This is a genomic window from Brevibacillus brevis (assembly GCF_031583145.1).
GTDB lineage: Bacteria > Bacillota > Bacilli > Brevibacillales > Brevibacillaceae > Brevibacillus > Brevibacillus brevis_E.
Window position 1 is genome coordinate 87672 of record NZ_CP134050.1, and the last position, 57671, is coordinate 145342.

Consider the following 57671-nt stretch of genomic DNA (forward strand, 5'->3'; position numbering starts at 1 on the left):
GTCTTTTTGCTTGGATAATACGCGGCCTATTTCCTGTCTATCCCGGGAAAACCTTGTCTGTCCATGTTTACCTTCTGGCTCCACGTGGGAAATAAGGAAATGACTAGCCATGAAGCGCAGAAGGAAAGGGGAGGCCGATGTATTTTCCGAGGGCAAAAGACCGACTATTCGCAACTTTTTTGTTGCTCTGCCTTTTCCCGATTCTCTTTATCTGCTTTCTTTTTTATGAGGAAGCTCAGAAGGCGGTATTCGAGCAGTACCAGATCAGCAGTGAAAGCCACTTGAAGCTTGCCGACGCGCGACTGTCCTTGTTCATCCGAGGGATTCAGGAGGATGTCGATGCGTTGGCGCAAAACCCGCTCTTGCTTGAGCATGAACAAAATATCGATTCACTTCGGATTTTGTTTCTTCAATTCGCTCACATGAATAGTATGGTCGGCAACGTTCATTTGCTCAGAGATAACCGCAGCATTGCCTCCTTATATCCGGAGGAAGGCTGGGATGCGGCGGATCGTCCGATCACATTTTACAGGGAGACGTTTTCGATCGAACAGAACCGAGTCTGGCTCCTCGGAAGAGAGGATGAACGGGGCACTCGCCGTTCCGTCTACGTGGCGCAGAAGGTGAAAGACAGAGAAGGCAAGAGTGGGGATCTCCTGCTGGTGGAAATCAAGCTGGGTCAGCTCTCCAGCTGGATTCGGACGAATTTTATGGCGGAGAACAGCGGGATGATGATGGTCTCACCCACTGGGAGAATCATGCTCGATACCAACATCGACATGATCGGCCGGTACCTGCATGCCCTCCCGGATTACGAAATCATCAGCCAAGCGATTCGGTCCGCCACAGAAAAAGAAAATAGGGTGCTGTCCTTTCGCCAAAACGGAGAGACCTTTTACGCTTTTCACCTTGTATCGCCGACGAACAGCAATCATTACATCGAGTGGATTCCCGGAGAAGGGATGAATGCGCGGCTGGACCGGCTAAAGCTGATTCTGCTCGTGACAATATTTCTCGTCGTAGTTTTTTCCGCTTATGTCTCGCATCGGCTGTCGAACTGGATTGGACAGCCCATCTACACGATGGTCCGCGCGACAGATTCCTTGCTGCAAGGCGATTTTTCGATTCGGGTCCCGATCGAAGGGATGGAAGAAATCACGCTGCTGGAAAAGAAATTCAACCAGATGGCGGAACAGATTCAGTGCTTGCTCTGCCGGGAGAGGAAGTACATGCGGGAGAGTCTTGATCAAATTGTGCGGAGCTTTTACCTGGCGGTGGAAATGAAAGATCCGTATACGGCGGGACATACGGAGCGCGTCACCAACTATGCGCTCATCTTGTACGATCATCTGGACGAGGAGGATCGCAAGCAATTTTCCCGGGACGACTTGCGCTATGCTACCCTCATGCACGACATCGGGAAGGTTGCGATTCCCGATCGTGTGCTTTTAAAGGCGGGAAAACTGACCGATGAGGAGTACGGCCAGATGATGCGGCATTCCACCATCGGAGCAGACATCGTGGAGCAAATCAAGAGCCTGGCACACGTAAGCCCGGGAGTCCGACATCATCACGAACGCTGGGATGGTCGAGGGTACCCGGACCAGCTGAAAGGGGAGGAGATCCCTTTGATGGGACGAATCATTGCCGTGGCCGATACGTTTGACGCGATGACCACCACTCGTTCCTATCGCCACGCAATGGGGTTCCAGGAAGCCTACGCCGAGATCGTGCGGTGTTCACAGACGCAGTTCGATCCGCGTATTGTCGCCGTGTTTCAAAAGGCGTATAGAAGCGGCGCATGGCATGAGCGGCCGCTGTCTTACGGGGGAGGGAAGCAGCAGCAGACCGAGGGTGCGATGGCCCGGCATGGGGGATGAGGGGACGTTTCCCTCTAATGGATGGCTTTTCGCCTTGCGATCGATTCATATCTCTGGTATTCTAATCATACCGTGCTAGACGGGGAGGTTGCGGTGCCCTGTAACCTGCAATCCGCAATAGCAGGGTTGAATTCCTATCATAGGTTTCCTCATGTGAGGCTGCCTTATGGCGGCGGTGTTGAGGATCGGGTCCTGTGCAACGCGAACCCATGAACCTGGTCAGGTCCGGAAGGAAGCAGCCATAAGTGGATCATCGCGTGTGCCGCAGGGTAGCCTGGTCTGAGCTGCTGCCCTAAGTAACGCTCGGATGAGGATTATCGAAGATAGGTGCACGGTACCTTATAGGACAGACAAGCAGCATGTTTCCCGACAGGGAGGCATGCTGTTTTTGCATGGGCGGCTTAAAAAGCTGGATACAGCCAACATTTCCAATCGGCCCATGTATTTTTTGTTGTTTTTTGACGATAAGTAGCGAAACATTTCCACCCGCGTTATGGCCTTGCAGGGCAGGTTTTGAGCCGCTTTTCACGAACTTTCATTACAGGAGAAATACAGGAGAAACATATCTACCGCTTTCCTGCTCATTGAAGTACGTCATAGGTCAGGGGGGACAAGCTGTGAGTGCATCCTTTTCGTTACATCTCGTCGGCTCGTCCGGACGATTGCAGCAGTTCATACATCAACTGCCGACTGCCGTGTTCGTAGTGAATCAGGCAGGGAGTATCGTAGAGGTAAACGAACAACTGCTTCGAGTCACCGGATTTTCTCGTGATCAACTTGTCAATCAACCGTTTCAGACCATCCTTCCTTTTGACGGCTCTGTGGATCAGATGCTCGCGGAGTACATCCAAAAGGAAGCGGAATCGGATAGCAACGTAGAGGTAGAATGGCGAAGCAAACAGGGGGTATGCGGCAAGACCCCTGCGATGATAATGGTCCAGCAAGCACAGCAGCCCTTGTATCTGATTCACTTGTATCAGCTGGCGAAGGAGACGGATTTCACTTTGCCACAGCGCTTATTGGCAAAGCTGACGCAGGATTCCAGTCTGGGATTGTTCGTCATGGATGAACAGGCGAATATTGTCGAGGCGAGCCACACTGCATGCAAACTGCTCGGTATGGAGCGGCTGAACGTCATCAACAAGCATGTCGACCAAGTGTTCGCCGGCATTCCCGAACAGCATCGGCTCATCAAAAAAGAGCTGCTGGAGGGCGTGAAATTGCACAATATCGCCATGTCGTGGACCAACGACAACCAGCGTTACGAACTGATCGTGGATGCCAACACGCTGCATGACGATACGGGCAAAACAGTAGGTGCTTTCGTCCTTTTCAAGGATATCACCAATCTGCGCTCCTTCGAACAAAAAATCGAGCGGAACGAGCGACTGGCCATGATCGGGCAGATCGCCGCCGGCACGGCTCATGAGATTCGCAATCCGCTCACGTCCATCAAAGGATTTTTGCAAATGTTTCTGAAATCGTTCAGCGATAGCGGAATGGATCGGGAAAAGACGTACACGGAAATCATGCTGACGGAAATCAACCGGATCAATTCGCTGGTAAGCGAGTTCCTCCTGTTGAGCAAACCGCGCAACATTCAGTATTCCATGGTCGATCTGAACACGGTCTTTTCGGAAATCTTGCCGATTGTTGAATCCCAGGCGATTTTGTACGGGATCGACGTGAAGTTTGCGTCCAATGGCAAGCTCCCGATGGTGGTGGGCGATACGGAATTGCTGAAGCAGGTCTTTATCAACATCTGTAAAAACGGTATCGAAGCCATGGGAGAGCAGGGTACGCTCCACATCTCCCACCACATCGATCAGGATGGCGACAAGGTGAGCATCGACATCCACGATTCCGGTCCGGGCATTCCGCTGTACATTATCGATAAAATTTTCGACCCGTTTTTTACCACGAAAGAAGAAGGGACCGGCCTTGGGCTGTCGGTTTGTCAAAAGATCATCCACGATATCGGGGGACAAATCCGCGTCTCATCGAAAGGGTACGGCACCACCTTCCACATCATGCTCCCCTATTTGTAAGAAAACATGGCTTCCAAGCGTCCCGCACCTCCAAGTGGCCGGGGCGTTTTCTTTGAAGGAACCAGGCCAATAGTGTATAATAAACAGGATATAGAAGAGGACTGTGCAGATGGGGAGTGTCACACGAACATGGCTTATACCGCGCTGTATCGCGTATACCGACCGCAGACGTTTCAGGATGTCGTCGGACAAGAACATGTGACGATTACCTTGCGTAATGCCTTGCGCGAAGGAAGGCTTTCCCATGCTTATTTGTTCAATGGTCCCCGCGGTACGGGCAAGACGAGTGCGGCGAAAATCATGTCCAAAGCCGTAAACTGCGAACAGCCGATCGACGGCGAGCCGTGCAACGAGTGCGGCACATGTCGGGCGATCATGAGCGGTTCGGTCACCGACGTGCTGGAGATCGACGCTGCTTCCAACCGCGGGGTTGAAGAAATCCGCGACATTCGCGATAAAGTCAAATTCGCCCCCAGCGACGTCAAGTACAAGGTGTACATCATTGACGAGGTGCATATGCTGACGACGGAGGCGTTTAATGCGCTTCTGAAAACGCTGGAGGAACCGCCATCCCACGTCATTTTCATTTTGGCGACGACGGAGCCGCACAAGCTGCCGGCGACTATCATTTCGCGCTGCCAGCGTTTCGACTTCCATCGGATTCCCCTGAAAGTCATGGTCGATTTGCTTCAGCGAATCTGCCAGTCGCAAGGGGTCCGAGTGGAGGAACAGGCGCTTCAGCTGGTAGCGAAGATGGCGGAAGGCGGAGCGCGCGACGCCCTCAGCCTCCTGGATCAGGCGATCAGCTACAGTCGGGATGAGGTGCGGGCGAGCGATATCATGCAAATTACCGGTACGGTGTCGCAGACGTACTTTTCCCTACTGGCACGCCATATTGCCGAGCGCGATGTGGCAAAGGTGATGGAGCAGTTCGATCAGGTCATGGTCCAGGGAAAGGATCCCGAGCAGTTCCTGCATGACTTTCTTTATTACTACCGGGATATGCTGCTCTTGAAGACGGCTCCCGGGCTGGAGGAAATCGTGGAGCGGACGATGATCGACGATCAGTTCGCAAGCGTGGCGGAGCTGTACGGGTTTCCTGAGCTGTACGCCGCGATCGAGACGTGCAACCAGGCGCTGGCCCAGTTGAAGTGGTCGACGTACGCCAGAGTGCTTGTGGAGCTGACGCTGGTCAAATTGTGCCAGCCCGTGGCCCAGCAGGCAGGAGCGGCGGCTGTCGCGGTAGCGCCGCAATCCGGCGAGGAGGACCTGGCCGGCATGGCCAATCGCATCCGTGTCCTGGAAGAACGTCTCATGCAGGTCATGCAGGGGCAAGTAAGCATTCCGGCGCAAAAAGCGGAGGAGCCGCGGAAGGCGGAGCCGAAGCGAGTCGCTGCGGCGGGAGGCGGGTCCCGTACTCCGATGAACAAGGTCCGGGAAGTGGCCAAATCCATGGACGAAAATCTGACTCGTCAGGTGCGCGGACAATGGAGCCAAATTTTGACCGATCTGAAAAAGGTGAAAATCCAGTACCAGGCTTGGCTGGTCAACGGTCAGCCTGTTGCTGCGGGCAGTGATGCGGTGGTCGTTACATTTACCAGCCCCATCCACTGCGATAAAACCATGGAGCCTGAATTGAAAAGCGTAGTGGAACGGGTCATGCAAAACGTGCTCGGCAGGCCGTTGCATCTGCTCTCTGTCATGGAAGAGGAGTGGCAGTCGGTCGAACAGCATTCGGGACCAAAGGATGCCGCAGCCGAAGAAGAGCAGGATCCGTTTCTGGCAGAGGCCATCAAGCTCGTGGGCGAATCACTTGTCGAAGTAAAAGATTGATCGAAAAAAGACCGTAGGGAGGAATCCTCGTATGAAAAACATGCAGCAAATGCAGCAGATGATGAAGCAAGTGAAAAAAATGCAGGAAGAAATGGCGAAAGCGCAAGAAGCGCTGAAAGACAAAGTCGTGGAGGGAACCGCTGGCGGCGGCGCTGTGCTGGTCAAGGCAGACGGCCACAAGCAAGTGAAAGAAATCGTGATCAAGCCGGAAGTCATTGATCCGGATGACGTGGAAATGCTGCAGGACCTCGTACTGACAGCGGTGAACGACGCGCTGCGCAAAGCCGACGAGCTGATGGCGAAGGACATGAGCAAATTCACCGGAGGAATGAACATCCCGGGCTTGTTCTAGACAAACAGTTGAAGGAGCAAACGAGATGTTCTATCCGGAACCGGTAACCAAGCTGATCGAAGGATTTATGAAACTGCCCGGCATTGGACCGAAAACCGCCGGGCGGCTTGCCTTTTTTGTCCTCAACATGAAAGAGGACGATGTGCTGGATTTGGCCAAGGCGCTGGTCAATGCCAAACGCCAGCTGCACTACTGTTCCATCTGCAACAACATCACGGATCTGGACCCTTGCCACATCTGCAGGGACAAGCGGCGCGACGGCTCGGTCATCTGCGTCGTGCAGGAGCCCAAGGATGTCGTGGCGATGGAAAAGACGAGGGAGTTCGAAGGCTACTACCACGTGCTGCACGGCGCCATTTCGCCGATGGACGGGATCGGGCCCGAGGATATTCGCATCCCGGACTTGCTGAAGCGGCTCAGTGACGAGCAGGTAAAAGAGGTCATCCTGGCGACGAATCCCAATATCGAAGGGGAAGCGACAGCGATGTACATTTCCCGCCTGATCAAGCCTTTCGGGATTCGCGTGACGCGGATTGCCCATGGTCTGCCGGTAGGCGGTGATTTGGAATACGCGGACGAAGTGACGCTGACCAAAGCCTTGGAGGGCCGGCGCGAATTATAGCGACAGGAAAAAGACGGGGGTTCCCTGTCTTTTTTTCATTTTGGGGTGATCCCATCAGTGCGTAGGAGGGAAGGACATGCCTGTCATTCGTTCGGAATTGGTGATTGCCGCACCCCGGCACATTTGCTTCGACGCGGCGAGAAGCATCGATTTGCATATGGAATCTACTTCGAAAACAAAGGAAAAGGCGATTGCAGGGGTGACGGGCGGCTTGATCGAGCGGGGGGAGTCCGTGACCTGGGAGGCTGTCCATTTCGGAATCAAGCAAAGGCTGACTGCCGTCATCACGGAAATGGAAGAGCCGTCTTATTTCGTCGACGAAATGGTTTCCGGAGCATTCAAACGGTTTCGCCATGAGCATCAATTCTTTCCACTCGGAGACAATCAAACCCGCATGATCGACACATTTGATTACGAATCGCCGCTGGGGGTACTGGGGAAGATCGCTGACTGGCTCTTCCTTGAAACGTACATGGCGCGTTTTTTGATCGAGCGGAATCTGTACTTGAAGCGCGTGGCCGAGGAACAGTTCCGCCGGTTGCAGGAGTAGTGGGCGCAGGAAAACGGACTTTTTTTGTGGGACGAGACATACAGTGTATTAGGAGCGTGAAGAGATGCTGACTGGACCGGGGCTGTCGCTGCGGGTGGAGCCGGAGAGACAACGATCCACGCCGTGGGCGATCATGCTGTTTATAGGGTACTGGCTGATGTTTGCCGCCGAGTTTTCCGTCATTCGTTTTTATCGGGGGAGTGACGGCAGATGGGTCGCAACGACAACCGACCAGCCGCAGCTGTGGCTGTCGCTGACGGTGCTGGCCATCACCGTTTTCAGCTTTGCAGGGACGATTGGATATGGCATCAGCTTGTGGAGGCAGCGCAGACAAATCCAGTGGTATTGGGGACCGGGCGACCTGACGGGCAACGACGTGCTGCATATCGTGGCGTGGCTGCACGTATTTCAGACGGGCACCCTCGTGCTGTACGGGTTGGTGTTGGGCGACACCTTTTTTATGGAAGGGACTATCGGCGGGACGTTCGAGTCGGCTTCGTTCCAGATGTTTTTGCTGCTGCTTTTGCCGTTCTGGTTTCGGGGCCGGCTGCCTTCTATCGGACTGTGCCGTCCCGTCCGAATCTGGCAGATGCTCATCGTCCTGCTGATTTTGTTTTTCCTGATCGCCAAGGTCATGGACGCGGCAATCACTCACCCGTTGGCAGATTGGCTGGGACTGTCCCTTTCCTCGGAGCGGGAGCAGCAGATTGAAAAAGAAATTGTGCAGGCGAAGCAGACGGATATGCTGGCGGCAGTCTCGTCCTTTCTGGTGATTGGGATTCTGGTCCCGATTGCAGAAGAGATGCTGTTCAGAGGCGTCGTGCAGACGTATCTGGTTCGCCGGTTGGGGGCCATTGCGGGTATTGTGCTGAGCAGCCTCTGGTTTGCTCTTCTGCACATCGATTTGGCCTTGTTTGTACCGCTCTTTGTCATCGGCCTTCTCTTGGGAGGCGTCCGTCATCGCTATCAATCCATTTGGGGAGCGGTCTTGCTTCACGCCGTCAACAATTTGACGGGCGTGCTGTACTACTTTCAGTAAGGAGGTACACAGGTGAGCAGGTGGGGGAAAAAGGCGAAGGTACTGATCGACGTGGGGGCAGTCGGACTCGATGCGGCGGTCACGCGGGCGCGTCTGGATTGGCAGCATGCTCGCCATCTGGTGGATATCAGTGAACCGGATGGCGGCCTGGTCGATGCCATTTACTATTTGCAGCTGACGGAAAAACGCTACACCTATCTGCTTTCGCAAGCAAAGCGGGAGCATGTTCGGAAGCAAGCGTAAGGGGGAAGCGCATGGAAACAGGTTGGATCATTGCTCTGGTTATCGCGGGAATCCTGGTCGTTATTGCGGCAAGCAAGTCGGTGACAGGTCCCGTGCGTTGGATCGGTTTTGGAATCATGCAGCTGGTCGTCGGGGCGATCCTGCTTTTTTTCGCCAATCTGGTCGGAGAACTCGCCCACTTTCACATTCCGATCAATCCGGTGACAGCCCTGCTTGCAGGATTCTTGCGTTTGCCCGGGCTGGCCGCGCTTGTCGTGATCAAGCTGTGGGTGATGTGAACCGCGTTTACCCGTCCGTCAGCAAGAATGCGACGCCCTTGTTTTCGTATTTGACGCGGCAGTTCTTGGATTGTCGAAAGGAGACGAGCAAGGCCAGCAGCCGAGGCAAAGAAAGAACCAGCGAGCCGCTGAGGAGCGTCAGACCGTATTCGACAGGCAGCCATACGTACGCTGCTGCTGCGAGGCACAGGCTGCCTGCGAGCACGACGCTCTCTCCGGTGCGGTAAATGGAGAGGGGTACAGGGAGTCTATACCCGGCTCCCCACCACGGGGAGACGAGCATGTCCGCTGTAGTGTGCGGCCTCAGCTCACGAAGCTGTGCAAACAGGCGAAACACGATCAGGTGACTGATGCTGACTGCCGGCAGGATCGCAAGTGTCACGATCAGCCGATCTACGGGAACGTTCAGGAGCATGGAGATCGCGATCAGGGACAAGCCTATCAGCAGCAGCTGGGACAAGGAGCCGACGATGCCCCAGCGGAAGCGGTGCAGCAATTTGTAGCTGTAAATCGTTTGGGCAGTAGTCTGTTGCTTCATACCTTTCCTTCCTTTTCCGACAAGGCGTACATTCGGTCTTATTATACTATCGGAAGAAATGCAGATGGGGTAAATTCCAGCCGTTGGCGAGTCCAACGGCTTTTTTGTACAGATCGGAATTGATAAAATTCCGGTCCAGTATAAGGGCCGCCGCGTCTCCGCCAAAAAGAACGGCCTAGCCAGGTTTTCGAATGATGGGCCGGGGGTGGATGGGAACGATAAGGGGAAGAAACGGACGCGGACATGTTTTTTGCAAAAGGAGGTAGCTGTCTTGAATCATCGTCCACTGACTTTGCTGGCGCCGACAGGCGAAATCGCCGGGGGGATCCGTGAGAAACTGGCAGCGTGCGGAATCCGGTTGCAATCGTTTGTGCAAGCAATGGGAAGCGGGGAGATAGGGGCAGATGGCGTGCTGTTGACGTCGGCGCACGAGTGGGACTCTGCGTCTGCGGCGGAGCTCCTCTCCACCCGCCCGGGCCTGCTTCTGGTATATGGCGACGACATTCCGTACGGCTGGGCGGATCATTTGGACGGGCATTGCGACCGGGGAAAATGGGAAGTGGTCAGGCTGGCCTTTGTTTCGGAGGGAGAGCGGGCCTTGATCGGAGGAGAGCAAAATGGGTATTGGGTGAATCACCTTCGCCGCCGCTTCGCCTACCATCAGCTCGTATGCCTGATTTGCAAAAGGCGTGAAGTGGATGAGGCGGTAAGACAGCTTCCGCGTTACTTGGCATGGAAAGAACGCTTCTTTCTGGAGCTGGGAGAAGTGTGCGATCGGGAAGGCGTCTCTCTGCAGACAGTGGCTCGCGCTCTGGGGATGGACACGAGAGTGGGGCAAGGCTGGCTGTATCCCGAGCGGAGCGACCAGTCGCAGCTTTGCCAGTGGCTGGAGCGCGAAGCCAAGCATGTACTGGAAAAGGCGAACGTGCATCGCGTTGTGCTCTGGGGCCCGGCTTCTTTTTGGAACGGGATGGAGACTGGATGGCTCGAAGGTAGGGAGGTTTGCGTGGTTTCCGGCGAGGACGAGCTAGATCCGAACGAAGCCTTCCTTGAGAGTGTGCCTGGCGTCGAGTGGCAGAAGGCTCTCCGGAATGCCGATCTGCTGCTGATTGGCAGAGCTGATGCGGCGATCGGCGAACTGGGCCTATCCGAGCTTGTCCAGTGCATGCGCCAGTCCCACGTTGTCGATGCTTGCGCCTGTTTCCCCATACCGGAAGCACGCAGCCATTTGCTGAGCTACCGAGCTGTCGGCGAAAAGACGAACGTTTGGGAATGATGCTGATTATAATGGGGTATAATGATTGGTACATTGAGGAAAAGGGCAGGCGTTAAGACTATGGAAAAGGTTGCTCAGCGATGTATCGTCTGTGAACTGGAACGCAGCGACGGAATCGCCATTTGTGAGCAGTTCATTTGCCAGAAATGCGAGCAAGAGATGGTCAACACGGATGTGCAGGATGAAAAATACCCGTTCTTTATCCACCAGATGAGGCGGATATGGCTTCGGAAAGACGCGTGAAGGAAAAAAGGCAACGGATAAAACCCGATGCCTTTTTTCATGCCAAATCATGCTAAAATAGTGGGACATTCATTTCATAAAAGGGACGTGAAGAGCGCGTGTTTGGGAAACATGCTGATTTCCGGGAGCGGCAAATGCGGGCTCCCCTGTATGAACAGCTGGAGCGCCACGCCAAGCGGCATCCGCACCCGTTTCATGTGCCGGGACACAAAATGGGTCACAGCTTTGATGCCGAAGCGAAGCAGCGGTTTGGGGCCATGCTGGAATTGGATCTCACGGAAATTAGCGGGACGGACGATCTGCATCAGCCGCAAGGGGTGATTGCCGAAGCCCAGGAGCTGGCTGCGGAAGCGTTTGGCGCAGAGGAGACGCGCTTTCTCATCGGGGGCAGTACGGTAGGGAATCTGGCGCTGATCATGACGGTATGCCGACCGGGCGACAAGATTCTCGTTCAGCGGAATTGCCACAAATCCGTGTATCACGGAATCATCATGGCGAGAGCGACTCCGGTTTTCCTGGTGCCGGCTGTGGATTTGGCGACCGGGGTAGCCGCAGGGGTTCGCCGCGAGGATGTGGAGCGGGCCCTGCAAGCGCATCCCGATGCAAAGGCCGTATTTTTGACGAATCCGACGTATTACGGGATGGGCATCGATTTGGAGAAAATGGCGGCGGTGGTCCATCGCCACGATATTCCGCTGCTGATCGATGAAGCCCACGGGGCGCATTACGGCTTTCACCCGGCTTTTCCGCCGTCAGCCATGCTGTGCGGTGCGGACGCGGCAGTCCAGTCGACACATAAAATGGCGTCCGCGATGACGATGTCCTCCATGCTTCATGTGCAGGGTAGTCGCATTGATCGGGACAGGCTGTTTCGCTATTTGGCGATGATCCAGTCTTCGAGCCCGTCCTATGTGCTCATGGCTTCGCTTGATTTGGCCCGTCGCCATCTGGTTGTGGAAGCCTGCGAGGAATGGGACAGGCTGCTTCCGCAGTTGGACAAGCTGCGGGAACGCACGGGCAGACTGGAATGGCTGGAATGGCCGCGCCTGGGAGCAAACAGTGTGTATGCGACTCTCGATCCGCTGAAGCTGTTTCTTCACATACGCTCGCAGCAATTGGACGGGTTTGCGCTGCAGCATGCCATGGAAAAGCACGGGATTTACCCGGAGCTGGCTGACGCGTCACACGTGCTGCTGGCTGCCTCGGCAGGAACGTCCGCGCGTGATCTCGATGCACTGGCGAAGCTGCTGGAGTCTCTCGATGTCGAGGTAGAGCCGGGGGAAGAGCGCGTGCTGGAGGCGGGAGTCGTTTCCTCCCATTATTTGCGCGAACAGGTCGTACCGATGGACGAGGCGGTCGACTCGCCGAAGGAGACGATTTCTCTCGAGCAGTCGCTGGGAAGGGTGGCAGCGGAAATGGTCATTCCGTATCCGCCGGGGATCCCGGTACTCGTCCCGGGCGAGCGGATCGACGAGCAGTGCCTGGCGATGCTCATGGAGCTGCGAAAGGGGCAAACCCGTTTTCACGGCGTGCAGGATGACCGTCTGCAAACCATACAAGTGCTGTAAAGAACAAGGGAAGGCCTGTACAACAGGTGGAAGGAGCTTGAACGTGACAACAGGACGAAAAGGCCGGTTTATTACCGTAGAGGGCGGGGAAGGTGCAGGCAAATCGACGATTATTGCCCGCTTGTACGAAGAGCTACGGGAGCGCGGCATGGATGTGCTCCTAACCAGGGAGCCGGGGGGTATCGAAATCGCCGAAAAGATTCGCGAAATCATCCTGAATCCCGCCCACACCCAGATGGACAAAAGGACGGAAGCGCTCTTGTATGCGGCGGCTCGCGCCCAGCATTTGGCGGAAAAGGTGCTGCCCGCGCTGGAAGCCGGAAAGCTGGTGCTGTGCGACCGGTTCATCGACAGCAGCCTCGCTTACCAGGGACATGCGCGCGGACTGGGAATCGATGACGTGTATTCGATCAACCGGTTCGCGGTGGGAGACTGCATGCCGGAGCTGACGCTGTTTTTCGATGTGCTGCCCGAGGTGGGTCTGGGCCGGATCAATGCAGCCAGAGGGCGGGAGATCAACCGCCTCGACCTGGAAGGCATGCGTTTTCACGAGCTCGTGCGGGAAGGGTATCAGCTGGCCATGGCGCGGGATCCCGAGCGCTTTGTCGTGATCGACGCAGGGCAGCCGCTGGAGAAGGTGTATCAGGACGCACTTGCCGCCTTGATCGCCCGATTGTAAGGAGACAGTGCGCATCGCGGGGTACATGCTGTATAATATGTTTAGGAAGAATATCGTACCTCGCCCACCTATTTATCATACAATGAAACACCAAGTACTCTTCTATGGGAATGATTATTTGCGGAAAGGGTGATAGCCGATGAAAATGGTAGTTGCGGTCGTCCAGGACAAAGATAGTGGTCGCCTGTCTCAACAGCTGGTGAAAAAAGGCTTTCGTGCAACTAAGCTTGCCAGTACCGGCAGTTTTTTGCGAGCCGGTAACACAACCTTCTTGATCGGTACGTCTGACGAAAGCGTGCCGGAAGTAATCGACATCATTGCGCATAATTGCAAATCCCGCAAACAGATGGTCACTCCTGTTTCCCCCCTCAGCAATGCGGTGGACTCGTTCATGCCTTACCCGCTCGAAGTGCAGGTAGGCGGCGCTGCCGTATTCGTACTCGATGTAGGAGAATTCCACTCCTTCTAGCCGACGCTTTTTCGCGAGTTCCCGCTCTCTTTTTTCGCCGCTTTCGTATATACTGGATCTCATGAGGACAAAACCTTGCGGATCGCAGCTACGGAGGTGGCGAAATGAAAATCAGCGACGGTCTCCGGCCGAAACTGGACATGGTCAAAACGGCGGATACACGTAGAGGCCCTCAGCTGGAAAAGCTGAATTTTGGCACGATGGTTCAAGGTGAAGAAGAGCGCATGTCGCAGGAGCGGTTGAACCGGCTGTTGTCTGACATCGACAAGCAAGGGCAGATTCTGGCCCGTTCCCGCTCCGTACGCGACTTTTATTCCTATAAAAATCTCGTCAAACAGTTCATGGAGGAAGCCGTCCGTTACGGCATTGCCCTGGACGACCGACGGGGGATGAATCGGCGTGGCCGCAGCAGGCTGTACAAGATCGTCAAAGAAGTGGATGCGGAGCTGCTCAGGCTTACAGACGAGCTGCTCAGCGACCAGGCTCCGATGATCGACTTGCTTGCCCGCATCGGAGAAATTCGCGGCATGCTGATCAACCTGTATTTTTAGTTAGGTGTGGAAAGAACCATGACATGGACCCAATTTTCCCAGCAGCCAAGAGCTTCGGAACTGCTGTATCACAGCCTTCGCAACAATCGGCTGGCCCACGCTTACTTGCTGACCGGTCCGAAGGGAGCAGGCAAAAAGAAACTGGCCCTGCATCTGGCGAAATCCCTGTTTTGCCCGGAGAGGGAAGCCGACGCCTGCGGGGCCTGTCTGACGTGCAGGCGCATCGAGGCGGGCAACCATCCCGATGTGCTTTTGATCACGCCGGACGGGGCTTCCATCAAAATCGACCAAATTCGCGGCCTGCAAAAGGAAATGGCGATGCGGGCGGTTGAGTCCCAGCACAAGGTATACATCATCGAGCACGTAGATAAAATGACGACCCAGGCTGCGAACAGCCTGCTGAAGTTTTTGGAGGAGCCGCCTGTCGGAGTCCTCGCCCTCCTGCTTACCGAACACAGCCATGCGATTCTCCCGACCATCCTGTCTCGCTGCCAAATTGTACAATTTTCCCCGCTGTCTGCAGAGGCGATCGCCGGGGAGCTGCGCAGAGAAGGCGTTTTGGCAGGAATGGCACAGGTCGCTTCCCACATTACGACAAATGTGGAAGAGGCCAAGGTGCTTAGCCAATCAGAATCGTTTGCACAGCTGAGAAATCTAGTGATACAATTGATTCAGGAGTGCAAACAACGCAATTCGTCTGCGCTTTTTACCATCCATGATATGTTGCAAAAGAGCGACAAAATTAAAGAGGAACTACCCCTCTTTTTAGATTTGCTCATCCTTTGGCTGCGCGATATCCTGTATGTGCAAGTAGGCAGGCATGCCCATCTCATCAACAGCGACCAACAGGATGTGCTGCAAGGACAAGCACTGGTATGGACAAAAGCTGAGCTCTTGCACGGGATAGATTTGGTCATGGAGACAAAAAATCGGATAGAGCGAAATGCCAACGCACAGTTGGCTCTTGAGCGGTTGGTTCTTCAAATCCAGGAGGGATAACCTTGTACGAGGTTGTTGGAGTCCGCTTTAAAAAAGCGGGCAAAATATATTACTTCGACCCGGACCGACTGCCGATCGAGAAAGATTGTACCGTCATCGTGGAAACGGCTCGGGGGGTCGAATACGGAAAAGTCGTCATCGGCAAGAAGCAGGTGGCGGAATCCGACGTCGTGCTGCCGCTGAAAAAAGTGATCCGGGTAGCGGACGAAAAAGACGCCAAGCAAGTGGATGAAAACAAGCTTGCTGCCAAAAACGCCTTTGCCGTCTGTCAGACCAAGATCAGGGAACACAAGCTGGACATGAAGCTGGTCGATGTGGAGTACACGTTTGATCGCAACAAGATCATCTTTTACTTTACCGCAGACGGTCGAGTGGATTTCCGCGAGCTTGTCAAGGATCTGGCTTCTGTATTCCGTACGCGTATCGAGCTTCGCCAGATTGGCGTCCGCGACGAGGCCAAAATGCTGGGCGGAATCGGTCCGTGCGGGCGATTGTTGTGCTGCTCCACGTTTCTCGGCGATTTTGAGCCCGTATCGATCAAAATGGCCAAGGACCAAAACCTTTCGTTGAATCCAGCGAAGATCTCCGGACTTTGCGGCAGATTGATGTGCTGTTTAAAATACGAGAACGACAACTACGAAAGCACTCGCGATGAAATGCCCGAAATCGGAAAAGTGGTAACGACCCCTATGGGGAACGGCCGAGTGGTGTCCGTCAATGTACTCGACCAATCGGTTCAAGTGGAACTGTCGATCGATAAAAAGATCACGGAGTTTGGGCTAGATGAGATTGCGATAGGGCTTCCCACTTTTGAATAAGGTGGGGTAGGGGAGAGGTGAGCTAGTGGACAAACGGGAAATCTTCGTCAAAATGGCGAGCATTGAAGAACGAATTGGGGACCTGTACAAAGAGATCGGTGAGTTGAAAGACGTCATCGTCGTTTTGATGGAGGAAAACGCCCAATTACTCGTTGAAAACCAGCACCTCCGCAACCGAATGGACAGGAAAAAGACAAGCTCTGCGGCCAAACAGAAGGGAACACGCCCTGTTGCACAGGAAAAGGCCAAAAAGGCAGTGGTCGGAGAAGGATACGACAATCTGGCTCGCCTCTATGCAGAAGGGTTTCATATCTGCAACGTCCATTTCGGCAGCCTGCGCAAAGAAGGGGATTGTTTATTCTGCTTGTCGTTTCTAAGCGGAGGCCCTCAAAAATAAATGGTGGATAAAAGCGACCTGGGCCATGTGTCAGGTCGTTTTTAACTGAATCGGAAAGTATACACTTCGACGGCGAACTACCCGATTCAGCAAGAACAACCTTCCGCTGAAACGAGGTCGCTCATCCTTGAGCAGGCCTCATAGAGGTTTTCTTAGCGTATACGAATTTATTCGACAAGAACTAAAGGGGTATGGAACTGCGGATGGAACCTGTCATCAATGTGCCGCTCTACGAATCGGAGCGCATCGACGATTTGCTGACTCATGAAATGAAGATCATACAAAGCCACGAAGTGTTTTGCTTCTCGATGGATGCTGTTCTCCTGGCTCGCTTTGCCTCCGCGCCAAAACGGGGACGTATCCTTGACTTCTGCACGGGGAACGGAGCTATTCCGCTCATCATGAGCACCAGGACACCCGAGGCGACCTTTGAAGGCATCGAGATTCAGGAGCGGCTGTATGGCATGGCGAGCCGAAATGTGGCGTTGAACCGGCTGGAAGGACGCATCACGATGCACCATGGCGATGTGAAAGAAGCGGTGGAGCGATTCGGTCATGCCAAGTTTGACGTCATCACCTGCAATCCGCCTTATATGCCTGCAACCGGCGGCGAGAAAAACATCAGCGAGCATTTTGCCATCGCCCGCCACGAAATCATGCTCTCCCTGGAAGACGTGATTCGGGTCGGCAGCCAGCTGCTGAAAAACGGCGGCAAGCTCGCGATGGTGCACCGCTCGACCCGCCTGATCGAGATCATTTCCTTGATGCGCCAATACGGGATCGAGCCCAAGCGGATGCGTCTCGTGTACCCGCGCCGGGATGCGGAGCCGAACATGGTGCTGATCGAAGGGATGCGAGGAGGCAAGCCGGAGCTGCGCATTGCGCCGCCGTTGATTGTCTATGAAAATGGAGAGGAATACTGTGAAGAACTGCAGGAAATCTATTTCGGAAGACGCGATTCCCTCGCATAAAAGCCACTTCGTGTACATTTTGTCTTGTGCAGACGGAAGTCTTTACACCGGGTATACGACCGAGCTGCAAAGGCGCCTGCGGGAGCACAATGAAGGCAAGGGAGCCAAATATACCCGTGGACGCGGCCCTGTCGAACTGCTCTACTTCGAAGAGGGGGCAGACCGCTCCTGGGGACTGAAGCGGGAGGAAGGGATCAAACGTCTCTCCCGGCTGAAAAAAGAAGAACTGATTGGAGTGGGTCCGCAAGATGAATGTCCAGCGTAGTTTTTCGTCCGAAGAGACCGGTGTCCTCTATTTGGTAGCGACCCCGATTGGAAATCTGGATGATATGACAGTACGCTGTCTGGAAACTTTGCGCAGCGTAGATGTCATCGCCTGCGAGGACACGCGTCAGACGCGCAAGCTGCTCAATCATTTCCAAATCGACAAGCGAACGGTCAGCTATCACGAACATAATAAAGAAGCCAGCGGACAGGGCCTTTTGCAGTGGCTGGAGGAAGGAAAGAAAATTGCGCTGGTGAGCGACGCCGGTCTGCCGGCCATTTCCGACCCGGGAGCCGAGCTTGTGCGCGATGCGGCGGCGGCGGGCTTTCCGGTGATTCCGGTGCCCGGGGCCAATGCGGCATTGACCGCTCTGATCGCCTCTGGGCTACCCACGGACCGCTTTGTCTTTTGCGGATTTATCGGGCGGGAAAACAAGGAGCGTCGCGAGGAGCTGGAACGGCTGAAAAAGTACCCGGAGACGTTGATTTTCTACGAGGCTCCCCATCGGATCGAAAAGACCTTGGCGGCCATGCGGGAAGTGTGGGGCAATCGTCGGGCTGTCATGGCGAGGGAGCTGACCAAGCGGTACGAAGAGTTTGCGCGCGGCACGCTTGACGAGCTCTTGGCGTGGCTGCGAGAAGGAGAGGCGCGTGGCGAATTTTGCCTGATCGTCGAAGGCTACCTGGGTCCTGCGGAGGAGGAAGCCGACGCGTGGTGGAGCGGGCTTGGCGTCGTGGAGCACGTCGATCGGTACTGTGAGCAGGGCATGGGCAAAAAAGAGGCGATCAAACAGGCGGCTGACGATCGCGGCGTTTCCAAACGGGATGTGTACAACGAGTATCACCGCGAGTGACCGACGCCAGTCGCTTGAATGAGGGCTGTATTATAGAAGAAAAAGGTCGGCCCTGGAGGTCGGCTTTTTTGAATGGAACACAAAAAAGAGCCTTTTGGGCTTGTCCCCCCGAAAAGGCCCGTGCTCTTATGTAAAAGAACAGAGATTAGCGTTTGACAACCGGCATTTCAGAGAGGCAATCCTGGCAAACGATTTTACCTTTAAAATGAGATACTTTGTCAGCGTTTCCACAGAAGATACAAGCAGGCTCATACTTTTTCAGGATGATGCGCTCGCCATCCACGTAAATTTCCAGTGCGTCTTTTTCTGCGATTCCCAAAGTGCGGCGCAATTCGATCGGAATAACTACACGGCCCAACTCGTCCACTTTACGAACAATACCTGTTGATTTCATCATTGTGAATTCTCCTCCCAAATATGGACATGTCGATGCTATTGTTCAACAGAGATCATTAATCGTCAATATTCGACATTTTCTACTGAAAACATCATACCAGCGATTCCCAAAGGTGTCAACATCGATTTGACAATTCTTTGAAAACAAAAGTGTTTTTTGAAATTGGAAACATTGATGCTACTGCGTTTGTTAGCAATATGGAAAAGTGGTGTAAAAATTTATGGATAAAATTAACTGGGAGCTGTCGCCTGTATTTCAGTCGGTTCGTGTCGAATAATAGCTTGTTCATTCGACATATTCACCTTTTTTTCTCTCTGCTTCCTTTTTCTCCTAATGCGCCGGTTTTGGATGAAAAGTGATGGAGGGGAGGTTTACAAAACAGGTTGGTCGTGTACAATAGAGGGTGTAATGAGGCAAATCATAGCAAAAGGCCATGATGGGAAGAGTAAGCGGACACTCCTTATTCCAGAGAGCCGGGGTAGCTGAAAACCGGCATAAGCGAGCATGCTGAACATGGACCCTGAGTCTCGCCGATGAACGTGAGACGGCTCCGCCGTTTTCCAGTAGTCTGCGACGCACGCCCACGTTACGGGTAGAGTCAATGTTTGACTCACCAAGTCCGTCATCCGCGAGGAAACGGAGCTTTTGGGTGGTACCGCGAGTTATAGCTCGCCCCAATTTTTGGGGCGGGCTTTTCTACTTTCTAAACGTAAGTTGGAGGGGTTTTGTTGCAATGAAACCGACATATTACATTACCACACCGATTTATTATCCGAGCAACAAGCTGCACATTGGAAATGCCTACACCACGATCGCCTGTGATGCGCTTGCCCGCTACAAGCGCCTGCGCGGCTACGACGTCTACTACCTGACCGGTACGGACGAGCACGGCCAAAAGCTGCAGGAGCGGGCAGCCGAAGAAGGAAAGCAGCCGCTGGAATTCATCGATCCCGTCGTAGACTGGATCCGCGAGCTGTGGGACAAACTGGACATCTCCTATGACGACTTTATCCGTACGACCCAACCGCGCCACAAGGAAGTCGTACAAAAGATTTTCCAGCGTTTGCTCGATCAAGGCGACATCTATCTGGGTGAGTACGAAGGCTATTACTGTGTGCCGGACGAGGCGTTCTGGACGGAGACCCAATGCAAGACGGACAAAGGCTATTTTTGCCCGGACTGTGGACGCGAAGTGAAAAAGGTCAAGGAGAAAAACTATTTCTTCCGCATGTCCAAATACCAGGATAGACTGCTTCAGCACATCGAGGCCAACCCGGACTTCATCCAGCCGGAGAGCCGCCGCAACGAAATGATCAACAACTTCCTGAAGCCGGGGCTGCAAGACCTTTCCGTGTCCCGCAGTACGTTTGACTGGGGTATCAAAGTGCCGAGCGATCCGGAGCACGTCATCTACGTGTGGATCGACGCCCTGACCAACTACATTTCCGCACTGGGCTATTTGACAGACGACGACAGCAAATACCGCCGTTTCTGGCCGGCCAACGTGCATATGGTGGGCAAGGATATCCTGCGCTTCCACACCATTTACTGGCCGATCCTGCTCATGGCTTTGGATGTACCGCTGCCGAAGCAAATCTTTGGCCACGGCTGGCTGCTCATGCCGGATGGAAAAATGTCCAAATCCAAAGGAAACGTGATCGATCCAAAGCTGCTCATCGACCGCTACGGCTCCGACGGCGTACGCTATTTCCTGCTGCGCGAGATCAACTTCGGGCAGGATGGCATCTTTACACCGGAATCGTTCGTGCAGCGCTTGAACTACGACCTGGCCAACGACATCGGAAACCTGCTCAGCCGGACGGCGACCATGATCGAGAAGTATTTCGACGGCGTCGTTCCTGCTCCACAAGACGCAGGGGAACCGGATGACAGCCTGATCAGCCTGGCAGTGAAAACGAAGGGGCTGGTCGAGGAGCATATGGAAGAAATGCGCTTCAGCAACGCCCTTGCTCACATCTGGGAGCTGGTGGGACGGACCAACAAATACATCGATGAGACCATGCCGTGGAACCTGGCCAAGTCCGAGGAGACGAAAGGACGCCTGGCTACCGTCATGTACAACCTGGCGGAAAGCATCCGCATCAGCTCCATCCTGATCCAGCCGTTTATGACCAAAGCACCGGCAAAAATTTGGGACCAATTGGGGATTTTGGGGAACGAGGAAGCGACCAGCTGGGAATCCGCCGGCAAGTGGGGCGGATTGCCTGCAGGCAGCACGGTCAGCCGCAAGGAGCTGCTCTTCCCGCGTCTCGATGTACAGGCGGAGCTGGCCTTCATCGACGATTCGACAGCCGAGGCGCGACGCCAGGCTGAGGAAAACAAAAGAAAGCAGGATGCACTGAAAGGGGAATCTTCCGTGAGCGAAACGACAACCAGCCAAACCGAAGCGGCTGCAACCGAAAAACCGGCAGATGCCAAAGAAGAGATCGGTATCGACGACTTTGGGAAAGTGGAGCTGCGTGTGGCGCAGGTCGTGGAGTGCGCGAAGCACCCGAATGCCGACAAGCTGCTCATTCTCCAGCTCGATCTGGGCTATGAAAAACGCCAGGTCGTCTCCGGAATCGCGAAGTACTATGCGCCTGAGGACCTGGTCGGGAAAAAAGTCATCGTCGTAGCCAACCTGAAGCCGGTGAAGCTGCGCGGTGAACTGTCCCAGGGCATGATTCTCGCAGCATCGGCAGGAGACCAGCTGACATTGGCAACGGTAGATCCGAGCATGCCAAACGGCGCCATCGTGAAATAACGAGCGGACCGGCAGGAAAGGAAGGACGCATCCGTGTTATTTGAAACGCATACGCATCTGAACGCTCCGGAATTTGACGAGGACCGCGCGGAAGTGATCGCCCGTGCCAGGGAAAACGGGGTCAGCACGATTGTCAACATCGGCTTCAATGCCGAGACGATCCCGACCTGCATCGAACTGGCGGAGGCCTACGACTTTATTTACGCGGTGGTCGGCTGGCACCCGCAGGATGCAAAAGATATGACTGACGAGCACTTGGCTTGGATCGAGGAGCTCTCCCGCCATCCGAAAGTAATCGGGCTGGGGGAAATGGGTCTGGACTACTACTGGGATACGTCGCCCAAGGATGTACAGGCGGAGGTATTCCGCAAACAGATCCGCCTCGCCCGTAAAGTCGGCATGCCGATCATCATTCACAACCGCGACGCCCATCAGGATGTCATCTCCATCCTCAAAGAGGAGAAGGCGGCTGAAGTAGGCGGAATCATGCACTGCTTTTCCGGCAGCTGGGAGACGGCGAAGCTGGCGCTGGACATGAACTTTTACATCTCCTTCGGCGGGCCGTTGACGTTCAAAAACGCCAAGCAACCGAAGGAAGTGGCCGCCAAAGTGCCGCTCGACCGGCTTCTGATCGAGACGGACAGTCCGTACCTCACGCCGCATCCCTTCCGCGGCAAGCGCAACGAGAGCGGCTACGTCCGCTACGTCTGTGAGGAAATGGCGAACATTCGCGGCCTGTCCTACGAGGAAATGGCACAGATCACAGCAGAAAACGCTCGCCGTTTGTTTCGCCTGAAATAGCCAAAAAAACAAAGCAAAAGCGGAAAGTCACGGGCTCTCTCGTGGCTTTCCGCTTTTTTGCGACCGCTTTTCTACGTTCTACTCTCGCTTTTCGCCGCATACTTTGAACAATGTGTCGAACGATTATTGTCCCATCGACACATGTGCTCGACACCAATTGCCTATGATTCGTCAGGCCCTTTTTGCTAGGCTTGTACCATCATCTCTTCAGCCGAAGGTAGGGGAAATTTGACAAAGGAGAAAAAGTAACATACAATCAAATCCAATCTTGTTTAGTAGCGGCCACTTCCAGAATATTAGTGCAATTACATCGACCCTTACCTGGCTAGACCGAAAAAGCCTTGTGCTTTTTTTAGGAAAAGGAGTGTGGGAAATGGAGTTACGCACGATATGGGATAGGTATAAGAATCGGGGACTCGTTCTCTTCGGCGGTCTTGCTCTTGTGCTCGTTCCCATGATTGGGTATTTCTCTGCCCAGGCTACCCAGCCAAAACAGGTCACCTTTTCGTTGGATGGCGAGAGTCGCACAGTAGCTACCAAGGCTGACACCGTCGAGGAGTTCTTGGCGGAGCGACAAATCGCTGTCACGGAAAAAGATTTCGTTCAACCGGCACCTCAGACAAAACTCAAGAGCGGAGCGTTAATCACTTTACATACAGTCTGGTCCATACCGGTCCGGATTGACGGGCAGACCAAAGTCATTCAAACAAGGAGTCGCGATGTAGCCGGCGCACTGAAAGACGGCGGCATCGCACTCGGGGAAAAGGACCGGACAGAACCGGCCTTGACCGCGGCGCTCACCAAAGATGCCACCATCACGGTCAAACGGATCGTCGAGAAGATGGTGGACGAGGAAGAGCGCGTCACCTATCAGGAAATTCGCAAGAACGACCCTGCATTGGAAAAAGGGAAGACGAAAGTATTGCAAGAAGGGCAAGAAGGTAAGGCAATTGCACACTATAAGCTAGTCACGGAGGATGGCAAGGAAATCTCCCGTGAACTGGTGTCGAGAGAAGTACTCACACCGAAAAAAGACCGCGTGGTGGCTATGGGAACCGCGGTGGCGATGCGCTCGGAAGGTGCATCGGAACGGGTTCTGGTCGCATCAGCGGGGATGGTCTCCCGCGGTGGAAAAGTTTTCAGGCCGAAGAAAGTACTGAACGGGGTTACCTTGACTGCCTACTCGCCGGCAGGCGGCGGCAAACACCCTAGCTCGCCGGGATACGGACGAACAGCTACAGGAGTGAAAGCACAGCCGGGCCATACGATTGCAGTAGACCCTCGCGTCATTCCGTACGGATGGTGGGTCTATATCGAGGGAGTCGGATACCGCCGTGCAGAAGATACGGGCGGAGCCATGCGAGGCGGCAAGATTGACGTATTCGTCAGTACGGAGTCAGAGGCGGTCAGGTTTGGCCGCAAGCGCAACAAAACCGTTTATGTGATTGGACCGCAAAAGCCGTAGAACAGGACAGGAGCGAACAGCTCCTGTCTTCTGTTTGCTTGCATACCGTGTTAAGCTGTTGTAGGTAAGACGCTCTGTGTGCCCGAAACGTTACAGGTTTTTGGGCTTTTGGCCGCATTTTTTTGGCACACTAGTACCATACGGACAATGTACGAAAGTGGGAGCACAAAAATGAAGATCAAGGAAGTCATCGTGGTGGAGGGCAGGGATGATACTGCTGCGATCAAGCGGGCTGTCAACGCCGATACGATCGAGACCGGCGGCTCCGCCATCCACGACTGGACCATCGAGAAAATCCGCCTGGCGCAGCAAAAGCGCGGCGTCATCATTTTCACTGACCCCGACTACCAGGGAGAGCGCATTCGCAAAATCATCAGCCGAGCGGTGCCGGGCTGCAAGCATGCGTTTATTACCCAAGAGGACGGGACGAAGAAAGGCGATATCGGCGTGGAAAACGCTTCACCCGAGGCCATCATCCAGGCGCTATCGGAAGTGCGGACGGAAATGGCGGAGTCAGCGGGAGAAATCACAGCGGATGACATGCTGGCCCACGGCCTTACATCCGGGCCCGATTCCAAGGAGCGGCGGATCAAGCTGGGCGAGCTGCTGGGCATCGGCTATGCCAACTCCAAGCAGATGCTGCAGCGCCTCAATGCCTTCCAGATCAAACGGGCCGAATTCGAAGCAGCCATCAAGGCAATCGACAAAGCGAGGGAGTAAGACATGACCCAAATGACAGGGAAAGATATCGCCACACCTACGCGTACCAAGGAGATTCTGGAGAAGTACGGCTTTTCGTTCAAAAAGAGTCTGGGGCAAAACTTCCTCATCGACACCAACATCCTCCACAATATCGTGGCAGAGGCCGACCTGACGAAAGAAAAGGGAGCCGTGGAAATCGGGCCCGGCATCGGCGCCTTGACGGAGCAGTTGGGACGAGCTGCAGGAAAGGTCGTGGCCGTCGAGATAGACCAGAGGCTGTTGCCGATTTTGGCGGACACGCTGGCGCCCTATGAAAATATCGAGGTCGTGCACGGCGATGTGCTGGAGCTCGACCTGAAAGCATTGCTAGAGGAAAAAATGGCGGGAGTGGACAAGATCAGCGTCGTAGCCAACCTGCCGTACTACGTGACCACCCCGATCCTGATGAAGCTGCTGGAAGAGCGCTTGCCGCTGGAAAACATCGTCGTCATGATCCAAAAGGAAGTGGCTGACAGGATCGCTGCCAAGCCGGGCACGAAGGATTACGGCTCTCTCTCTGTCGCAGCGCAATTCTATGCCGATACGGAAGTGGCAATGATCGTGCCGGCCAGCGTGTTCGTTCCTCGGCCAAACGTAGATTCTGCGGTTATTCGCCTCAAGGTCCGGGAACGTCCGCCTGTCGAAGTGGACGACCAGGACGTGTTTTTCCGTGTGGTGCGCAGCTCGTTTGCCCAACGACGCAAGACCCTTTTGAACAACTTGATGAACGGTCTGTTTCGCAAAGAACAGAAGGATGAAGTAGTACAGATGCTCGCCGATATCCGGATCGATCCGACGCGCCGGGGAGAAACGCTCAGCATCGAGGAATTTGCCCGGCTTGCAAACGAAGGCTTGCGGCGCGGGTTGATCGGTTCCTGACAAGAAAGGACCTCCATTTTTGGGCTAATAACGCCAAAAGTGGGGGTTTTTTATGTTTTCTGGCACTTTTTCATATGTAGCTGACAAATATCTACGTAATTCATGAAAAAAAGCCCGTTGACAAAATCTCGGCTGGGTTGCTATAATTTTTTATTTCTTTGACAAAATAACGGTATGCTGTTATAATAGATGTAAGCGAGGTGGATGGAACAATGGCAAGAAACGCGTTACTTGACATTAAACGCAGTTTAGACGGGCACATTGGTGAGCGCATCCTGCTAAAGGCAAATGGCGGTCGCCGAAAAACCGTCGAACGAAGTGGCATCCTCGAAGAAACATACCCATCAGTATTTGTAGTCAAGCTGGACGACGATCAACTTTTCGAGCGGGTTTCTTACAGCTATGCTGACATCTTGACAGAAACGGTAGAGTTGACGGTGTGCCGCGAGAACGAGCACATCCGCATCACATTTGTACAACAGTAGAACCCTCAGGGTTCTACTGTTTTATTTTGGCCAAATATTTCAAGGAACGCATAGGCGCTCCTTCTACATAGAGTGAAATTTCCGCAGGATGCGTACACTATCCGTGTCAACGAGAAAGGGAGGATGTTATGGGTCGCAGACGAGGCATTATGTCTGAGGAGTTCAAGATGGAGATCGCCAAGGAGCTTGGGTTTTACGATACGGTGAAAGCCGAGGGCTGGGGTGCCATCACGACGCGCGACGCGGGAAACCTGGTGAAACGCGCCATTCAGATTGCCGAGGAAGCATTGGCCAAGAAGCATACCACATAACTCGTTGGCAAGGCCGGGGAAACCCGGCCTTTTTACGCGAAATGCGGTATTTTCCAAACCGTCATAATCTTCACCATCATATTGTTTTATTCGATCGAGTGGCATGGAAGAGAATGCCTATGCTACAATAAGAGACTAGGAAATTCAGAACGTAGGCAGAGGTGAACAACGTGCGTATCTCGGTCAAAGCTCCGGCCAAAATCAATCTGACTCTGGATGTTCTCGCCAAGCGGCCGGACGGTTATCACGAAGTGGAGATGGTGATGACTACCGTAGACTTGGCGGATCGTGTAGATCTGACTCTGCGCGAAGATGGAGAGATTACGCTGGACTGCTCTGCCAGCTTCGTCCCAGACGATATTCGCAACCACGCCTATAAAGCGGCGGTGCTCTTGAAAGAACGCTATCACGTGCGCGCTGGCGTACACGTGTACATCGATAAACAGATTCCCGTGGCCGCGGGCCTCGCAGGGGGAAGCAGCGACGCGGCTGCGACCTTGCGCGGTTTGAACCAATTGTGGAGTCTCGGCCTGACACTGGAAGAGCTCGCGGCAGTCGGTGCCGAGATTGGCTCGGACGTTCCTTTTTGCGTATACGGGGGAACGGCTCTGGCAAAGGGCAGAGGGGAGCAAATCACTCACCTCAGCCCGCCGGCAGCATGCTGGGTCATTCTCGCCAAGCCGCCCATCGGCGTCTCGACAGCGGATGTATACGGCAACCTGCGTGTGCAGGAGATCGCCAGCCATCCCTCGACCGGGAACATGCTGCAAGCGATCGAGACGCAGGACTTTTCCTTGATGTGTCAGTCGCTGGGCAACGTCCTTGAAAATGTGACCCTGTCGCTTCACCCGCAAGTGCGGCAAATCAAGGAGCTGATGATCGCATCGGGCGCAGACGGCGTCCTGATGTCGGGAAGCGGCCCGACTGTCTTTGCCCTCGTGCAAAAGGAAGCCAAAGTGCATCGGATTTACAACGCGTTGCGCGGTTTTGTGAAAGACGTATTTGTTGCCCGAATGTTAGGAGCTGGCGAAGGGGAAATGCTTGCATGAACCCGTATAAAAATGATACATTAGCACCATAATATTCGGTTTTGGAGGAAGAGCTATGAAGAAATTGCGCAGAAGTGCGCGTCTCGTCGATATGACGCAGCACTTGCTCGCCCATCCCCATACGCTGATTCCGCTCACTCTTTTTGCCGAACAGTACGGTGCGGCAAAATCGTCGATCAGCGAGGACTTGTCCATCATCAAGGAAGCGTTTGAGGTTCAGGGTGTTGGCTTGTTGAAAACGGTGGCGGGAGCGGCCGGCGGAGTGAAGTTCATTCCTCAGGTCAAAACAGAGGATGCTCTGCTCTTCATGCACGAATTGATCGACCAATTGGCCAATCCGGAGCGTCTTTTGCCAGGCGGGTACCTGTATATGTCCGACATTCTCGGCAATCCGTCCACGATGTCCAAAATCGGCAAACTGTTCGCTACGGCCTACGCGGACCAAAATGTAGACGTGGTCATGACGGTGGAGACCAAAGGGATTTCTCTCGCGTATGCGACCGCCATGTATTTGAATGTTCCGGTGGTGATCGTCCGCCGGGACAACAAGGTGACGGAAGGATCGGTCGTGAGCATCAACTACGTATCGGGATCTAGTAAGCGGATTCAAACCATGTCGTTGGCGCGCCGCGCACTTGCAGAGCAGTCCCGCGTCCTGATCGTGGACGACTTCATGAAGGCGGGCGGCACCTTGCGCGGGATGATCGACCTGTTGCAGGAGTTCCGCGCCACGGTCGTAGGCTGCGGCGTTTTGGTGGAGACCACTGCTGATGTGTCCGAACGCCTCGTCGAAGACTATGTATCGTTTGCCAAGCTCAAGGATGTGGACATCAAGGGCAAGCAGATCGAAATCGAGCTCGGCAGTTTTTTTGAGAGGTAATCGCAGGCAAGCAGTCTAAAGAGGGCTCGGTAGAGGGTTCCTGAGCCCGCAATACCAGTGTGACGCAAGCTCCGTGCGGTACAGCGAAAAGGGGCTTCGTTTTTTAGAAAAGGAGAGAAGAACACATGGCAATCTCTTTTGTTTCCACTGACAAAGCACCAGCGGCAATTGGTCCGTACAGCCAGGCTGCCAAGGTAGGTCCGTTCCTGTTCGCATCGGGCCAAATTCCCCTGCGCCCCGACGGCACGCTCGTGGAAGGCGGCATCGTCGAGCAGACGCATCAGGTCTTTGCCAACATCCAAGCTGTTTTGGCTGAAGCCGGCGGCAGCTTGTCCAGCGTGGTAAAGGCTACGGTGTTCATTAAAGACATGAACGACTTCGCCCAGCTGAACGAAGTGTACGGACAATATTTTGGCGACCACAAACCGGCTCGTTCCACCGTAGAGGTGGCGCGACTGCCCCGGGATGTGAAGGTCGAGATCGAGATCGTCGCTTACCTGGAAGCGTAGCAACCGGAAATAGCTCCACTAACAGCCCTGTGCTTCTTGAGCGCAGGGCTGTTTTTTTTCGCGAAATATCTCCATAGTCACACCAGAATGTTGTCGATATGAATAAATTTATATATTTTTTTAAAAATTTGCATAGGGTCAGCAGGAATATTTACCCAGAGGGTGGAAATACTCCTAAACGCGTTTTCATAGATAAAGGGAGTGAACTAGATGGAAGTAACAGACGTTAGACTTCGCCGAGTGAATACGGATGGTAGGATGAAAGCGATTGCGTCCATTACAATTGACCATGAGTTCGTGGTTCATGATATCCGTGTCATTGATGGAAACAATGGCATGTTCGTAGCCATGCCGAGCAAGCGTACGCCGGATGGGGAATTCCGCGATATCGCACATCCAATTTCATCCACTACCCGCGAAAAAATTCAAGCGGCTGTCTTGTCCGAATACGATCGTGTCGGGCAGGAAGAAGAAAGCACGATTGAAGCGGGGGCATAAAGCCACCCACATGCAAGCACCCTGTCCATATGGCAGGGTGCTTCGACGTCTGCTTATCGATAGCACGCTTCCAAGTCTGCGATGATTTTGCCCTGGTCCATTCCTTCACCGATAAACACGGCCACCATTTTGGGACCGAAATTCTCAAAAGGAAACAGGTGGACCTGATTGTCTGTGTGCTGAAACGAAATAAGCTCATCTCTGCCGTGGAACTGGACGTAGCCCTTGGCACGGTAGACGTTTTTGGGCAGGCTGTAGAGAAAGTCCTCGAACTTGTCGGCGTCGACAGGTCCGGCGAAGGGGTAGGAGAATGTCTCGATGCTGTTGTACAGCGATTTCGTTTTCAGTCCGAGCGATTGCTTGAGTCTGTCCACGGCAGACATGCGGCCGATCGTTTTCTGGACAGGAGCGGAGTGCACGGGCTCCCGTTCTGCCGTTCTTTGCTCCGCAAGGCGGGTGACGGACAGAAGGGTATGTAGATCCATTTCACTCTGGACGGTGAGGTGGATAGGGGCAATCGGGTTCAGCTCGGCCAGCTTTCCTTTTACTTTGTCCGCGATGTCGGCAGAAGTCAGGTCCAGCTTGTTGAGCAAGAGCAGGTCGGCGTATTTGACCTGGTTGCGTACGGTCTTCACCAGCGCGCCGGTCGACTGGAAGCGCGAGCCCAGCTCCAAAAAGCGGGACGCATCTACGACCGTGATGATGCCGCGCAAGTCGATTTTTTCGTACAGCTCGGGATGGGTCAGTCCGTCGACCACATCGATGGGATCGGCCACACCTGTCGTCTCGATGAGAATTTTATCTGGACGCAGTGAGGTAATTACTTCCTTCAGACTCTCCGTCATCTCTCCCTGAATGGAGCAGCAGATGCAGCCGTCCAAGAGTTTCTTGACAGGAAATCCAAATCCTTGAAGCTGCTCTCCGTCAATATCTTCCTCGCCCATTTCATTCATGACGACTACGACGTTTTCTTCCTGTGCGCGCAAATGAGTGAGCATTTTCGTCAGCAGCGTGGTCTTTCCGCTCCCCAAATAGCCGGTGAGCAAGTACACCTGAGCGCTCATTCATTTCGACCTCCTTTACAAATAACCCCTGTCGCCCATCAATATATCATATTTTTCTCAGAAAATTAAATGTTGTCTGATGTATGGCAAGCCTTAGGCAATGTCCGGAAAACGGCGAGAATCCTGCACCGAGTGTCTTGAAATCCACATATGATTAAGATATAGTCATTGTGGAACTTCTACGATGGAGGGTTGACATGTCTAAGATCCATGCCGTGGTTCTGGCCGCTGGTCAGGGTACACGGATGAAATCGAAGCTGTACAAGGTCCTGCACCCTGTGTGCGGAAAGCCAATGGTCCAGCATGTGGTGGACACGATGGCAACCATGCAGGTGGAGGATATCGTTGTCGTCGTAGGTCATGGTGCTGACGCAGTCCGCGCCAAACTGGGCGAGGGCGTCGCATACGCACTGCAGGAAGAACAGTTGGGAACGGCGCATGCCGTCCAGCAGGCAGCGCCATTTTTACAAGATAAAGAAGGCACTACGTTTCTTTTGTACGGAGACGTCCCCCTCTTGTCTACGGAGACGTTGTCCGCCTTGTTGACCTATCACGAGGAGCAAGGAGCGGCTGCGACCGTATTGACCGCCGTGCTTCCGGACCCGACCGGTTACGGACGCATCGTGCGCAATGAGGCAGGCGAAGTATTGCGAATCGTGGAACACAAGGACGCCACCGAAGAGGAACGGGCGATCCGGGAAATCAACACGGGCATATACTGCTATGACAACCAAAAATTATGGAAAGCCTTAGCTGAAGTGAAAAATGACAATGCGCAAGGCGAATACTATGTGACAGATGTCGTCGGCATTTTGCGGGATGCGGGTGAAAAGGTGGCAGCCTTTGAAGCGGCAGATCCTGACGAAACGATGGGCGTGAATGACCGCGTGCAGCTGTCGGAAGCGGAAGCGTACATGAGACGCCGGATTGCGGTCGGCCATATGCGCAATGGCGTCACGATTGTGGATCCGGCCTCAACCTACATTGAGGCGGATGTGACGATTGGCGCTGACACGATCATCCAGCCGGGGACATTCTTGCGCGGGCGGACAACCATCGGCACGGATTGCGTCGTGGGGCCGCAGGCAGATCTGACGAATGTGGAAGTGGCAGACGGTGTCTCCCTGACATATACCGTCATGGTGGATGCTCGCGTGGAGCACGACAGCACGATCGGTCCTTTTGCTTACGTGCGTCCGGGGTCCGTCATCGGCCCGAAAGCTAAAATCGGCGACTTTGTCGAGCTGAAAAACGCCAAAATCGGCGAAGGCTCGAAAGTTCCGCACCTCAGCTACGTCGGGGACGCCGAAATTGGCGATGGAGTCAACATCGGCTGTGGAACGATTACCGTCAATTACGATGGCGCCGTGAAACACAAAACGATTGTCCAGGACGGCGCATTTATCGGCTGCAACTCCAATCTGGTGGCGCCGGTCACCGTCGGCCAAAATGCTTACGTGGCAGCAGGCTCGACGATCACCCAGGATGTGCCTGACGATGCACTGGCTATCGCTCGCGAACGACAAGTGAATAAAATCGACTACGCCAACAGAATGCCTCGCAAGGGCAAAAAGCAATCATAACGGGAGGTTCTTGAGAAGATCATGGCTAACTACCGCGACCCAAAACTGAAGGTTTTTACGTGCAACGCAAACCCTGAACTGGCGAAGGAAATCGCCGAACACATCGGTGTACCGCTCGGAAATGCGCAGGCTGTGCGCTTTAGTGATGGCGAGTGCCAAATCAAATTGAATGAAAGCGTTCGCGGTTGTGACGTATTTGTTATTCAGCCAACATCTGCTCCCGTTAATGAGCATCTGATGGAGCTATTGGTGATGGTGGACGCCTTGAAACGCGCTTCCGCCAAGAGCATCAACGTGGTGATTCCGTACTACGGCTATGCGCGTCAAGATCGTAAAGCACGTGCGCGCGATCCGATCACGGCCAAACTGGTTGCCAACCTGATCGAGACAGCCGGCGCTCAACGCGTCATCACCATGGACCTGCATGCGACGCAAATCCAAGGTTTCTTCGACATCCCGGTCGATCATCTGTTGGGCGTACCGATTTTGGCGAAACATTTCTCCGAAAAAGGCTTGTCCGATATCGTGGTGGTTTCTCCCGACCATGGCGGCGTGACTCGCGCCCGCAAATTGGCGGAGCGCCTGGAAGCTCCTATCGCGATTATCGACAAGCGCCGTCCGGAGCCAAACGTAGCGGAGGTCATGAATATCGTGGGGAACATCGAAGGGAAAACCGCGATCATCATTGACGATATCATCGATACAGCCGGTACGATCACACTGGCGGCAAACGCTTTGGTGGAAGCAGGCGCGCGCGACGTATACGCTTGCTGTACGCACCCGGTTTTGTCCGGTCCAGCCATCGAGCGCATCGCCAACTCCAAGATTCGCGAGCTGATCGTGACCAACTCGATTCCGCTCACCGATGAGCAAATCATCGACAAAATCACCGTGCTCTCCGTAGCGCCGATCATCGGCGAAGCGATCATTCGCGTGCACGAAGAGCTGTCCGTGAGCAAGCTGTTCGACTAATTGCCGGGGAGTACTCGGAATTGGCTTCAAAAAGGACATTCCCCATCTACGGGGATTGAAATAAACCTCCGATGGACAAGCTAGTGAGGAAACTTTTACTAGCGGTCCGAAGGAGGTTTTTTTGTGGAAGCGATTCAGGCGCAAACTAGGGCACAGGGAACGGGCAACTCGGTCAAGGCTCTGCGGCGAAACGGCTGGGTGCCTGGGATTGTCTATGGCTCAGACATGAGCAATCAGGAGATCCAGGTGCAAGGTAAGGAACTGGATGCGGCATTACGCCGTCAAGCAACAAACAAACCTTACAGATTGCAGGTGGATGGCCAGACGTACGATGTCATGGTCTACGAGCTGCAGCGCCATCCGGTGATGGGAAACATCCTGCATGCCGATTTTAAAAAGATTAATATGAATGAAAAGGTCTTTACGACCGTTCCGGTGTTGATGACAGGCGACCCTGAGCTGGGCGTCGCGACGCTGATTCGCCATAGCGTAGAGGTGAGCTGCCTGCCTGGCAATATTCCGGAGTCGTTTACAGTGGACGTAGACGGATTGAACATCGGCGACGTCGTGCTGGTCAGCGATCTCTCTGTTCCTCCGGGAGTGGAGCTGGGACTGGAGGCGACGGAAGTGCTGATCAGCATCCTGCCGGTGAAGGCAAAATCGGAGGAGTCCATCGAGGCGCAGCACGACGCAGCGGAAGTGGCGGAGGCGGCCGGCTCGACGGAGCAGTCCAATCGGGTATAAATGTACGAGGGCTCGGTCTATCTGCCGAGTCTTTTTTTGTGGATGTGGAACGAAAAAGACACGCCTTGACTCCTGCGCTTTTGTTCACGGGGCCATTCTAGTACAATGGGGAAAGAGTAGGAGGGATCTCTCGTGAAACTGATCATCGGGCTGGGCAATCCCGGCAAGAAATATGAAGATACGAGACATAATGCCGGTTTTATGGCCATAGATAAAATAAGCGAGAAATGGGGTATTCCCGTCCAGCAGAACAAGTTCCGGGCACTTGTGGGCGAGGGCCGGATCGAGGGGGAAAAGGTGCTGCTGGCGAAGCCGCAGACGTATATGAACCTCTCGGGGGAATCCGTTGCGGAAATCATGAAGTTTTACAAGCTGATACCGGATGAGCTGGTGGTCATCTTTGACGATCTGGATATGCCGACCGGCCAATTGCGCTTGCGGGAAAAAGGCAGCGCAGGCGGCCACAACGGGATCAAATCCATGATCCAGCACCTGGGTACGCAGGAATTCAAACGCATCAAGGTAGGCATCGGACGTCCAGAGCCGGGCCGGAGCGTCAGCGATTACGTGCTGCAGTCGTTTCCGGCAGCCGAGAGAGCAGACATCAACGAAGCTGTCAGCCTGGCTGCAGATGCCGCTGCGATGTGGACCCGTGAGCCTTTTGTCAAAGTCATGAACCATTACAACAGCTTGAAGCGCTGACCATCGGCCGAAAGCGTCATAAGCTCTCGGAAGGGGCCTGCCTAGTATGATTTTCCACCGCAGCGTCCATACTAATCGATATGAAAGGTATGGGGGTGGCATATACATGAGCATACGTTATACGTGTCGCTGCTGCGGGATGAAAATTGCGGAATTTGACGAAACACAGGTATCGGAAGCACAGCTCGGGTTTGATTCCTTGACCCCGGAAGATCGGGCTCTTATAATATCGAGAGAACAAAGTGGAGATACGGTCGTCAGCATCACGTGCGACTACTGCCGTGAAGCGCTGAATCAGCATCCAGAGCTTTCACTAGTCGGAAACCCGCTGCAATAAGGGGATAAACTCGTTAGGAAGGCTTGCACTGACAAGGCCTTAGCTTGGGGAGCTAAGGCTTCTTTTCGCATGGTCGACCCATGTGTCATCGTGCGACAATAGCCGCTGGTGACCTACCTTTCGCATGACAGAAGAATTAGAGAGGGGATTAGTGAATGCAAGTCATCATTAACCCGTTGAAGCAGGACACGAACGTCGGTACGATCGTGGCGGGGCTGGAAAAGGGACTGCACGAGCAGCTCGTTTCCGGATTGGCTGGTTCAGCCCGGCAGGTACTCATGGCGACGTTGAAGCAGATGACGGATCGGCCGGTCTGTGTCGTGACCCACAACATGTTTCAAGCCCAAAAAGTATACGAAGACCTGATCGAGCTGGTGCCCAGCGATCAAGTGTTGCTCTACCCGGGCAACGAGCTGATCGGCTCCGAGCTCGCCATCGCCAGTCCGGAGATGCTGGCGCAAAGAATTCACGTGTTCAACCGTTTGGCCCAGGGCTTTACGGGTTTTTTAGTTGTTCCGTTTGCCGGTTTGCGCAGGCTGGTAGTCCCGCCGCATGTATGGAAGGCCGCGCAAATCAGACTGGCTGTCGGGGAAGAATTGGACATCGAGTCGTTTTTGCTCCGCTGTATCGAGCTCGGCTACGAGAGAGTGGACATGGTCGAGCGAAAAGGCGAGCTGAGCGTGCGCGGCGGTATCATCGACCTGTATCCCATCGATTCGGAATGGCCGGTACGGATTGAATTGTTCGATGTGGAGATTGACTCCATCCGTACGTTTGACATGCTTTCCCAGCGCTCGCTGGAATCAGTACAGACCTACACTATCGGACCTGCCAAGGAAATGATCGCTTCGACGCCACTCTTGCAGGAGTCGGCGGTGCGCTTGGAGCAAAAGCTCGGTGAAACCGTTGCCAAATTGAAGGACGGTGCCGCGAAAGAGAAGGTCGTGGAGAAAATCGGGGCGGACGTCGAGCGCATGAGCCACGGACAGCGCTTTCCACAGCTCTATTCGTACATCTCGGTCATCTACCCGACAGAGGACACGCTGTTGTCCTACATGCCTGCCGACACCCTGATGATCGTCGATGAGCCGACCCGCGTGCTGGACACGGCTGCCCAGCTCCAGAAGGAAGAGGCGGAATGGCTTACCGGGCGTATCATCCAGGGGGAGTACATGGCGAATCTCAGCTTGTCCCGCACCTACGAAGAGATCGTCCAGGCGAAAAAGCGCCAGATCGTGTACCTGTCGCTGTTCCTGAGGCAGTCCCCCAAGACCCAGCCGCAAAATATCGTCAATCTCACCTGTCGGACGATGCAAAATTTCCACGGGCAGATGAACGTGCTGAAGACAGAGCTGGCGCGCTGGCAGAAGTCGCACGATCAGATCGTGTTTGTCGCGGCGGATCTGGAACGAGCCAAACGGCTGGAGCGCGTCCTGCACGATTACGAGATGGAGGCGGATGTGCTCGCCGAGTCAGTCGAAACCGTGCCGCCGGGTCGTCCCACGATCATTTTGGGCAACCTGCAGACGGGATTCGAGCTGCCTTTGAACAAGCTCGTAGTCATTACCGAGGGCGAAGTCTTCACAGCCAAACAGCGGAAGGCTCGCAAAGTGCAGCAGACGATGAACAACGCCGAGCGGATCAAGAACTACCTGGAGCTCAAGCCGGGTGACTTCGTCGTGCACGTCAATCACGGGATTGGAAAATACCTTGGAATTGAAACCAAGGAAATACTCGGAATTCATAAAGATTACCTTCATATTCAATACGCTGCTGGTGACAGTTTGTTTGTGCCGATCGACCAGATCGACCACGTTCAAAAATACGTGGCGAGCGAAGATGCCCAGCCGAAGATTTACAGCTTGGGCGGCAGCGAATGGAAACGGGTCAAAAACAAAGTGCAGTCTTCCGTCAAGGACATTGCCGAAGACCTGATCAAGCTGTACGCAGCCCGTGAAGCGGCAGTCGGGCACTCCTTTTCGCAGGATACGGTGGAGCAGCGCGAATTCGAGGCGATGTTCCCGTACCAGGAAACCCCGGATCAGCTGCGGGCAATCGCGGAGGTCAAAGCGGACATGGAACGCAGGCGCCCGATGGACCGTCTAGTATGTGGGGACGTCGGCTACGGGAAAACGGAGGTCGCTATCCGTGCGGCTTTCAAAGCGGTCATGGACGGCAAGCAGGTCGCCGTGCTCGTGCCGACCACGATTCTGGCGCAGCAGCACTATGAAACGTTCCGCGAACGCTTCGCGGACTATCCGATCCGCGTCGAGGTACTGAGCCGATTCCGCTCGCGCAAGGAGCAGAACGCGACACTGAAAGGACTGAAGGAAGGAACCGTGGATGTCGTCATCGGGACGCACCGCCTGCTTTCCAAAGACTTGACGTTCCGTGAGCTGGGCCTCCTGATCGTGGACGAGGAGCAGCGTTTCGGCGTAAGCCACAAGGAAAAGCTGAAGCAGTTGAAGACCAACGTCGACGTCATCACGCTGACAGCTACGCCGATCCCGCGTACCCTGCACATGTCGATGCTCGGCGTGCGCGACTTGTCGGTCATCGAAACGCCGCCGGAAAACCGTTTCCCGGTACAGACCTACGTCATGGATTACAGCCCGGCCTTGGTGCGGGAAGCGATCGAACGGGAGCTGGCCCGGGATGGACAGGTATTTTTCCTCTACAACCAGGTGCAAGGAATCGAGCAGATGGCCGAGCAAATTTCCATGCTCGTGCCGGATGCGCGTGTCGCTGTCGCCCACGGCCAAATGAACGAGAGCGAACTGGAAAGCGTCATCCTCGATTTCCTGGAGGGCAATTTCGACGTGCTCGTGAGCACGACGATTATCGAGACCGGTGTGGACATTCCGAACGTGAACACACTGATCATCTACAATGCTGACAAAATGGGCCTGTCCCAGCTGTATCAGCTGCGTGGACGGGTAGGCCGCTCCAATCGGATCGCGTATGCATACTTTACGTACCAGCGCGACAAAGTTCTGACAGAGGTGGCGGAAAAACGGCTGCAGGCGATCAAGGAGTTTACCGAGCTCGGATCCGGCTTTAAAATCGCGATGCGCGACTTGTCGATCCGCGGTGCGGGGAATCTGCTTGGCGCGGAGCAGCACGGTTTCATCAACACGGTCGGTTTTGATTTGTACAGCCAAATGCTGAAGGACGCGATCGACGAGCTGAAAGGCGAAGTCAAGCAGGAGAGTGCTGCCGCGGTAGAGATCAACCTGCAGCTGGATGCGTACATCCCTTCCATGTACATCACGGACAGCCGGCAAAAAATCGAGATGTACAAAAAGTTTGTGGCCGTCTCCTCGCTGGAGGACGTCGACGATCTGGCGGAAGAGCTGCTTGACCGCTTCGGTCCCGTACCGAAGCCGGTAGAAAATCTGCTGACCATTTCCCGGCTGCGCGTCTATGCCTTGCAGCATCACATTACGGAAATCAGCCAGAAAAATCCGGACGAAATCAAGCTGGTCCTGCACCCCAGCCAAAACAACAACATCGACGGGGGAGCGCTGTTCGCGCTTGCCAGCAGTTGGAGCCGCAGGATAGGTCTCTCGGGTGGACAACAGATCACCATAGCTGTTAAAGTAAAGGGGTTAAGAGAAGACGAGGGCGTGCAGCTGGTTGAAAAGCTGCTTCGCCAATTTCACCAGGTGCGAAAAGACACCGGTACGGAAAGCCCTGTGTCCTAGACTGCCGGGCGATCCAGAAAGGGAGATCCACATGATGAAACGTTCTGTTGCGATTCTGTCCTCGGCTGTACTTGTTATGGCCTTGTTGGCGGGTTGCGGAAAAGCGGATGAAAATGCCCAGAACAACCAGAAGCCAGCAAATCAGACAGAAGGAACCAACCAAGGCAATCAGGCTGCGGATGCGAATGATCCGTTGGCACAGTTTCCAAAGCTGACCCTGCCGTTTAACGTAGACCCGAATGCGACTCTCGTGGAGTATAAGGGCGGAACCATGAATGGCAAGGAATTTGAAGAGTTCCTGCGCGTCATCAACTTCATGAATCCGCAACAAGGCGGCATGATTGAAGCCGCAGACGACAACGCACTGAAAGCATTTGCCCGCGAATACACGGCAACCAAGATTTTGGCTGCCCGTGCCGATGAGCAGATGAAAAAGGATTCCAAGGATCTGGCCGAAAAAACATTCGACAAGATCAAGGGCCAGTACCTGGGTTACCTCGGCAAGGACGAGGCCAAGTTTACCAAGCTGATGGAAGGCCAAGGCGTCACCAAGGAGATGGTCGTCGGCCAAATGGCGCTCATCAACGAATCGATCAACGTTCTGAAGGGCGGTATTGACGATGCGACCCTGAAGAAAGAGTACGACAGCATGGACAAAGCTTCCCGTACGATTGCTTCGGTCCGTCACATCCTGATTTCCACGGAAAAACGCAAGCCGGAGGAAGCGCTTAAGCTGGCGAACGACCTGGAAGCTCGCCTGAAAAAAGGCGAAGACTTCGCGAAGCTGGCGAAAGAGTATACGGACGATCCAGGCAGCAAAGAAAACGGCGGGCTGTACGCCGACGCAGATGTGACCCAATGGGTGCCGCAGTTCAAGGACGCCGCATTGACACAGCCTGTCGGACAAGTAGGGCCGCCGGTGAAAACCGACTACGGCTACCACATCATCAAAGTGGAAAGCCGCAAGGAAAAGACATTTGATGAAATGAAGGATCAGCTTCGCGCGAGCTCGCTGGAGAAAGCGTATGACAACTTTGGCAAGCAAGAGCTGGACAAGCTGATCACCAAGTTCAATTTGCCGAAAGTGAACCATCCGGCCGCGCAATAATCGCGCTGCTTTCCATCGTGAAAAACAGGGGAACCCGGTTTCCCTGTTTTTTCGTTTTCTCGCATATTCTTGTAACGAGGGCAAATACTATTATCACTCGCTACCGCCCGGGGGAGAGTAACTGAAACAAGCTGGAAAAAGTTGCAGCCGTCGCGCATAGGTAAAATTAGAATTTGAGGAAAAAATACAGGTAACGAACCAAGCCTTTTCACAACCCACTTCTCTTAGGAAAGCGAGGCAACATGACATGAAAGCAACTGGTATCGTTCGTCGAATTGACGACCTCGGTCGGGTCGTGATTCCTAAGGAGATTCGTCGTACACTGCGCATTCGTGAAGGCGACCCGCTGGAGATCTTTGTGGATCGCGACGGAGAAGTCATTCTCAAGAAGTACTCGCCCATTGGAGAGTTGGGAGATTTCGCGAAGGAATACGCTGACTCTCTGTATGAGAGCATGAATCATACCGTTCTGATTTCGGACCGAGACAGCGTGATCGCAGTGGCGGGAGCTTCGAAAAAGGAATACCTGGAAAAGCCGATTGGCAGCATCGTCGAGAAATGCTTGGAAGAGCGCAAGACCCGGTTGGAGAAAAACGCTGGTACTTATGAGATTTGCCGCGATATGAACGAGACATACGGTTCCTTTGTAGTGGCTCCGATTGTGGCGGGGGGAGACCCGATTGGATCGGTCATCCTGCTCAACAAGAACGAGTCGACCAAAATGAGTGATTTGGAAATGAAAATGTCTGAAACGGCCGCTGGTTTCCTGGCCAAGCAAATGGAACAATAGCGCGAAAACGAACAAAGACAGCCTCTCCTATCGGGGCTGTTTTTCTTTTGCCTTTCAAGTTTTCTTGCTAGGAATACGCATGTGGTATAATGTACAAAGTTTCTGGTTGGAGAGGAGAAAATTCACTCATATGGCTCAAGAAAAGGCATCTGTACAATTTGTGAAAGGCGCCGCGATTCTCGGGGTAGCCGGTCTTGTCTCCAAGCTGCTTGGCGCGGTGTACCGCATTCCGTACCAAAACATTGCCGGTGATATCGGCTTGTACGTATACATGCAAGTTTACCCGCTGTATACCACGCTGCTCATCCTGGCGACGGCGGGTTTTCCCATTGCAATTTCCAAGATTGTCTCCGAGAGGGTGGCCGTTGGCGATGCGATCGGAGCGCGAAGAGCGTTTCGGGTTGCCAGCCTTGCCTTGATCGTGCTCGGCTTGTTTTTCTTTCTGCTGTTGTATGCGGGGGCGCCGATGGTCGCCGCGTTCATGGGGGACGGGCATTTGACCACGCCGCTTCGGGCGGTCGCCTGGTCGCTGCCGCTCGTGCCCATGGCGGCCATCCTGCGGGGGTATTTCCAGGGACATCAGAATATGATGCCCACAGGCGTTTCTCAGGTAGTCGAGCAGTTGATCCGCGTCATCTTCATTCTGCTCACGGCGTTTTGGGCCATGAGTCAGTACCAGGATGCCTACCTTGCCGGGACGGGTGCGGTATTCGCCGCTTTCCCTGGCGGTGCGGCGGCTGTATTGGTGCTCTTGTGGTACTGGCGCAAGGACAAGCAGGGCAGACAGCTTGTAGCGGAACAAGGGCAGTCTCAAGGAGTCGCTGCTTGGACCAACCGTCAGATTTTGCGCAGTCTCCTGTTTTACGCGCTGCCGATTTGCATGGGGGCGCTGGTATTGCCGCTCATCCCGCTGGTCGACTCGATCACGGTCGTGAACATGCTGCAGTGGAGCGGGATGCCTGAAGATCTGGCCAAGCTGGCGAAAGGGGCGTTTGACCGCGGTCAGCCGCTCATTCAATTCGGAACATTTTTTGCTACATCGCTTTCCCTGGCATTGGTGCCGGCGATCAGCGAAGCGGTGGCGCAGCGCCAACACCAGATGATTGCCAGCCGCTCGGAAGTAGCCATTCGCCTGACCTTTCTGTTAGGTCTTCCAGCGTCGTTCGGTCTTGCTTTGCTGGCAGAGCCGATCAATGTGATGCTGTACGGTGATACCAACGGCACGGAGGCACTCGCCGTGCAGTCGTTCACGATCGTCTTTGCGACGCTCAGCATCTCCAGCGCAGGGATTTTGCAAGGGCTGGGAAGGGTGATGCGGCCTGCACGCAACCTGTTTATCGGTGTGGTGGTCAAGCTCATCCTAAACCTGGTGCTGGTACCGATCTGGGGCATTACCGGAGGAGCGATGTCCACGGTGCTTGCCTATCTGGTAGCGATGGGATTGAACGTACTGGCTGTCAAAAAGTACACCGGTGCTGCAATCGGCATCCGTCAGACCGTACTGAAGCCATTGATCTCGGTATTGATCATGTCTGTGGTGGTCATCGTGGTCGAATGGGGAGCCTCTTCCTTGCTCGGCAGTGCGGCGGTGCCGCAGCGCCTGTTCCACACCGTCGTCGGTTTGTTGGCCGTAGGCTGCGGTGCTTTGGTCTACTTGCTTGCCCTTCTGAGGACAGGGGGACTGACGCGTACCGACATTCAGTTTTTGCCGAAGGGCAAGCGGATTGCTTCCCTGCTCTCCAAGCTGCACCTTTTACCGAAATAACAAGCAAGGCGTATACTTACGATCCAGGAGGCGAAACGATTGGAAACAACCAAGCAGAAGATCACCGTCGTGGGTCTGGGCGCAGGAGACCTCGATCAATTGCCCTACGGAATATATCGGACGCTGAAGCAGGCGGCGCATCTGTACCTGCGCACGCAGGAGCATCCTGTCGTCGGGCAGCTTCGCGCGGAGGGCATTGCCTTTTCGTCATTCGACGATACTTACGAGCGCCATGAATCATTCGAGGAAGTGTACGCGGACATCGCGGATCAGCTGTTTGCCGGGGCGCAGCAGCATGGCTCGATCGTCTACGCCGTACCGGGCCATCCGCTGGTGGCCGAGCGAACCGTACAGCTCTTGCTTCAGCAAGGAGCGAATCGCGGGGTGGAAATCGAGATCGGCGGGGGCCAGAGCTTCATCGACCCGCTGTTTGCGAGGCTGAAAATCGATCCGATCGAAGGGTTTTCCTTGCTGGATGGAACTGCGCTGCGGCCTGATCAAGTTTCGCCGGGGCTGCATACCATTATTGCACAGGTATACGACGCTTTCGTCGCCTCTGACGTCAAACTGACGCTTATGGAAATCCTGCCGGATGATTATCAGGTGACGGTTGCGACGGCAGTGGGGGTAGCCGGACAGGAACGGATCGAGACTGTTCCGCTGTACGAGCTCGATCGGCTTGACCACTTCGGCAACCTGTCTCTGGTCTACGTGCCGCCGACTCGCGACGAACGCGTCTCGTACCGGCAGTTCTCTTATCTGAAGGAGATCGTGGCCATTTTGCGCAGCCCGGACGGTTGTCCGTGGGATCGGGAGCAGACGCATCAAAGCATCCGCAAAAACCTCATCGAGGAAACATACGAGGTGCTGGAGACGATCGACGACGACGATCCGGATGCCATGTGCGAGGAGCTCGGCGACCTGCTGATGCAGATCATGCTGCACTCCCAGATGGCTGCGGAAGACGGCTACTTTACGGTCGACGATGTGGTCGCGGCTTTAAACGAAAAGCTGATTCGCCGCCACCCTCACGTATTTGGGGAAAAGAGCGCGAACGACTCCGAGGAGGCTCTCGCCAACTGGCAGGAGATCAAGGCGCAGGAAAAAGCGGCCAAGGGAATCGATGTCGCGGCAGCGTCGCAGCTGTCGGGAATTCCGCGAGATCTCCCAGCCTTGATGTACGCCTACAAGCTGCAGAAGAAAGCGGCCCAGGTAGGCTTTGACTGGGACGATGTGGCGGACGTCTACGCCAAGGTAGAGGAAGAGTACCGAGAGCTGAGGGAAGCGACAGAAGAAGAGCGCGCCGGGGAGCTGGGCGATCTGTTGTTCGCCGTTGTCAATCTGGCCCGCTTCCTGGGACTCGATCCCGAAGAAGCGCTTGCGCTTACCAACAACAAGTTCAAACAGCGTTTTTCCTATATAGAAGAAAAGCTGCGTGCGGCTGGCCGTTCTTTTGCCGAGACCGATTTGACCGAGATGGACCAATGGTGGGAAGAGGCCAAGCAGCACGGAAAAAGGAGAGGATAATTCATGAGGCTGGACAAGTATTTGAAAGTATCCCGACTGATCAAACGCCGTACGTTGGCAAAAGAGGTGTGCGACAAAGGGCGCGTCGAGATCAACGACCGACTTGCCAAATCCTCGAGCAACGTGAAAATCGGCGACAAGCTGGCGATCCGGTTCGGGCAAAAAATCGTGACGGTCAAAGTGGAAGACATCAAAGAAAATCCGCGCAAGGAAGAAGCCGCTTCCCTTTACACGGTGATCGGGGAAGTGCCGGTGCCGCGGGATGAAAAAGAAGAGGAAGCGTACATCAAAGGCTGAGCATACAATAGAGACTACCCGGACCGGGTAGTCTTTTATCCTTTCGCCTGCAGAAACGGCGAAAATGGCGATGGAACCAGCCCGCTGCCAAGTATTTCGAAGGCATCTGGTATATAATGGATGTACATGAAAGCGAAGGATGTGAAGATATGCAGCGAAATGCCGTGCGTCTCGGGTACTTTTTGGCCATCTCCCTTTTGCTTTCGGCCCTCTTCTACTTTTTCGCGGCGAACTGGCCTGCGCTCGACCGCTGGGGGAAAATTGGCGTCAGCGTCTCCGTACTCGTCCTGTTTTATGCGCTTTCCTATGCAGGGGGACTTGTCCTGAACCGGCACTCGTTTCTCAGCAATTGGCTTTTGGTCGCAGGAGGCCTATCCTTTGGCATCAGCGTGGCATTGCTGGGCCAAATCTACAATTCGCATGCGGATAGCTACATGCTGTTCGTCGTCTGGCTGATCCCTAATCTGCTTTTTGCTGTTGCGACAAGGTACCAGCCTTTTTACGTGATCAGCTACGTCCTTGCGCATTTGGCGGTTTGCTTTTTTCTGGACCCTTCCGTCATCCACGTCACACGGGATGAAGAATGGTGGTACATGGTTTACTGGCTGATCGCCCTGGGCAATCTCGCGCTATTTTGGCTGACGGGGACGGAACGTCTGAAATCCCGTCCAGTCCACTACCTGTCTTTTCTCGTTTTTCAGGTGTCTCTGTTTCTTTCGGCTTTTGCGGATGTGTACGGGGCGCTGCCTGAGTGCCTGTACCTGCTTATCGGTGGCGGGCTGTTTCTGGTCTTTCTGAAATGGATGCCCAATCGCGCCATGCTCGTCTTGACAGCGACGCTGCTCGCGCTGTTTTTGCTCGGGAAGTTTTTCTGGCTCATGTTTGAGTACAACTCGGACTTGTTTTTCCTGGCTGCGCTGCTGGCCGCTGCGGGGATCGTCTGGGGAGCTGTAGCGGGTATGAGATGGCTGAGGCGGCAATCCACCAGAGAGGACAGCAAATGGGTGCGCTTCATTCTGGAAGCATTCACGGTGCTTGTCACGCTTGTCGCGGGTACGATGGGGGCCACTTCCTTGACAGGGCTTTTCTACCTGCTTCTTCCCGGTTCGCTGGCCACTTATGTTTTGTATTTCTTGGCTTTGCTCGGTTTTCTGATTCCTGTCATCATTCGTTCCAAACTGGACACGACTGTTTTTTACACGCTTCTCACGATGGGGTACCTGATCGCGACAGGGTCGTCACTTTTCCTCGGCGGGTATTACTGGGTGATTTTTCTGCTTGCGCTCGCATACGTCTGGGTCGCTTCCGGCAGTACGCCAGTCAGGCTGTTGACACAGTTTGTCTTTTTGCTTGTGCTGTACATAAAGATGGGGGACTGGTCGATCACGGGGGAATGGGCGCTGCTGGTACTGTTCGTATTCCAGCTCGGCATGTACATGGCGCCCAGGCTTCCGGTTGCCTTGCAAAACAGCTCGCTGGTCTATGCTCTCCTGTCACTCCTCGTCCTGGCGGAAACCGTGGACGGGGGGAGCGCGGTACAGGTAGGGGCAAACCTCGGCTATTTTGCCTTCACCACCTATCTGGTGTACCGGACCATGCACAGGAAGGAACGAATCGGATTCGGCATCGCTCTGGGCTTCTGGTTTGCCTTTTTGCTGATGAAATACTACGACTTTTTCTGGAGCTTGCTGCACAAGTCCATCAGCTTGCTTCTGCTCAGCCTCGTATTTTTCGCCGTCAGCTCCTGGCTGGACCGGTCCGCAGCGGCTCAGCGCGAGGTCCAGCCGCTCCCGATCTTCGCAGATAAGCGCAAACGGCTTGCGATCTTCAGTGTGGTTTTGTTGCAGCTCGTGGCGATCGGCTATCAGATCTGGAGCAGCGAAACGATTCTCGCCGAAGGGCGATCCGTCAAACTGAGACTCGAACCGATCGACCCGCGCTCGCTCCTGCAGGGTGATTACGTCCGGCTGGGTTATGCGATTTCGACGCTGGAGGGCGAGCAGTTCCCTGATGCGGACGGAAAGATTCGGGTGGTGTTGCGGCCGGAGTCGGACGGTGTATACGTCTATGGCGGCTACTACGAGCAGAACGGCGTATGGAACAGACCGCACCAGCCCGTGCCGGATGAGATCATTCTGAACGGCCGGACGATCGGTACGGATCGCGTGGAGTACGGGATCGAAAGCTATTTTGTCCCGGAGGGTACCGGGCGCGAGGTTGAGCGCTCGGCGAAATACGCGCTGGTGCGGGTGGGCAAAAAAGGAGACGCAATCGTGGAAGAGCTGTCGAATTAATCGACAGCTCTTTTTGCGTGGGAAAAAGGAAGTCCTGCCTGCTGATTCCGGGGCCGGATCGCGCGATGGACCAGCAGAAGACCGGCGAGTCCCGACAGCAAAAACAGGCTGGCCATCCCCATGGACGGGAGAAGCGCACCCAGGCTGATGCCGACGGCGCCTGTAAGCTTTGCGCCTTGGAGGACAAGCCCGTTTACGGCCATGTACGAGCTGCGTGCGTCGTCCCTGATGATTTGCGCGAGGAAGGACTGACGGGTAGGGATGTGGATGAGCTCTCCTACCGTCGCAAGGAACATGGCGATCGCAATGACGAGAAGAGAGTTGGTGAAGCTGATGAAGGAGTAGCCGATCGTATACATCAGCACGCCCCCGTACATGGCCGCAGCTTCCCGGCCGGAGCGAATCAGCTTGGTTACGAATAGCGAAAGCAGGACCACAAGCAGCGTGTTTTCCAGTTGGATGAAGCTGAACGCCTTGATACCCGTCATTTCAAAGGAGACGAGGTCCCACAGCTGCAAGGTCTGCGTGCCGAATTCTTTGGCCAGGCGAACAGCCACGTAGTTCGAGGTCTGGAATTCCAGCGCGAAAATGAGCAGCCCTCCCAAAGAAAAGAGCAAAAAGCGCCGATCCTGCATGACCTGCTTGTAGCTGCCGACGAGATCATTCAGGACGTTTGTTTTGCGTGGAAGATTCGTGGATGAAGGCTGATACGACTCTTCCATGAAAAACGCCGTCAAGGCAAGTGTGAACAGACTGACGACGGTCAGGGCGAGAATCAATTCAAACCGGTGAGTGGCAAACCAGAGGCCGCCGAGGACCGAGCCGATGGCAATCGACAAATTGGAAGCCCAGTAGTTGATGCTGTACATAAACGTACGGTTTTCCGGGGTGCTCACGTCGATCAGCATGGCGTCGGCGGCAGGGCTGATCAAGCCGTTGCTCGCGTTTTGGAGAAGCATCATCGCGAATGTGAGCCATGCGGAATCGAGTAGTGGCGAATTGGCCAAGGCCATGCACATAAATGCGGCGCATTGCGCGATCTGGCCATACACCATCACTTTCTTTCGTCCCCAGCGGTCCGCGATATAGCCGCCGTAGAAGCCCATCAAGATCTGTGCAGATATATTGGCGAACAGCAGAAATCCCGCTACTGCTGGCCCGAGCTTCTCCGAAAAATAAATGGCCATAAACGGAAAGATCATGGTGCCGACGACCTTGGTCAAAAAGGAAGTGACAATGCGTATCCGGATATTCGGATGCAGATGGAAAAAGTTCATCGACTCTGCCTCCTTTCGTTTTTTTCCATTTTACATGCCAAAAGGAGAAGAAAAAGGGTAAGATTCAGATAGAAATTTCACCTTTTAGGAGGCGGAAGGATGAAAAGCCGGGAGCACTTCATGCAAATGCTGCTCAGCTTGTCTGAATGGGAGCCGGGGGTGGAACAGTCGGCCAGCATCGAGGCGCTGGCGGAAATTCTCTGCTGCACCCCGCGCAATGTCAAACTGATTTTGCGCAAATGGGAAAAGGACGGACTGCTGAGCTGGAAAGCGGGAGTCGGGCGGGGCAACCATTCGACTTTGACGATCTTGTGCGATACCTCCACGTTTTTCTCCTCTTACTTTCAAAAGCTGCTTGCAGACGGGAAAATCGGAGAAGCCGTCGCGCTCATCCAAAACAGGAAGCTTCCGCCAAGGCTCAAGCGATTGCTGCAGGAGATGTGGGACAGCCAGTTCGGATTTGTCGCCGAGAGCGGCGAAAACACGAGTCTGGATGTGCTCAGGATTCCGCGGCAGCGAGACTTTTCCACTCTCGATCCGGCCTTTGTGGCAGTGGCTTCCGAAAGCCATTTTCTGAATCAAATGTGCCACAGGCTGGTCACGTACGACCGGGAGAGGCAACGGTTTCTTCCACAGCTTGCCTATGCCTGGGAGAGCAACGAGCAGAGGACGATCTGGACCTTTTACTTGCGCAAAGGCGTGCGATTCCACCATGGTCGCATGCTAAGCAGCAAGGATGTCGCGTACACGGTACAGAGGCTCATCGATCTGGACTCCCCGTACCGGTGGCAAATGGACGATGTAGAGCGGATCGAACATCCGAGTGAACGGGTCGTCACGTTTCATCTCCGCCAGCCCAATCGCTTTTTTCTCCACTTCATGGGCTCCAACGCCATGTCGATTCTGCCGCACGACGTTCCTTTCGATGAGAGGGCGATCGTCGGGACGGGTCCGTTTCGCATGGCGGAATACACGGATGACCGGCTGGTCCTGGAGGCGTTTGAGGACTATTACGGAGAACGGGCCATGCTGGACCGGGTAGAGCTCTGGATCGTACCGGGACCGTATTCCCGCCAGCGTTTGTATCAACTGCCCGATCGGGGGGATACCCGGCCGGATACGGATGGCCAAGAAGGGGACTTGGTCTTTGAAGAGGTGGGCTGCCATTATCTCGCTTTCAACTTTCGCCGACCAGGAGTTCACCACGAGTACGCTTTTCGGATGGCAATGCGGTTGATCATCGATCGCCATGAGCTAATCAGGCAGCTCGGTGAGCATGGCTACACACCTGCCGGGAGCTTTTTGCCCCAGCAGAGCCGTTCGCTCTCGTTTCCTTCGTCGACGCTGGAGGAAGCGGCCGACTGGCTTCGCCGCAGCTCCTATCGAGGCGAGATGCTGTCCTTGTTCATGGCGAGGGGCACCACGTTTGACGGCATTGCATCGTGGATTCGCGAAAGATGCGAGAGGGTGGGCATCCGGCTGCAGATCGAGTCGTTGACGAAAGCCGACTTCCTGTCTCCCGATTTTGAGCAAAAGGCGGACATGGCGATCATGGGAGAAGTCCTGCAGAATGATATCGAGCTGGGTCTGCTCGAGGTGTACAAAAACAAATGCACGATGGTCCACCGGTTTTTGGACGATGCGAAACGCGAGTGGATCGACGGCAGGCTTTCCGAGGTCCTGCGGATGAAGGGGCGCGAAAAACGCCTGGGCGCCCTGCTGGAGTTGGAGGAGACGCTTGCAGCGGAGCAATGCTGGCTGTTCCTTTACCATGTGAAGCGAGTCGATCGCTATCACCCCGATTTGCAAGGATTCGTAGCGGATTCCTACGGCTGGGTCGACTTTTCCAAGCTGTGGGTCAAGTCGTTCGTTACCAGAATGTAACCCTTTCCTGCCGTTCTTTTCCTATCATAGAGAGAATTGCAGGTTAAAGGAGGCGTTACCGTTGCACAAAAGCACAAAAAAAGGAATATCCGTCTTGCTGGCGACTACAGTGTTGGCGAGTCCATTTGTCGTCGTGCCGAAAGCCGCTTACGCCCTGACTGTGGATGACATTTCGGCTGACGATACGAGCGCTGATGAAGAAACAGAATATACGATTGAATTTGAAATCGACAAAGATTTGAAAGCGGGCGACGAGATTTTCGTCAAGTTTCCATCCGGCTACGCCGTGAAAAAGGTGAAAAAATCGGATGTGGAGCTCGAGGATGACGACGGCGATGAAATAGATATCGACAGCGTCTCGGTCAGCAGCAATGTGGTGACCATCGAATTGGACGAAAAGATCAGCAAGGGAACCGAGCTGACCTTGACGATCGACAAGGTGGTAAACCCGGAAGACAAGGGCAGCTACTCCATCGGGGTAAAGACGTCGAAGGAAACGACCTATAAAAATGAGAAAATCACGATTGGCAAATCATCGAGCAGCAGTAGCAGCAAAAATGACTTCTCCGTCTCGCAGAGCAGCAAGGTCGCTGGAGAGGATATCTCCCTGACGCTTGGAAAGTTCAATCTGTCTTCCAGCACCAAACTGAAAACGGGGAAATACATCTACGTGGACTTCCCTACCAAGGATATGCTGCCGAAGAGCATCAGCAAATCCGATGTCAAGGTGAATGGCTACAAAGCGGATTACGTAACCATTCTCAGCGACAATTCGGTTCGCATCGAGATCCCTAGCGGGGCGAATGGAGACAGCTCGCTCAAGATTGAATTCGACAAGTCAGCTGGCATTACCAACCCGTCTACTGCAGATGACGACTATGTGTACAAAATCGAGTACGACAGCAAGAAATACACGTCCAAGGAAGTGGAGATTACCGGCTTCACCAAAGCGTCCTTCGATGTGGAGCTGTCCGATCGCTCGGCAGGAGCGCGGTCCAGCTATACGTTTGACATTGACCTGTCCTCCAAGGTGACCTCCAATACCGACATCACGGTGGAGTTCCCGAATGCGGACATGGTTCCGCCGGTCATGTCGGGATACAGCATTACGGTAAACGGAGACCAGGCTACGCATGTGAGCGCCAGCGGCGGGAAAGTGTCGTTCCGCACGCCTAGCGGATTCAAAAGCACAGACGAGCTGACCGTCAAATTTGCCCTTGATGCGTATTTGACGAACCCGAAAACAGCCGGCACCTATTCCTTGACGGCCAAAGTCGACGGGAAGACGTACCGTTCGAAAAACTTTGAGATCACAGGGATATCTGCTCCTGTCGCGGTAGACAACACGGCTGCGACGATCGGACTCACTCGCGCTACTGCTTCTACGCCGACAGGAGTGCAGATCGCCATCAAAGCCCTTGGAGCGCCGATCACCCGTACGCAGGGCTTCATCGAGGTCGTCCTGCCAGCAGGCTTCCGCGTGCCCGCTTATATTCCGGCAACCAGCGTGACCGTCAACGGAGTGGCTGCCAACTATGTGGGAGTGCGGGGGCAAAACCTGATCATCGTGCCTTCCCAAGACATTCCGGCCAATACGGCTGTCCAGGTCAATGTGCTGGAGGCAGGCGGCATCGTAAACCCTGCCGCTACAGGCGTATACAGCATCAGCGTCTACACTTCGGAGGAGAAAGGACTGCTGTTCGCAAGGCCGGCGACGATCGTGGCGCTCAATGGCGTCAGCTTCAAGGCCAACGTGGCGTCGTTTACCAAATCGGGCAAGACGACCGCGATGGCTGCGGCGCCGTTCATCGTGAACGGCAATACCCTGATGCCTGCCTCCTTCTTCCGGGATGGACTTGGCATGTCCGTCACATGGACGGCGACTACTGCGAAGGTCGTGAGCGGAAATACGGTCATGCAGTTCAAAGTAGGCTCCAACGTAGCGACAATCAACGGCCAAAACGTGACATTGCCCGTAGCCGTGCAGGCGAAAAACAAGATTCCGGCACTGCCGCTGCGGACGATCACCGATCGGACCGGCTACAATATCATTTTTGTGAACGGCAACTACACGGTTTACAAATAAACGGAAGAGAAGCAAGAACCCCGCTGACAGGCGGGGTTTTTGTTCTAAAAGGACATCCCCTCCCATACGATGGTACAAGAAGGGTAGCAAGGGCAAGGGGGGAGTAAGCATGATGGAGCACACCAAGAGGCCACGCCATGAAGTCGTGATGATCAATCGGCGCAGTTTGGCGATTTCGGGTGTGAAAAACGTCGAAAGCTTTGACAGCGAAGAATTTCTATTGGAGACGGAAGGCGGATTTTTAACCATTCGCGGGCAAAACCTGCATATGAAAAATCTGAGTCTGGAAACCGGAGAAGTGGCGATCGAAGGTCTGGTGCACGAAATGGCCTATCTGGAACAAGGGCAGGCCGGCGATCGGTCGAGAGGATTCTTCGGTAAGCTGTTCAAGTGAGTATCGGGATTCAGCTTCAGACGGTTCTGGCCATGTCGACGTGCGGGGTGCTCATGGGGATCGGATTCGATACGTACCATGTGTTCAAAGGCAAGAGCAAGCTCCCTGGGTGGATGGTGTTTTTATTTGACATCCTCTTTTGGGTAGGCAGTATGGGCGCCGTCTTCTTGATTCTGCTGAAAGTAAACGACGGCATCATTCGGTTTCCGATCTTTTTTGGAATGATTTTTGGAGCTTGGGTGTATTTTGTAGTAGGTAGTAAGAAGTATATCCATTTTTTACATCGCGTGATAAGATTTTGTCAGTGGTTCTATCGCACTGTTTTGCGAATCATTGACATCCTGGTTGTTCGTCCCGTTCTGTTTTTCTACCGAGTGATCCTGATGCTGCTGGCGTTCTTGTATTCCGTTTTGCTTGCAATCTTCGGCTTTTTATGGAAAGTGACGCGTTTTGTCACTTCGCCGTTTGCCAGATGGGGTCAACATTTGGGGAAAAAAATGTTCGGAAAAACAAAAGGAATTTGGACCACTTGGAAGAATTGGATTCATTCAAAGAGAAAGCGGGAGTAAACATCCGAGGTGGCCGAATGATGACAGAAGCAACGTCTTCGAGAACAAACCGAAAAGGGCAAAGGCGAAGAATGCGGCTCTTTTTCTTTTTCATCCTTTGCTTTTTTGTCTGGACTGGCTATACCCTTTATGTGCAAAGCGGGGCATTGGCGCAAAAAAAAGCGGAGCTGGAAGCATTGAAGCAGGAATCGGCCGTTTTGCTGCAGCAGCAAGAAGAGCTCACGTATGAAGCAAGTCGTCTGAACGATCAGGAGTACTTGGCAGAGCTGGCAAGGAAACGGCTTTACTACACCAAACCGGGAGAGAGCATTTACAAGATTCCAGAGTAGGCTGTCTGGCTGATCTTCAAGCATAAGGAGGCTTTCCACGTCCATGGGAGTCGAGATCGGGAGCAAACTCGAAGGAAAAGTGACAGGTATTACGAAATTTGGCGCGTTTGTGGAGCTGCCTGGAAATGTGACCGGTCTCGTGCACATCAGTGAGATCGCAGACACGTACGTCAAAGACATTCACGACTTTTTGAAAATCGGTGATGTGGTAACCGTAAAGGTCTTGAGTATTCGCGAGGGCAAGATCGGCTTGTCCATCAAGAAAGCACAGGAAAAGGAAAGGCCTCCGCGCCATCAGCGGGAGCGCGGGGAAGCCTTTGAAGATAAACTGAACCGTTTCTTGAAAGAAAGTGAAGACCGCCTGTCCTCTCTGAAGAAAAACGGGGACAAGAGAGGCCGTGGTCGGCATCATTAAATCAGAAAGTTTTGATTTTTCTTTCTTTGGACGTTCTGCATTTTGGGTCAAAAAGCAGGAAGGTCATTTCAAAATCATGACGAATAGGTATCGTAAGCCCGTTTCGCAAAGCGCGAATCACCTGTCAGCCGACGTTATCCGCCATAACGTCGGTTTTTTTTGTACATCCATGTCAATGATTTTGTCGGACGATTCTGTGAATATCCGTTGGTATTTTGACAAATTTTACAATACCGCCTCCGTATAATTGAGAAACACATTGAACAAGAACGGGGTGGTGTGACATGATCGCAAACAAAAATGTCTCTGGAACTGGTCAGGTATGGACTCGTCAAGTATCAGAACAAGTAGATACGACGGCTCGCACCTGGGGAGAAAAGATTGCTGATGCAGCCCATCGGTGGAATGTGCTCCCCCTGCTCATGGGTTTCTTGTTGGGGAGAGCTTTGATCCTCGAGGAACTGACCCCATTTGTGATTCCCTATTTCATCGTCATGTACTACGTCCGTCGTGATTGTATCGTCACGACTGGACTTGCCCTGATACTGGGGGCGTTTACCCAAACGGTGCCGCTCGGGCTGCAGACCGTACTCAGCGTCATCCTCGCTCTGGTCGCCTGCAAGATCAGCGACCGCATGCGGCGCAAAGATTTTTCACGAACGCCGCTGCTCGTCATGGTGACCGTATTCATCAGCCATCTGCTCTACCATGTGCTTACCAATCAGGTGAACACGTACGAACTGGTCATGGTGGCAGTCGAAGCGGTGCTGGGCTTTGTCCTGACGCTCATTTTCATCCAGTCCCTCTCGATCGTCCATCTGGCCAAGCCTTACGAGCCGCTGAAAAACGAAGAGATCGTCTCTCTGGTCATTTTGCTCGCTTCCCTGATGACGGGGACAGTCGATTGGATGGTAGAGGGCGTTTCCATGGAGCATGTGCTCTCTCGCTACTTGCTGCTCTTGTTTGCCTTCGTAGGCGGAGGAACGATCGGGGCTGCCGTAGGCGTCGTCACCGGGCTGATCCTCAGCTTGGCCAACGTCAGCGCCCTGCTGCAGATCAACCTCCTGGCATTCTCCGGCCTGCTGGCAGGCTTGCTGAAGGAAGGGGGGAAAGTCGGTGTCTCGGCCGGTCTGCTCATCGGCACCGCGATCCTGGCCATATACGGCGGAGCGGAGGATACCCTTTACCTGTCTATGGTAGAGACGTCCCTTGCAATCGTGCTGTTTGTCCTCACCCCGGCCATGGTGTGGAAAAGGGTGGCCAGATTCATCCCGGGAACGCTTGAAAACATGCAGTCCCACCAGGAATATATGCGCCGCGTGCGAGATGTGACGGCAGGGAAAATCCAGCAGTTTTCCGAGCTGTTTACCCAGCTGTCCCGCAGCTTCGCGCAAACGGCCGATCCGGAGGAAATCGAGGAGCAGGCGGATGCCTTCCTCAGTCGTGTGACGGAGTTTACGTGCCAGAAGTGCTGGAAAAAGGAGCAATGCTGGGAAAAAGATATGCAGTCGACCTACCAGGGTCTTCGCTGGCTGATGGAAAAAGTGCAGGAAAACGGGACGCTCGCGGGAATCACGCCCCCGAAGGATTGGGAGCGGAAATGCGTCAAGACGGAAAAGGTCATGACCGTCATGGAACAGGAGTACGACCGGCAGCAGTCCTTTGACCAATTGAAAAAGCAGGTAAAGGAAAGCCGCAAGCTGGTGGCCGACCAGCTCTCAGGGGTTTCGCGGGTCATGAGCGACTTCGCCCGGGAAATACAGCGGGAAGGAATGGAGCTGAGCTTTCAGGAGAAACAGGTATCGCAGGCGTTGGAGGGGCTCGGCCTGTCCGTTCGCCGCGTCGACATACACAGTCTGGAGGAAGGGAAGGTCGATATCGAGATCAGCCAGCCCACTTGCTATGGCCGGGATGAATGCGCCAAGATCGTCGCGCCGATGCTGACGGAGATCCTGGGGGAAAACATCGTCGTCCGTGAAAGGCACTGCGAACCCCAAAAGGACGGTTCTTGCACGATGTGCCTCGCCTCTGCCAAGACGTTTGAGATCGACATCGGGGTGGCAGGGGCAGCCAAGGACGGGAAGCTTCTCTCCGGTGACAGCTTCCGCACGATGGACCTGGGCAACGGAAAAATGGCGCTGGCGATCAGTGACGGCATGGGCAATGGCGAGCGGGCCTCCCTCGAGAGCCAGTCGGCGCTGGACATGCTCCAGCAGCTGTTGCGCTCCGGCATGGACGAGAAGATCTCCATCAAGACGGTCAACTCGGTATTGGCGCTGCGCTCCACGGACGAGATGTTCGCCACAGTAGATCTGGCCTTAATCGATCTCCAGACGGCCCATACCCGCTTCGTCAAAATCGGCTCCACCCCGAGCTTTGTAAAGCGACAATCCGATGTAATCACCATCACCGCCAATAATCTCCCGGTAGGCATCCTGGACGAGATTGAGGTGGATGTGGTATCCCGCATGCTCAAGCCGGGGGATTTGCTGATCATGATGTCCGACGGCATTTACGAAGCGCCAAGGCACATCGAGAACCGGCAGGCGTGGATGAAGCGGATCATCAGCGAGCTGGAGACGGACGATCCGCAGGAAGTGGCCGATCTGCTTCTGGAAAAAGTGATCCGCCAGCACTCGGGCCAGATCGTCGACGACATGACAGTGCTGGTCGCCCGAATCGACCGCTTCGTTCCGCAATGGTCGGCTATCCAGGTGCACGGGATGCAAAAGCTCGAGCGTCCTCGGATTGTGAGCTGAGAAGTATGTTTTTCCTCCTCCCCGTCGATACTGTTGCTAAAACAGGCTGAATGGGGAGATAATTTGTGAAAGAAGCGACACTTCGGCAAATTTTGGTTGTGACAGACGGGTGCTCCAACACCGGGATGAGTCCGGTAGCGGCAGCTGCTTTAGCGAGAGAACAAGGCATTACGGTGAATGTCATCGGAGTGATTGAGAAAAACGATCTGGGTGAAAAAGGCGAGACGGAAATCCGTGAAATCGCGGAGGCGGGCGGTGGATTATGCGACATCGTCTACCCGCAGCAACTGGCACAGACCGTTCAGATGCTTACCCGCAAGGCGATGACCCGCACCATTCACCAGGTCGTGCAAAACGAATTGAAAGAGATTTTGGGCGATTCCGGTATCGAGGAGCTGGAGCCGCAAAAACGGGTGCAGGTAGCGGGCATGGTGGACGAGCTGGGCGAGAAAAGCAGTCTGAACGTCGTCATGCTGGTCGATACGTCCGGGAGCATGAAGCCAAAGCTGTCGGCGGTCCAGCAGGCGATTCACGACTTCAGCATCAGCCTGCATTCGCGAAGCGGACAGAGCCGGATGGCCGTATGCTCATTTCCTGGGAAACAAAAGTACCTGGATGTCCGCATCCCGTGGACGGAAAAGGTGGAACAGGCCCATCAAATTACCAGCGATCTGGCGATGAGCGGCATGACTCCGACGGGCCCGGCGATTGTCGAGGCGATCGCGCTGTTTGACCACGTAAAGCTCCCGCAAGCTCTCTCCGAGCGTTTTGCCGATCGGGAATCGGACGATCACGAAGACGGAAGCCTGCGCGACCATGTCTTTTAAGCAACCGGGGCCAATCCCTGTCTTGCCCCGGCAGTTCCAGGGGAAATGGAACAAGAAGTCGTATCACGTCCTCAGGGAGCTGGGGCGTGGTGCCAATGGCGCCGTTTATTTGGTCAGCCAGGGCGGTGTCCGGCAGGCGGTCAAGGTCGGGGTGGAAGGCATCGATATTTTAATGGAAGTAAATGTGCTGAAAAGCGTGCAGCAGGGGCGGGATTCCCGAGTGGGACCGCTCCTGTGTGATGTGGACGATCTGGTCATCGACGGCAAGTCCTGCACGTTTTACGCCATGGAATATTTGGAGGGAGAGCAGCTGGACCGTTATATCAGGCAAGCCGGCACGGAGTGGGTCGGCGTGATGATCGTCCAGCTGCTGTCTCGTCTCGACATCTTGCACAGGCACGGCTGGGTGTTCGGAGATTTGAAACCGGAGAATGTCATCGTGACTCAGCCGGACAAGCAGGTGCGCCTGATCGACTTCGGCGGAGTGACGAAGCAGGGCAACGCAGTCCGGCAGTTTACCGAGGAGTACGACCGCGCGTTTTGGCACGCCGGAGACAGGCGGGCCGAGATCACCTACGATCTGTTTTCCGCAGCCGTCATGATGGTGCGTCTGGCGGTCGATCGGCAGACGTGGCAAAGCAGTCTCACAGAACCGCGTCATACGGTATCGCTCTGTGATATAATACGGAAAAGTGACGGCCTGTACCCCTACCGGGTGCCACTTCTGAAAGCGTTTCACGGAAAGTACGCCTCGGCGGGGGAAATGAGAGCGGAAATGCTTCCGATTCTGCGAGAACTCACGCTTTCCGCCCCGAAGAGGCAGAAGCAAGCCCAAAAGCGGACATCCGGGGCAGGGGGAATGGGGATCAGCGGCTTGTTTGTCGCATCGTTGTTGCTCTTGGCTGGCACACTTTATTACGCATGGTTTATGTGAAGCTTTGATAAGGATGTGACGGTTCTTGTCCTCGGATTTGGTGATGGATACTTGCCTGC

At 54.4% G+C, this 57671-nt stretch carries 58 protein-coding genes and 1 other RNA gene (1 of these 59 only partly in view); 55 read left to right on the forward strand and 4 right to left on the reverse strand.

From position 1 onward, the window contains the following. The first annotated feature begins 137 nt into the window (after positions 1-137). The 10 genes from RGB73_RS00525 to RGB73_RS00570 all read left to right on the forward strand — a co-directional run bounded on the left by RGB73_RS00525 (position 138) and on the right by RGB73_RS00570 (position 8845). On the forward strand, positions 138-1880 hold the full coding sequence (locus RGB73_RS00525) for an HD domain-containing phosphohydrolase (RefSeq protein WP_310767756.1): 1743 nt from the start codon (positions 138-140) through the stop codon (positions 1878-1880). Between the two features lie 70 nt (positions 1881-1950). After that, positions 1951-2215, forward strand: an RNA gene (gene ffs, locus RGB73_RS00530) — signal recognition particle sRNA large type. A gap of 282 nt (positions 2216-2497) precedes the next feature. Continuing rightward, positions 2498-3928: a PAS domain-containing sensor histidine kinase gene (locus RGB73_RS00535; protein ID WP_310767759.1), complete on the forward strand. Its 1431-nt coding sequence runs from the start codon at positions 2498-2500 to the stop codon at positions 3926-3928. A gap of 129 nt (positions 3929-4057) precedes the next feature. Further along, positions 4058-5761 carry a DNA polymerase III subunit gamma/tau gene (dnaX, locus tag RGB73_RS00540; protein ID WP_310767762.1) on the forward strand — a complete coding sequence of 568 codons (1704 nt, stop codon included), beginning with the start codon at positions 4058-4060 and terminating at the stop codon, positions 5759-5761. Between the two features lie 40 nt (positions 5762-5801). Further along, positions 5802-6113 carry a YbaB/EbfC family nucleoid-associated protein gene (locus tag RGB73_RS00545; protein ID WP_310774033.1) on the forward strand — a complete coding sequence of 104 codons (312 nt, stop codon included), beginning with the start codon at positions 5802-5804 and terminating at the stop codon, positions 6111-6113. 25 nt (positions 6114-6138) lie between these two features. Continuing rightward, positions 6139-6735 (forward strand): recombination mediator RecR, encoded by a 597-nt coding sequence (gene recR, locus RGB73_RS00550; RefSeq protein WP_310767766.1) that lies wholly within the window; start codon positions 6139-6141, stop codon positions 6733-6735. Between the two features lie 76 nt (positions 6736-6811). Then, entirely contained in the window at positions 6812-7285 is a 474-nt protein-coding gene (locus RGB73_RS00555) for an SRPBCC family protein (RefSeq protein WP_310767770.1), read from the forward strand. Positions 7286-7349: 64 nt separating this feature from the next. After that, a complete protein-coding gene (locus RGB73_RS00560) occupies positions 7350-8324 on the forward strand; it encodes a CPBP family intramembrane glutamic endopeptidase (protein ID WP_310767772.1) in 975 nt (324 codons plus the stop codon). Positions 8325-8336: 12 nt separating this feature from the next. Continuing rightward, a complete protein-coding gene (locus tag RGB73_RS00565; RefSeq protein WP_310767774.1) occupies positions 8337-8567 on the forward strand; it encodes a DUF2508 family protein in 231 nt (76 codons plus the stop codon). Positions 8568-8578: 11 nt separating this feature from the next. Beyond that, a complete protein-coding gene (locus tag RGB73_RS00570; protein WP_310767776.1) occupies positions 8579-8845 on the forward strand; it encodes a pro-sigmaK processing inhibitor BofA family protein in 267 nt (88 codons plus the stop codon). A 7-nt stretch (positions 8846-8852) separates the two neighbouring features. Here the strand turns inward: RGB73_RS00570 and RGB73_RS00575 are convergent, their stop codons facing one another. Further along, complete coding sequence (locus RGB73_RS00575) at positions 8853-9383, reverse strand: hypothetical protein (RefSeq protein WP_310767778.1); 531 nt, start codon at positions 9381-9383, stop codon at positions 8853-8855. A gap of 271 nt (positions 9384-9654) precedes the next feature. On the opposite strand from RGB73_RS00575, the gene RGB73_RS00580 reads away from it, so the two are divergent. The 12 genes from RGB73_RS00580 (at position 9655) to rsmI (ending at position 18472) form a co-directional block, all read left to right on the forward strand. Further along, complete coding sequence (locus RGB73_RS00580) at positions 9655-10659, forward strand: hypothetical protein (RefSeq protein ID WP_310767780.1); 1005 nt, start codon at positions 9655-9657, stop codon at positions 10657-10659. Between the two features lie 60 nt (positions 10660-10719). Further along, the gene (locus RGB73_RS00585; protein WP_310767782.1) at positions 10720-10902 is read left to right on the forward strand and encodes a sigma factor G inhibitor Gin; all 183 of its coding nucleotides are present in this window, start codon (positions 10720-10722) and stop codon (positions 10900-10902) included. A gap of 134 nt (positions 10903-11036) precedes the next feature. After that, positions 11037-12470 carry an aminotransferase class I/II-fold pyridoxal phosphate-dependent enzyme gene (locus RGB73_RS00590; RefSeq protein ID WP_310774035.1) on the forward strand — a complete coding sequence of 478 codons (1434 nt, stop codon included), beginning with the start codon at positions 11037-11039 and terminating at the stop codon, positions 12468-12470. A 37-nt stretch (positions 12471-12507) separates the two neighbouring features. Further along, complete coding sequence (gene tmk / locus RGB73_RS00595; protein WP_310767784.1) at positions 12508-13149, forward strand: dTMP kinase; 642 nt, start codon at positions 12508-12510, stop codon at positions 13147-13149. A 139-nt stretch (positions 13150-13288) separates the two neighbouring features. Then, positions 13289-13618, forward strand: a complete 330-nt coding sequence (locus RGB73_RS00600; protein ID WP_007719896.1) for a cyclic-di-AMP receptor — start codon at positions 13289-13291, stop codon at positions 13616-13618. A gap of 104 nt (positions 13619-13722) precedes the next feature. Then, on the forward strand, positions 13723-14169 hold the full coding sequence (locus RGB73_RS00605) for a YaaR family protein (protein WP_310767795.1): 447 nt from the start codon (positions 13723-13725) through the stop codon (positions 14167-14169). Between the two features lie 18 nt (positions 14170-14187). Beyond that, positions 14188-15168: a DNA polymerase III subunit delta' gene (holB, locus tag RGB73_RS00610; RefSeq protein WP_310767797.1), complete on the forward strand. Its 981-nt coding sequence runs from the start codon at positions 14188-14190 to the stop codon at positions 15166-15168. Between the two features lie 2 nt (positions 15169-15170). After that, positions 15171-15986, forward strand: a complete 816-nt coding sequence (locus tag RGB73_RS00615) for a PSP1 domain-containing protein (RefSeq protein WP_310767799.1) — start codon at positions 15171-15173, stop codon at positions 15984-15986. 25 nt (positions 15987-16011) lie between these two features. After that, complete coding sequence (gene yabA / locus RGB73_RS00620; protein ID WP_310767802.1) at positions 16012-16383, forward strand: DNA replication initiation control protein YabA; 372 nt, start codon at positions 16012-16014, stop codon at positions 16381-16383. Between the two features lie 203 nt (positions 16384-16586). Further along, a complete protein-coding gene (locus RGB73_RS00625) occupies positions 16587-17354 on the forward strand; it encodes a tRNA1(Val) (adenine(37)-N6)-methyltransferase (RefSeq protein WP_310767804.1) in 768 nt (255 codons plus the stop codon). Continuing rightward, positions 17290-17619 carry a GIY-YIG nuclease family protein gene (locus tag RGB73_RS00630; RefSeq protein ID WP_310767806.1) on the forward strand — a complete coding sequence of 110 codons (330 nt, stop codon included), beginning with the start codon at positions 17290-17292 and terminating at the stop codon, positions 17617-17619. Before RGB73_RS00625 ends, RGB73_RS00630 begins: the two co-directional genes overlap by 65 nt. Continuing rightward, positions 17603-18472: a 16S rRNA (cytidine(1402)-2'-O)-methyltransferase gene (gene rsmI / locus RGB73_RS00635; protein WP_310767809.1), complete on the forward strand. Its 870-nt coding sequence runs from the start codon at positions 17603-17605 to the stop codon at positions 18470-18472. Before RGB73_RS00630 ends, rsmI begins: the two co-directional genes overlap by 17 nt. A 145-nt stretch (positions 18473-18617) precedes the next feature. Here rsmI and RGB73_RS00640 read toward each other — a convergent pair whose 3' ends face one another. Then, positions 18618-18869: an AbrB/MazE/SpoVT family DNA-binding domain-containing protein gene (locus RGB73_RS00640; protein WP_055746082.1), complete on the reverse strand. Its 252-nt coding sequence runs from the start codon at positions 18867-18869 to the stop codon at positions 18618-18620. Positions 18870-19602: 733 nt separating this feature from the next. Between RGB73_RS00640 and metG the strand changes: the two genes are divergently transcribed. From metG to spoVG, 11 genes are all read left to right on the forward strand, one after another. Then, positions 19603-21633: a methionine--tRNA ligase gene (metG, locus tag RGB73_RS00645; protein ID WP_310767812.1), complete on the forward strand. Its 2031-nt coding sequence runs from the start codon at positions 19603-19605 to the stop codon at positions 21631-21633. A gap of 33 nt (positions 21634-21666) precedes the next feature. After that, positions 21667-22434: a TatD family hydrolase gene (locus RGB73_RS00650; protein ID WP_310767814.1), complete on the forward strand. Its 768-nt coding sequence runs from the start codon at positions 21667-21669 to the stop codon at positions 22432-22434. 373 nt (positions 22435-22807) lie between these two features. Further along, positions 22808-23899 (forward strand): resuscitation-promoting factor, encoded by a 1092-nt coding sequence (locus RGB73_RS00655; protein ID WP_310767816.1) that lies wholly within the window; start codon positions 22808-22810, stop codon positions 23897-23899. A gap of 171 nt (positions 23900-24070) precedes the next feature. Next, positions 24071-24619 carry a ribonuclease M5 gene (gene rnmV, locus RGB73_RS00660; RefSeq protein WP_310767818.1) on the forward strand — a complete coding sequence of 183 codons (549 nt, stop codon included), beginning with the start codon at positions 24071-24073 and terminating at the stop codon, positions 24617-24619. Between the two features lie 3 nt (positions 24620-24622). Continuing rightward, complete coding sequence (gene rsmA, locus RGB73_RS00665) at positions 24623-25519, forward strand: 16S rRNA (adenine(1518)-N(6)/adenine(1519)-N(6))-dimethyltransferase RsmA (protein ID WP_310767820.1); 897 nt, start codon at positions 24623-24625, stop codon at positions 25517-25519. Between the two features lie 212 nt (positions 25520-25731). Beyond that, positions 25732-26004 (forward strand): biofilm formation stimulator Veg, encoded by a 273-nt coding sequence (veg, locus tag RGB73_RS00670; RefSeq protein WP_005830485.1) that lies wholly within the window; start codon positions 25732-25734, stop codon positions 26002-26004. A 128-nt stretch (positions 26005-26132) separates the two neighbouring features. Next, positions 26133-26315: a small, acid-soluble spore protein, alpha/beta type gene (locus RGB73_RS00675; protein WP_310767825.1), complete on the forward strand. Its 183-nt coding sequence runs from the start codon at positions 26133-26135 to the stop codon at positions 26313-26315. Positions 26316-26485: 170 nt separating this feature from the next. Next, positions 26486-27364: a 4-(cytidine 5'-diphospho)-2-C-methyl-D-erythritol kinase gene (gene ispE, locus RGB73_RS00680; protein WP_310767828.1), complete on the forward strand. Its 879-nt coding sequence runs from the start codon at positions 26486-26488 to the stop codon at positions 27362-27364. A 55-nt stretch (positions 27365-27419) separates the two neighbouring features. Beyond that, positions 27420-28244 (forward strand): pur operon repressor, encoded by an 825-nt coding sequence (gene purR / locus RGB73_RS00685; protein WP_310767830.1) that lies wholly within the window; start codon positions 27420-27422, stop codon positions 28242-28244. A gap of 125 nt (positions 28245-28369) precedes the next feature. Next, a complete protein-coding gene (locus RGB73_RS00690) occupies positions 28370-28753 on the forward strand; it encodes a RidA family protein (RefSeq protein WP_310767832.1) in 384 nt (127 codons plus the stop codon). A gap of 210 nt (positions 28754-28963) precedes the next feature. Continuing rightward, complete coding sequence (gene spoVG / locus RGB73_RS00695) at positions 28964-29251, forward strand: septation regulator SpoVG (protein ID WP_092274939.1); 288 nt, start codon at positions 28964-28966, stop codon at positions 29249-29251. A gap of 53 nt (positions 29252-29304) precedes the next feature. Here spoVG and RGB73_RS00700 read toward each other — a convergent pair whose 3' ends face one another. After that, a complete protein-coding gene (locus RGB73_RS00700) occupies positions 29305-30315 on the reverse strand; it encodes a CobW family GTP-binding protein (protein ID WP_310767836.1) in 1011 nt (336 codons plus the stop codon). A 197-nt stretch (positions 30316-30512) separates the two neighbouring features. Here RGB73_RS00700 and glmU point away from each other — a divergent pair, with 197 nt between their 5' ends. The 12 genes from glmU to RGB73_RS00760 all read left to right on the forward strand — a co-directional run bounded on the left by glmU (position 30513) and on the right by RGB73_RS00760 (position 46138). Beyond that, positions 30513-31898, forward strand: a complete 1386-nt coding sequence (glmU, locus tag RGB73_RS00705; RefSeq protein ID WP_310767838.1) for a bifunctional UDP-N-acetylglucosamine diphosphorylase/glucosamine-1-phosphate N-acetyltransferase GlmU — start codon at positions 30513-30515, stop codon at positions 31896-31898. A 21-nt stretch (positions 31899-31919) separates the two neighbouring features. Next, the gene (locus tag RGB73_RS00710) at positions 31920-32870 is read left to right on the forward strand and encodes a ribose-phosphate diphosphokinase (protein WP_310767840.1); all 951 of its coding nucleotides are present in this window, start codon (positions 31920-31922) and stop codon (positions 32868-32870) included. Between the two features lie 123 nt (positions 32871-32993). Beyond that, positions 32994-33614, forward strand: coding sequence for a 50S ribosomal protein L25 (locus RGB73_RS00715; protein WP_310767842.1), 621 nt, complete (start codon positions 32994-32996; stop codon positions 33612-33614). A 132-nt stretch (positions 33615-33746) separates the two neighbouring features. Next, on the forward strand, positions 33747-34316 hold the full coding sequence (pth, locus tag RGB73_RS00720; RefSeq protein ID WP_310767844.1) for an aminoacyl-tRNA hydrolase: 570 nt from the start codon (positions 33747-33749) through the stop codon (positions 34314-34316). Between the two features lie 106 nt (positions 34317-34422). Then, positions 34423-34653, forward strand: a complete 231-nt coding sequence (locus RGB73_RS00725) for an anti-sigma-F factor Fin (protein ID WP_310767846.1) — start codon at positions 34423-34425, stop codon at positions 34651-34653. Positions 34654-34808: 155 nt separating this feature from the next. Continuing rightward, positions 34809-38357, forward strand: a complete 3549-nt coding sequence (gene mfd, locus RGB73_RS00730) for a transcription-repair coupling factor (protein ID WP_310767848.1) — start codon at positions 34809-34811, stop codon at positions 38355-38357. Between the two features lie 34 nt (positions 38358-38391). Continuing rightward, a complete protein-coding gene (locus RGB73_RS00735) occupies positions 38392-39465 on the forward strand; it encodes a peptidylprolyl isomerase (RefSeq protein WP_310774039.1) in 1074 nt (357 codons plus the stop codon). A 247-nt stretch (positions 39466-39712) separates the two neighbouring features. Continuing rightward, positions 39713-40255 (forward strand): stage V sporulation protein T, encoded by a 543-nt coding sequence (gene spoVT / locus RGB73_RS00740; RefSeq protein WP_310767849.1) that lies wholly within the window; start codon positions 39713-39715, stop codon positions 40253-40255. 130 nt (positions 40256-40385) lie between these two features. Beyond that, positions 40386-42020: a putative polysaccharide biosynthesis protein gene (locus RGB73_RS00745; RefSeq protein WP_310767850.1), complete on the forward strand. Its 1635-nt coding sequence runs from the start codon at positions 40386-40388 to the stop codon at positions 42018-42020. A 39-nt stretch (positions 42021-42059) separates the two neighbouring features. Then, positions 42060-43547, forward strand: a complete 1488-nt coding sequence (gene yabN, locus RGB73_RS00750) for a bifunctional methyltransferase/pyrophosphohydrolase YabN (RefSeq protein ID WP_310767852.1) — start codon at positions 42060-42062, stop codon at positions 43545-43547. Between the two features lie 3 nt (positions 43548-43550). Beyond that, positions 43551-43844 carry an RNA-binding S4 domain-containing protein gene (locus RGB73_RS00755; protein WP_310767853.1) on the forward strand — a complete coding sequence of 98 codons (294 nt, stop codon included), beginning with the start codon at positions 43551-43553 and terminating at the stop codon, positions 43842-43844. Positions 43845-43993: 149 nt separating this feature from the next. Then, positions 43994-46138 (forward strand): GDYXXLXY domain-containing protein, encoded by a 2145-nt coding sequence (locus RGB73_RS00760; protein ID WP_310767855.1) that lies wholly within the window; start codon positions 43994-43996, stop codon positions 46136-46138. Here the strand turns inward: RGB73_RS00760 and RGB73_RS00765 are convergent. After that, complete coding sequence (locus RGB73_RS00765) at positions 46135-47415, reverse strand: MDR family MFS transporter (protein ID WP_310767857.1); 1281 nt, start codon at positions 47413-47415, stop codon at positions 46135-46137. The two genes, RGB73_RS00760 and RGB73_RS00765, sit on opposite strands and share 4 nt — an antisense overlap. A gap of 99 nt (positions 47416-47514) precedes the next feature. Between RGB73_RS00765 and RGB73_RS00770 the strand changes: the two genes are divergently transcribed. The 10 genes from RGB73_RS00770 to RGB73_RS00815 all read left to right on the forward strand — a co-directional run. Next, positions 47515-49299 carry an SgrR family transcriptional regulator gene (locus RGB73_RS00770; RefSeq protein ID WP_310767859.1) on the forward strand — a complete coding sequence of 595 codons (1785 nt, stop codon included), beginning with the start codon at positions 47515-47517 and terminating at the stop codon, positions 49297-49299. A 61-nt stretch (positions 49300-49360) separates the two neighbouring features. Further along, the gene (locus tag RGB73_RS00775; RefSeq protein ID WP_310767861.1) at positions 49361-51385 is read left to right on the forward strand and encodes a copper amine oxidase N-terminal domain-containing protein; all 2025 of its coding nucleotides are present in this window, start codon (positions 49361-49363) and stop codon (positions 51383-51385) included. A 109-nt stretch (positions 51386-51494) separates the two neighbouring features. Continuing rightward, entirely contained in the window at positions 51495-51779 is a 285-nt protein-coding gene (gene yabP, locus RGB73_RS00780) for a sporulation protein YabP (RefSeq protein ID WP_092274989.1), read from the forward strand. Continuing rightward, positions 51776-52348, forward strand: coding sequence for a spore cortex biosynthesis protein YabQ (gene yabQ / locus RGB73_RS00785; RefSeq protein ID WP_310767863.1), 573 nt, complete (start codon positions 51776-51778; stop codon positions 52346-52348). The genes yabP and yabQ overlap by 4 nt, the downstream gene beginning before the upstream one ends. A 17-nt stretch (positions 52349-52365) precedes the next feature. Then, entirely contained in the window at positions 52366-52677 is a 312-nt protein-coding gene (locus RGB73_RS00790) for an FtsB family cell division protein (protein ID WP_310767865.1), read from the forward strand. Between the two features lie 43 nt (positions 52678-52720). Next, the gene (locus tag RGB73_RS00795; RefSeq protein WP_310767867.1) at positions 52721-53092 is read left to right on the forward strand and encodes a S1 RNA-binding domain-containing protein; all 372 of its coding nucleotides are present in this window, start codon (positions 52721-52723) and stop codon (positions 53090-53092) included. A gap of 284 nt (positions 53093-53376) precedes the next feature. Then, positions 53377-55851, forward strand: a complete 2475-nt coding sequence (gene spoIIE / locus RGB73_RS00800) for a stage II sporulation protein E (protein WP_310767869.1) — start codon at positions 53377-53379, stop codon at positions 55849-55851. Positions 55852-55916: 65 nt separating this feature from the next. Then, positions 55917-56678: a VWA domain-containing protein gene (locus tag RGB73_RS00805; protein WP_310767871.1), complete on the forward strand. Its 762-nt coding sequence runs from the start codon at positions 55917-55919 to the stop codon at positions 56676-56678. Then, positions 56668-57612: a serine/threonine protein kinase gene (locus RGB73_RS00810; RefSeq protein WP_310767872.1), complete on the forward strand. Its 945-nt coding sequence runs from the start codon at positions 56668-56670 to the stop codon at positions 57610-57612. Before RGB73_RS00805 ends, RGB73_RS00810 begins: the two co-directional genes overlap by 11 nt. Before the next feature lie 25 nt (positions 57613-57637). After that, positions 57638-57671, forward strand: the 5' portion of a protein-coding gene (locus tag RGB73_RS00815; RefSeq protein WP_310767874.1) for a threonine/serine exporter family protein. 716 nt of this gene lie beyond the right edge of the window; 34 of the gene's 750 nt are visible here — the first part of the coding sequence; its start codon is at positions 57638-57640; its stop codon lies beyond the right edge, outside the window.

Bases quoted from the DNA above. Each gene is read 5' to 3' on its own strand.
- RGB73_RS00710 (WP_310767840.1), top strand. From the start codon at position 31,920: ATGGCTAACTACCGCGACCCAAAACTGAAGGTTTTTACGTGCAACGCA.
- veg (WP_005830485.1), top strand. From the start codon at position 25,732: ATGGCAAGAAACGCGTTACTTGACATTAAACGCAGTTTAGACGGGCAC.
- RGB73_RS00790 (WP_310767865.1), top strand. From the start codon at position 52,366: ATGATGACAGAAGCAACGTCTTCGAGAACAAACCGAAAAGGGCAAAGG.
- RGB73_RS00725 (WP_310767846.1), top strand. From the start codon at position 34,423: ATGAGCATACGTTATACGTGTCGCTGCTGCGGGATGAAAATTGCGGAA.
- spoIIE (WP_310767869.1), top strand. From the start codon at position 53,377: ATGATCGCAAACAAAAATGTCTCTGGAACTGGTCAGGTATGGACTCGT.
- RGB73_RS00795 (WP_310767867.1), top strand. From the start codon at position 52,721: ATGGGAGTCGAGATCGGGAGCAAACTCGAAGGAAAAGTGACAGGTATT.
- RGB73_RS00745 (WP_310767850.1), top strand. From the start codon at position 40,386: ATGGCTCAAGAAAAGGCATCTGTACAATTTGTGAAAGGCGCCGCGATT.
- RGB73_RS00605 (WP_310767795.1), top strand. From the start codon at position 13,723: ATGAAAATCAGCGACGGTCTCCGGCCGAAACTGGACATGGTCAAAACG.
- RGB73_RS00590 (WP_310774035.1), top strand. From the start codon at position 11,037: ATGCGGGCTCCCCTGTATGAACAGCTGGAGCGCCACGCCAAGCGGCAT.
- RGB73_RS00640 (WP_055746082.1), bottom strand. From the start codon at position 18,869: ATGATGAAATCAACAGGTATTGTTCGTAAAGTGGACGAGTTGGGCCGT.
- recR (WP_310767766.1), top strand. From the start codon at position 6,139: ATGTTCTATCCGGAACCGGTAACCAAGCTGATCGAAGGATTTATGAAA.
- RGB73_RS00525 (WP_310767756.1), top strand. From the start codon at position 138: ATGTATTTTCCGAGGGCAAAAGACCGACTATTCGCAACTTTTTTGTTG.
- spoVG (WP_092274939.1), top strand. From the start codon at position 28,964: ATGGAAGTAACAGACGTTAGACTTCGCCGAGTGAATACGGATGGTAGG.
- RGB73_RS00810 (WP_310767872.1), top strand. From the start codon at position 56,668: ATGTCTTTTAAGCAACCGGGGCCAATCCCTGTCTTGCCCCGGCAGTTC.
- RGB73_RS00765 (WP_310767857.1), bottom strand. From the start codon at position 47,415: ATGAACTTTTTCCATCTGCATCCGAATATCCGGATACGCATTGTCACT.
- RGB73_RS00630 (WP_310767806.1), top strand. From the start codon at position 17,290: ATGGAGAGGAATACTGTGAAGAACTGCAGGAAATCTATTTCGGAAGAC.
- holB (WP_310767797.1), top strand. From the start codon at position 14,188: ATGACATGGACCCAATTTTCCCAGCAGCCAAGAGCTTCGGAACTGCTG.
- yabP (WP_092274989.1), top strand. From the start codon at position 51,495: ATGATGGAGCACACCAAGAGGCCACGCCATGAAGTCGTGATGATCAAT.
- RGB73_RS00655 (WP_310767816.1), top strand. From the start codon at position 22,808: ATGGAGTTACGCACGATATGGGATAGGTATAAGAATCGGGGACTCGTT.
- RGB73_RS00770 (WP_310767859.1), top strand. From the start codon at position 47,515: ATGAAAAGCCGGGAGCACTTCATGCAAATGCTGCTCAGCTTGTCTGAA.
- RGB73_RS00585 (WP_310767782.1), top strand. From the start codon at position 10,720: ATGGAAAAGGTTGCTCAGCGATGTATCGTCTGTGAACTGGAACGCAGC.
- RGB73_RS00625 (WP_310767804.1), top strand. From the start codon at position 16,587: ATGGAACCTGTCATCAATGTGCCGCTCTACGAATCGGAGCGCATCGAC.
- RGB73_RS00545 (WP_310774033.1), top strand. From the start codon at position 5,802: ATGCAGCAAATGCAGCAGATGATGAAGCAAGTGAAAAAAATGCAGGAA.
- metG (WP_310767812.1), top strand. From the start codon at position 19,603: ATGAAACCGACATATTACATTACCACACCGATTTATTATCCGAGCAAC.
- RGB73_RS00600 (WP_007719896.1), top strand. From the start codon at position 13,289: ATGAAAATGGTAGTTGCGGTCGTCCAGGACAAAGATAGTGGTCGCCTG.
- purR (WP_310767830.1), top strand. From the start codon at position 27,420: ATGAAGAAATTGCGCAGAAGTGCGCGTCTCGTCGATATGACGCAGCAC.
- RGB73_RS00755 (WP_310767853.1), top strand. From the start codon at position 43,551: ATGAGGCTGGACAAGTATTTGAAAGTATCCCGACTGATCAAACGCCGT.
- RGB73_RS00700 (WP_310767836.1), bottom strand. From the start codon at position 30,315: ATGAGCGCTCAGGTGTACTTGCTCACCGGCTATTTGGGGAGCGGAAAG.
- rnmV (WP_310767818.1), top strand. From the start codon at position 24,071: ATGAAGATCAAGGAAGTCATCGTGGTGGAGGGCAGGGATGATACTGCT.
- RGB73_RS00560 (WP_310767772.1), top strand. From the start codon at position 7,350: ATGCTGACTGGACCGGGGCTGTCGCTGCGGGTGGAGCCGGAGAGACAA.
- RGB73_RS00575 (WP_310767778.1), bottom strand. From the start codon at position 9,383: ATGAAGCAACAGACTACTGCCCAAACGATTTACAGCTACAAATTGCTG.
- rsmI (WP_310767809.1), top strand. From the start codon at position 17,603: ATGAATGTCCAGCGTAGTTTTTCGTCCGAAGAGACCGGTGTCCTCTAT.
- spoVT (WP_310767849.1), top strand. From the start codon at position 39,713: ATGAAAGCAACTGGTATCGTTCGTCGAATTGACGACCTCGGTCGGGTC.
- RGB73_RS00675 (WP_310767825.1), top strand. From the start codon at position 26,133: ATGGGTCGCAGACGAGGCATTATGTCTGAGGAGTTCAAGATGGAGATC.
- RGB73_RS00735 (WP_310774039.1), top strand. From the start codon at position 38,392: ATGAAACGTTCTGTTGCGATTCTGTCCTCGGCTGTACTTGTTATGGCC.
- RGB73_RS00760 (WP_310767855.1), top strand. From the start codon at position 43,994: ATGCAGCGAAATGCCGTGCGTCTCGGGTACTTTTTGGCCATCTCCCTT.
- glmU (WP_310767838.1), top strand. From the start codon at position 30,513: ATGTCTAAGATCCATGCCGTGGTTCTGGCCGCTGGTCAGGGTACACGG.
- mfd (WP_310767848.1), top strand. From the start codon at position 34,809: ATGCAAGTCATCATTAACCCGTTGAAGCAGGACACGAACGTCGGTACG.
- rsmA (WP_310767820.1), top strand. From the start codon at position 24,623: ATGACCCAAATGACAGGGAAAGATATCGCCACACCTACGCGTACCAAG.
- RGB73_RS00690 (WP_310767832.1), top strand. From the start codon at position 28,370: ATGGCAATCTCTTTTGTTTCCACTGACAAAGCACCAGCGGCAATTGGT.
- RGB73_RS00555 (WP_310767770.1), top strand. From the start codon at position 6,812: ATGCCTGTCATTCGTTCGGAATTGGTGATTGCCGCACCCCGGCACATT.
- dnaX (WP_310767762.1), top strand. From the start codon at position 4,058: ATGGCTTATACCGCGCTGTATCGCGTATACCGACCGCAGACGTTTCAG.
- RGB73_RS00570 (WP_310767776.1), top strand. From the start codon at position 8,579: ATGGAAACAGGTTGGATCATTGCTCTGGTTATCGCGGGAATCCTGGTC.